Annotated in this window: 39 protein-coding genes, 1 pseudogene and 1 riboswitch; of the genes and pseudogenes, 23 read left to right on the top strand and 17 right to left on the bottom strand. The window is 36.6% G+C overall.

All coding sequences use genetic code 11. The features are described from left to right. The 3 genes and pseudogenes from HMPREF2937_RS08945 to HMPREF2937_RS08935 all read right to left on the bottom strand — a co-directional run. Positions 1–448, bottom strand: a pseudogene (locus HMPREF2937_RS08945) (ornithine carbamoyltransferase subunit F); the annotation flags it as partial. Positions 449–723: 275 nt separating this feature from the next. Continuing rightward, positions 724–1,062 carry a type II toxin-antitoxin system PemK/MazF family toxin gene (locus HMPREF2937_RS08940; RefSeq protein WP_070848131.1) on the bottom strand — a complete coding sequence of 113 codons (339 nt, stop codon included), beginning with the start codon at positions 1,060–1,062 and terminating at the stop codon, positions 724–726. Next, positions 1,056–1,313, bottom strand: a complete 258-nt coding sequence (locus tag HMPREF2937_RS08935; protein WP_070864417.1) for an AbrB/MazE/SpoVT family DNA-binding domain-containing protein — start codon at positions 1,311–1,313, stop codon at positions 1,056–1,058. The genes HMPREF2937_RS08940 and HMPREF2937_RS08935 overlap by 7 nt, the downstream gene beginning before the upstream one ends. 153 nt (positions 1,314–1,466) lie before the next feature. On the opposite strand from HMPREF2937_RS08935, the gene HMPREF2937_RS08930 reads away from it, so the two are divergent. From HMPREF2937_RS08930 to HMPREF2937_RS08905, 6 genes are all read left to right on the top strand, one after another. Next, positions 1,467–2,450 carry a thermonuclease family protein gene (locus tag HMPREF2937_RS08930; RefSeq protein WP_070684289.1) on the top strand — a complete coding sequence of 328 codons (984 nt, stop codon included), beginning with the start codon at positions 1,467–1,469 and terminating at the stop codon, positions 2,448–2,450. A 161-nt stretch (positions 2,451–2,611) separates the two neighbouring features. Next, positions 2,612–2,908, top strand: coding sequence for a 30S ribosomal protein S6 (gene rpsF, locus HMPREF2937_RS08925; RefSeq protein ID WP_002480322.1), 297 nt, complete (start codon positions 2,612–2,614; stop codon positions 2,906–2,908). Positions 2,909–2,929: 21 nt separating this feature from the next. After that, entirely contained in the window at positions 2,930–3,448 is a 519-nt protein-coding gene (gene ssb / locus HMPREF2937_RS08920; protein ID WP_002480323.1) for a single-stranded DNA-binding protein, read from the top strand. 53 nt (positions 3,449–3,501) lie between these two features. Further along, positions 3,502–3,744, top strand: coding sequence for a 30S ribosomal protein S18 (gene rpsR / locus HMPREF2937_RS08915; RefSeq protein ID WP_002480324.1), 243 nt, complete (start codon positions 3,502–3,504; stop codon positions 3,742–3,744). 543 nt (positions 3,745–4,287) lie between these two features. Continuing rightward, entirely contained in the window at positions 4,288–4,899 is a 612-nt protein-coding gene (locus HMPREF2937_RS08910) for a hypothetical protein (RefSeq protein ID WP_061054960.1), read from the top strand. 336 nt (positions 4,900–5,235) lie between these two features. Continuing rightward, positions 5,236–5,823 carry a histidine phosphatase family protein gene (locus tag HMPREF2937_RS08905; RefSeq protein ID WP_070864416.1) on the top strand — a complete coding sequence of 196 codons (588 nt, stop codon included), beginning with the start codon at positions 5,236–5,238 and terminating at the stop codon, positions 5,821–5,823. 56 nt (positions 5,824–5,879) lie between these two features. Here the strand turns inward: HMPREF2937_RS08905 and HMPREF2937_RS08900 are convergent, their stop codons facing one another. Then, positions 5,880–7,046, bottom strand: coding sequence for an ArgE/DapE family deacylase (locus HMPREF2937_RS08900; RefSeq protein ID WP_023014893.1), 1,167 nt, complete (start codon positions 7,044–7,046; stop codon positions 5,880–5,882). A 158-nt stretch (positions 7,047–7,204) separates the two neighbouring features. On the opposite strand from HMPREF2937_RS08900, the gene HMPREF2937_RS08895 reads away from it, so the two are divergent. Continuing rightward, entirely contained in the window at positions 7,205–7,645 is a 441-nt protein-coding gene (locus HMPREF2937_RS08895) for a carboxymuconolactone decarboxylase family protein (protein ID WP_070864415.1), read from the top strand. Positions 7,646–7,711: 66 nt separating this feature from the next. Here HMPREF2937_RS08895 and HMPREF2937_RS08890 read toward each other — a convergent pair whose 3' ends face one another. The 6 genes from HMPREF2937_RS08890 to HMPREF2937_RS08865 all read right to left on the bottom strand — a co-directional run bounded on the left by HMPREF2937_RS08890 (position 7,712) and on the right by HMPREF2937_RS08865 (position 12,883). After that, entirely contained in the window at positions 7,712–8,335 is a 624-nt protein-coding gene (locus HMPREF2937_RS08890; protein ID WP_083326925.1) for an NDxxF motif lipoprotein, read from the bottom strand. 63 nt (positions 8,336–8,398) lie between these two features. Further along, on the bottom strand, positions 8,399–8,935 hold the full coding sequence (locus HMPREF2937_RS08885) for a phosphatase PAP2 family protein (RefSeq protein ID WP_023014895.1): 537 nt from the start codon (positions 8,933–8,935) through the stop codon (positions 8,399–8,401). A 195-nt stretch (positions 8,936–9,130) separates the two neighbouring features. Then, positions 9,131–9,457: a hypothetical protein gene (locus HMPREF2937_RS08880; RefSeq protein ID WP_002480331.1), complete on the bottom strand. Its 327-nt coding sequence runs from the start codon at positions 9,455–9,457 to the stop codon at positions 9,131–9,133. Positions 9,458–9,615: 158 nt separating this feature from the next. Then, the gene (ahpF, locus tag HMPREF2937_RS08875) at positions 9,616–11,139 is read right to left on the bottom strand and encodes an alkyl hydroperoxide reductase subunit F (RefSeq protein ID WP_070864414.1); all 1,524 of its coding nucleotides are present in this window, start codon (positions 11,137–11,139) and stop codon (positions 9,616–9,618) included. Between the two features lie 16 nt (positions 11,140–11,155). Beyond that, positions 11,156–11,725, bottom strand: a complete 570-nt coding sequence (gene ahpC, locus HMPREF2937_RS08870) for an alkyl hydroperoxide reductase subunit C (RefSeq protein WP_002480333.1) — start codon at positions 11,723–11,725, stop codon at positions 11,156–11,158. 381 nt (positions 11,726–12,106) lie between these two features. Beyond that, entirely contained in the window at positions 12,107–12,883 is a 777-nt protein-coding gene (locus tag HMPREF2937_RS08865) for a 2-keto-4-pentenoate hydratase (RefSeq protein WP_002480334.1), read from the bottom strand. A 145-nt stretch (positions 12,884–13,028) separates the two neighbouring features. Here HMPREF2937_RS08865 and nfsA point away from each other — a divergent pair, with 145 nt between their 5' ends. Beyond that, positions 13,029–13,784 (top strand): oxygen-insensitive NADPH nitroreductase, encoded by a 756-nt coding sequence (nfsA, locus tag HMPREF2937_RS08860; protein ID WP_070864413.1) that lies wholly within the window; start codon positions 13,029–13,031, stop codon positions 13,782–13,784. Between the two features lie 158 nt (positions 13,785–13,942). On the opposite strand, the gene HMPREF2937_RS08855 is transcribed toward nfsA, so the two are convergent. The 4 genes from HMPREF2937_RS08855 to HMPREF2937_RS08840 all read right to left on the bottom strand — a co-directional run bounded on the left by HMPREF2937_RS08855 (position 13,943) and on the right by HMPREF2937_RS08840 (position 17,878). Further along, on the bottom strand, positions 13,943–15,268 hold the full coding sequence (locus HMPREF2937_RS08855) for an L-cystine transporter (protein ID WP_371099726.1): 1,326 nt from the start codon (positions 15,266–15,268) through the stop codon (positions 13,943–13,945). Positions 15,269–15,628: 360 nt separating this feature from the next. Then, on the bottom strand, positions 15,629–16,600 hold the full coding sequence (locus tag HMPREF2937_RS08850; RefSeq protein ID WP_070864412.1) for a hypothetical protein: 972 nt from the start codon (positions 16,598–16,600) through the stop codon (positions 15,629–15,631). A gap of 116 nt (positions 16,601–16,716) precedes the next feature. After that, positions 16,717–17,382 carry a hypothetical protein gene (locus tag HMPREF2937_RS08845; RefSeq protein WP_002480338.1) on the bottom strand — a complete coding sequence of 222 codons (666 nt, stop codon included), beginning with the start codon at positions 17,380–17,382 and terminating at the stop codon, positions 16,717–16,719. Positions 17,383–17,491: 109 nt separating this feature from the next. Beyond that, positions 17,492–17,878 (bottom strand): general stress protein, encoded by a 387-nt coding sequence (locus tag HMPREF2937_RS08840; RefSeq protein WP_002480339.1) that lies wholly within the window; start codon positions 17,876–17,878, stop codon positions 17,492–17,494. 232 nt (positions 17,879–18,110) lie between these two features. After that, positions 18,111–18,212: riboswitch (purine riboswitch) on the top strand. Between the two features lie 392 nt (positions 18,213–18,604). Here HMPREF2937_RS08840 and xpt point away from each other — a divergent pair. Genes xpt through guaA form a run of 4 tightly spaced genes read left to right on the top strand, consistent with a single transcriptional unit; the run spans position 18,605 to position 23,518 of the window. Further along, positions 18,605–19,195, top strand: coding sequence for a xanthine phosphoribosyltransferase (xpt, locus tag HMPREF2937_RS08835; protein WP_002480340.1), 591 nt, complete (start codon positions 18,605–18,607; stop codon positions 19,193–19,195). Then, positions 19,192–20,460, top strand: coding sequence for a xanthine permease PbuX (gene pbuX / locus HMPREF2937_RS08830; RefSeq protein ID WP_002480341.1), 1,269 nt, complete (start codon positions 19,192–19,194; stop codon positions 20,458–20,460). The genes xpt and pbuX overlap by 4 nt, the downstream gene beginning before the upstream one ends. A gap of 33 nt (positions 20,461–20,493) precedes the next feature. Then, a complete protein-coding gene (guaB, locus tag HMPREF2937_RS08825) occupies positions 20,494–21,960 on the top strand; it encodes an IMP dehydrogenase (RefSeq protein ID WP_002480342.1) in 1,467 nt (488 codons plus the stop codon). 16 nt (positions 21,961–21,976) lie between these two features. Then, complete coding sequence (gene guaA, locus HMPREF2937_RS08820; RefSeq protein ID WP_002480343.1) at positions 21,977–23,518, top strand: glutamine-hydrolyzing GMP synthase; 1,542 nt, start codon at positions 21,977–21,979, stop codon at positions 23,516–23,518. Between the two features lie 687 nt (positions 23,519–24,205). Here guaA and HMPREF2937_RS08815 read toward each other — a convergent pair. Continuing rightward, the gene (locus tag HMPREF2937_RS08815) at positions 24,206–24,799 is read right to left on the bottom strand and encodes a hypothetical protein (protein WP_070864411.1); all 594 of its coding nucleotides are present in this window, start codon (positions 24,797–24,799) and stop codon (positions 24,206–24,208) included. 1,070 nt (positions 24,800–25,869) lie between these two features. Here HMPREF2937_RS08815 and HMPREF2937_RS08810 point away from each other — a divergent pair. Next, entirely contained in the window at positions 25,870–26,931 is a 1,062-nt protein-coding gene (locus tag HMPREF2937_RS08810) for a PTS sugar transporter subunit IIC (RefSeq protein WP_031262374.1), read from the top strand. An 82-nt stretch (positions 26,932–27,013) separates the two neighbouring features. On the opposite strand, the gene chrA is transcribed toward HMPREF2937_RS08810, so the two are convergent. Both chrA and HMPREF2937_RS08800 read right to left on the bottom strand, forming a co-directional pair. Beyond that, positions 27,014–28,171: a chromate efflux transporter gene (gene chrA / locus HMPREF2937_RS08805; protein WP_070864410.1), complete on the bottom strand. Its 1,158-nt coding sequence runs from the start codon at positions 28,169–28,171 to the stop codon at positions 27,014–27,016. A 151-nt stretch (positions 28,172–28,322) separates the two neighbouring features. After that, the gene (locus HMPREF2937_RS08800) at positions 28,323–28,727 is read right to left on the bottom strand and encodes an NUDIX hydrolase (RefSeq protein WP_070864409.1); all 405 of its coding nucleotides are present in this window, start codon (positions 28,725–28,727) and stop codon (positions 28,323–28,325) included. A 164-nt stretch (positions 28,728–28,891) separates the two neighbouring features. Here HMPREF2937_RS08800 and HMPREF2937_RS08795 point away from each other — a divergent pair, with 164 nt between their 5' ends. The 10 genes from HMPREF2937_RS08795 (at position 28,892) to HMPREF2937_RS08750 (ending at position 40,920) form a co-directional block, all read left to right on the top strand. Then, the gene (locus tag HMPREF2937_RS08795) at positions 28,892–29,488 is read left to right on the top strand and encodes a complement inhibitor SCIN family protein (RefSeq protein ID WP_070864408.1); all 597 of its coding nucleotides are present in this window, start codon (positions 28,892–28,894) and stop codon (positions 29,486–29,488) included. Between the two features lie 133 nt (positions 29,489–29,621). Then, complete coding sequence (locus HMPREF2937_RS08790) at positions 29,622–31,520, top strand: glycosyltransferase family 2 protein (protein WP_070864407.1); 1,899 nt, start codon at positions 29,622–29,624, stop codon at positions 31,518–31,520. Positions 31,521–31,799: 279 nt separating this feature from the next. Then, positions 31,800–32,525 carry a phosphoadenylyl-sulfate reductase gene (locus tag HMPREF2937_RS08785; protein WP_070864406.1) on the top strand — a complete coding sequence of 242 codons (726 nt, stop codon included), beginning with the start codon at positions 31,800–31,802 and terminating at the stop codon, positions 32,523–32,525. Between the two features lie 158 nt (positions 32,526–32,683). Further along, positions 32,684–34,519 (top strand): assimilatory sulfite reductase (NADPH) flavoprotein subunit, encoded by a 1,836-nt coding sequence (locus tag HMPREF2937_RS08780; RefSeq protein ID WP_037556148.1) that lies wholly within the window; start codon positions 32,684–32,686, stop codon positions 34,517–34,519. 18 nt (positions 34,520–34,537) lie between these two features. Then, a complete protein-coding gene (locus tag HMPREF2937_RS08775) occupies positions 34,538–36,244 on the top strand; it encodes an NADPH-dependent assimilatory sulfite reductase hemoprotein subunit (RefSeq protein WP_070864405.1) in 1,707 nt (568 codons plus the stop codon). 102 nt (positions 36,245–36,346) lie between these two features. Further along, positions 36,347–37,108: a uroporphyrinogen-III C-methyltransferase gene (gene cobA / locus HMPREF2937_RS08770; RefSeq protein WP_002480353.1), complete on the top strand. Its 762-nt coding sequence runs from the start codon at positions 36,347–36,349 to the stop codon at positions 37,106–37,108. A gap of 157 nt (positions 37,109–37,265) precedes the next feature. Next, positions 37,266–38,180 carry a sulfite exporter TauE/SafE family protein gene (locus tag HMPREF2937_RS08765; protein ID WP_060804226.1) on the top strand — a complete coding sequence of 305 codons (915 nt, stop codon included), beginning with the start codon at positions 37,266–37,268 and terminating at the stop codon, positions 38,178–38,180. Positions 38,181–38,195: 15 nt separating this feature from the next. After that, positions 38,196–39,395 (top strand): sulfate adenylyltransferase, encoded by a 1,200-nt coding sequence (gene sat, locus HMPREF2937_RS08760; RefSeq protein WP_070848106.1) that lies wholly within the window; start codon positions 38,196–38,198, stop codon positions 39,393–39,395. Between the two features lie 2 nt (positions 39,396–39,397). Beyond that, on the top strand, positions 39,398–39,997 hold the full coding sequence (cysC, locus tag HMPREF2937_RS08755; protein ID WP_002480356.1) for an adenylyl-sulfate kinase: 600 nt from the start codon (positions 39,398–39,400) through the stop codon (positions 39,995–39,997). 140 nt (positions 39,998–40,137) lie between these two features. After that, complete coding sequence (locus HMPREF2937_RS08750) at positions 40,138–40,920, top strand: (S)-acetoin forming diacetyl reductase (protein WP_057510334.1); 783 nt, start codon at positions 40,138–40,140, stop codon at positions 40,918–40,920. The last annotated feature ends 86 nt before the right edge of the window (positions 40,921–41,006 follow it).

Below are 41,006 nucleotides of genomic sequence, written 5' to 3'. Positions count from 1 at the left end.
TCAATACTTCTTTAGCTGTTAAGAAGTCAGCTAAGACTTGTGTTGGGTGATCTTCGTCAGTTAAACCGTTCCATACCGGCACGCCTGATTCTTTTGCTAATGATTCAACAGTACGTTGAGAGAATCCGCGATATTCGATGCCGTCATACATGCCGCCTAAAACGCGAGCTGTATCTGCTGCTGTTTCTTTTTTGCCCATTTGAGAACCAGTTGGTCCAAGATAAGTAGTACTTGCACCTTGGTCAGCTGCCGCAACTTCAAATGCGCAACGAGTACGAGTTGAGTCTTTTTCGAAAATTAATGCAATGTTTTTTCCTTTAAGTGTTTGTTGCTCAATACCGGCGTATTTCGCACGTTTCAAATCCTCTGAAAGGTTTAATAAATATTCTACTTCTTTTTGGCTGAAATCTAATAATGTTAGGAAATGTCTGTTTCTTAAGTTTTGCATTCTACTACAACTCCTCTTTGTGATATATTACACCTTCATTATAAGTGACTTATTTTTCAAGACAATGAAATAAATATAGTTTTAAAAAACTTTACAGAACTCTAATTATTCCTAAACAATTGCGATTCTATAATTTTGAAAATTAGGCTTTAATTGTAATCTGCTTCTTATTGTTAGAAATAAAGGTATGAGACATTGGTTTTGATTTATTATACACTATTACGAATAAAGATACATAATTATTTATAAAAAAACACACTTTTTGAAAAAGCGTGTTAGAAATGCTCCATTTTCAGAATGTGCGTAATAATATCGTCGATTTTGTGCATGACTTCGTGCGTTGTACGATCAACGATTTTATAATGCCTCGAGCTTAAATCTAAAGTACGTATTTGACCGACATCGACAGTACCTTTAATTCGATGTTCCATAGAATGTAGTTCAACATCAGTAGGATACTTAACAGCTCTACTTGTAATAGGAGAAACCCATACTAAACCTGTCTTTTGATTGAATTCATTTCTGCTTAGAACCACACAAGGTCTATATTTACCTTTCTCGCGACCAAGTGTGGGATTCAGATTAACTTCTATAATTTGATATTGTTTTACCATTGCTCACGCTCCGATGCTTCGCCCCATTCATGCGTTTTGTAATCTGAGTAATCGCCGCCCTGTTGAAAGAAACGGTTCCACTCTTTAGTAAAATCTTCATGGTTTACTTTTTTAAAAACGATAGTATCGTTGATTATTTCGTGAACTAATTGATCTCCAGGTTTTAAATTTAAAGATTCTATCACAGTATCAGGCAATGTAACGGCATGACCTTGTTCAGTTTTGAAAATTCGTGCATGTTCTTCTGACATAAATAACACCTCTTCAGACTTATCATATCTTATTTAACTTAAAATCGGCAGAAATAATGTTGGATTTATTATAAAGTGTAGATTGAATCTTATTAATAATAAAGAAATAGTTTAGAATAGAAAGAAACAAGTGCTAAAGAGGAGGTGTACAAGATTTTGGGAATACTAGGTGTGTTGTGTTTTATTATATTTATAATTTACATAGCCATGTTTGTCTTTTTATGGATAAAAGGTAAGCAGAAGAAAGCAGCAGGTATCATTGCTTTAGTAGCATTTATTTTAAGTATGATGTTCTTTGGAATGTCTGAACCAGATACAAAGCCTGAAACAACGAATAATCAAACTGCAGATACAACACAAGATCAATCAAAAGATGAATCGAAAGATACACAAAAAGACAATCAGTCAGAACAACCTAAAGCAGCTCCGAAATCAGAACAAGAATCGGACAATGGCCAAAAGAAAGAAACGAGTGAACCTAAATCTGAACCGCAAACACAACCTAATGGTTTAGTTAGAGAAGAAGTTGAATTCACACGTCCTGTAGATGGAGATACAGTAAGATTGAGATATGAAGGAAAAGAATCTGCCTTCAGATTATTGTTGATTGATACACCGGAGACGAAACATCCTAGAAAAGGTGTAGAACCATATGGTAAAGAAGCGTCTGATTTTACCAAGAATATGTTGATGCATGCTTCTAAGGTTGAAGTTGAGTTTGATAAGGGCGGTAAGACAGATAAATATGGCAGATATCTAGCATATGTCTATGCCGATGGTGTGATGGTAAATGATGCATTAGTCAGACAAGGTTTAGCAAAAGTAGCTTATATTTATCCGCCAAGTGTTACGTATTTAGACCAATTACAAGAGAGTCAACGTTTAGCGCAACAGGAGCGTCTGAATATTTGGAGTGGTAATGTCCCAGAAAATAATTATCAAAGTAGCCTACCGTCAGGCTCCCAAGGATCTCAAAATCATTCACAAAACAGTGCGTCTCAAAATGGAGGAACGAAGTATTATGCTAACTGTACAGAATTGAGAAAAGACTATCCTGGAGGAGTGTCTAAAGATCATCCGGCTTATAGAGATAAAATGGATGGAGATAAAGATGGATGGGCATGTGAGATAAATTAATGGGTATGAAAAAAGTAGAATTCGTTTGAATTCACATAATAAAAATGATTGTAAAAAGTAAATGGCTATGCTATAATTCTTGATTGTGAGTAATGAAAATTATTCCTTGCTTACTCCAATTGAGAGTAAGCCGTATAGTCCACGAGGAGGTGCAGATAAAAATGAGAACATATGAAATTATGTACGTTGTTCGTCCAAACATTGAAGACGAAGCGAGAAAAGCATTAGTTGAACGTTTCAAAAATATTTTAACTAACGACGGTGCTGAAATCATTGAAGAAAAAGATTGGGGCAAACGTCGCCTTGCTTACGAAATCGACGATTTCAAAGAAGGTTTCTACAACATTGTACGTATCAACACTGAAAACAGTGAAGCTACAGATGAATTCCAACGTTTAGCAAAAATCAATGACGATATCATTCGTTATATGGTTATTCGCGAAGACGAAGATAAGTAAAAACAGAATGGGGGCGTTTAAATGATTAACAGAGTTGTATTAGTAGGCCGTTTAACTAAGGATCCTGAATACAGAACGACACCCTCAGGCGTAAGTGTAGCGACTTTTACTCTAGCGGTTAATCGTACGTTTACGAATGCGCAAGGGGAACGTGAAGCGGACTTTATTAACTGTGTTGTTTTTAGAAAACAAGCAGAAAACGTAAGCAATTACTTGTTTAAAGGAAGTCTTGCAGGCGTTGATGGTCGCTTACAATCACGCAGTTACGAAAACCAAGAAGGACGCCGTATCTTTGTTACTGAAGTTGTATGTGACAGTGTTCAATTCCTTGAACCAAAATCACAAAACCAACGTCATGGCCAACAATCTGGCGGTAATAACCAATTCCAGAGCTATGGTCAAAACTATGGTGGTCAACAACAAGGACAAAATACGTCATCTTATCAAAACAACAATTCATCCAACGCTGGTCAATCAGACAATCCATTCGCAAATACGAACGGACCTATTGACATCAGTGACGATGATTTACCATTCTAATACGTGTAATGAACGTAAAATTTGAAAATATCGATTAAAGGAGGCAGTTAACCATGGCAGGTGGACCAAGAAGAGGCGGACGTCGTCGTAAAAAAGTTTGTTACTTCACAGCAAACGGAATTACACACATCGACTATAAAGATACTGACTTATTAAAACGTTTTATCTCAGAACGCGGTAAAATTTTACCACGTCGTGTAACTGGCACTTCAGCTAAATATCAACGTATGTTGACTACAGCTATCAAACGTGCTCGTCATATGGCTTTATTACCATATGTTAAAGATGAAAACTAAGATAAAACTTATAGATAAACCCCGTAGGCATAGGCTTACGGGGTTTTTTCATGTTCAAAAATAATAATAAAGGGCGAAATAAGGATAGAAAATATTAATCTAAAAGAGGTAAGATTCTCTAAAGTTTGTTTTTTTAACAGAAAAAATACGCCCGACTTCGCGAGCGTATTATAAAAGTCATTAAGTATTTATGGATTATTTTTTAGGAGCAAAAGTGTCTACTAAGTTCACGATTAACTTGATAATACCACCAATAATATCTGCGATCATCATGATAAGCAACCTCCTTTTTTTATCTTAATTTTATTCTAGATGATTTTTCTATTTCATTGCGCAAAATTCCTTAAGTCATCATTTAACCTACTTAACTGTTAAATTTTGACTCTGGAAATAACAGTTACGTTCCCTAAGTGTTCTAAAAGTATAAGTATGATGAGTTGTACACTGTGTTTACTGCGTTTATGGACGGGTAAAATATTTTTGAAATGTATCCACTACATTGGACAAGTGAATAAATGTCAAGTTGAAAAGGAGCATCTTAATATGAGTAGACAAGGATTAAATAAAAACGATAAGAATGAAACATCTCATCCAACGCACTACGAAGGATTAGATCATAGCGGTAAAGGTGAAGAACACTTTGATCTGCATAAAGCGAATGATTTATTGACAGAGTACAAAGAACATGAAAATAAGTGGTCAAAAGAAGAACGTACTAAAGAATTAGAATTAATCGAAGATGAAATCAAAAAACAAAAAATGTTGGTTAAAGATAGAGTGAAACCAGATAGCCAACCAGAAAAAGATCGTTTAGCTAACTTATCAGATAAAGTGACTGAGCAAGTATTCGGTATTTTTGAACATACAGATGATTTAGAAGAGGCTAAAAGATTTTTAGAGTCTCATTATCAACGTGGTAAAGTTGATATTGCTTATGGTCGTTCTTTCATTTTAGTATGCGAAGATTCATTACTTGCACAAGCAAAAAGCGAATACTCAAGCAATAAAGATAATGAAGAGTTAGTTAATTTTATCTCTGAAAAGAATATTGAATTAAGTAAAGAAATTATGTCAGATGATTACGTTCATTTATTAGAAGTAGAGCGTGAATTCTTAAAAATCTTGATGAAAAATAATCAACTTGACGAAATTTAAAAGTTAAATAAAAATGTATGAGACCTTAACCCTGTAGCATTGATGCATATCAATATTACAGGGATTTTTTTATCTGATTTTATTTTCATTAGCTTTCTGTATAGGTTGAAAGGAATGTTTGGGTGTTGTTAATGTAAGAAGTACATAAAATATAATCACTTGTACACAAGAGACCGTACAAGAATGTTAAAATTAGATAACAAACAAACATTAAGTCGATAAAATTATATAAAAACATGTTATCATTACGTTAAATCTATTTGCTCAGTGTCATAATGAAGTAAAGTGAATTGAGTAAACGGCAGAGGATAACGAGATTATAGGAGTGAACACAACGTGAAGTTTTATTTGATACGGCATGGAGAATCAACCGCAAACTATGATAATCATCATGGAAATCAATACTTTACTGGACAATTAGATGTCTCTTTAACAAAAGAAGGCGTATGTTCTGCACAAGCATTAAAAACATATTTTGAAGGTATACATATAGACCATATCTACATTTCTGATTTAACCCGTACGATTCAAACATATGAAAATGGTTTTGACAGTGCGATTCCACATACTTTTTCGCCATTATTAAGAGAACGCTCTCTAGGGGAGTTTGAAGGCTATCCAAGAGAAACATTGCGTGACAATCCAGCTTATAGTCGTTATTTTGAAGATCCACGATACAGCGACTTTCGAAACAGTTTTACACAACGTGCACCTGGCGGTGAAAACTATTCAGATGTATTAGGAAGAATAGATGAATTTTTTAAAGATATATTGGATATTAAAGACGAAGTAGTAGTGATTGTGGCGCATCAAATTTGGATACGTTGCTGCCTGTATTATTTAGGTGTAATTACTGAAGAAGAATTATTCGACAAACACATTGAGAATTGTGATCCGATTCTTGTAGATACTGAAAACATATAAAAGCGGTTGAATCCTTTGTTTTGGATTCAACCGCTTAACATTTATCTTGATTGATTTTATTTTAATTTGTCGATTGCTTGAGGTAATAACTCTTCAAACAAATCAATGAAGTTTAAATAAACATCTTTATAAACGTATTCATCAATTCGGTGTGCTTGGCTTGTTTCGCCAGGACCGAACATAATAAGTGGGAAGTCTTTTCCTTTATCAAGCATTAAGTCAGCCGCATCTGTGACACCTGGTGAAGCTTGTTTAGGAATAGATTCACCTAAATATTTTTTACCGAGTGATTGTGCTAGGTCTACTACTGGATTATCACCAGTTGTGAAGACTGCAGAACGTGACATATACGTATCAATGTCTAAATCACAATCACTGTATTTTTCTTTAACATCTTTTGCGACTTGTTCGAATAAGTCTTGGTAGCCATCATTGTCTGCTTCTGGAATTGTTCTGATATTAAATTCTACTACTGCGCGGTCAGGAATAGAGTTGACTTGTGTACCACTATTAAAGATTGTCGCATTTGCGACAGGTTCGCCTAACTCTTCATTTGTCGCAGTAATTTTAGCTTGTGCTTCATTAATGCGATGCACAAAGTCTACTAATGGATTCAACGCATTATAACCGAGTTGAGGCATAGAACTATGCACAGATGAACCTTTTGATGTGACACGGATATCCATAGAACCTTTGTGTGCATAAATAATTTTATCTTGAGATGGTTCTGAAATAAGCAATGCATCTACATCATCCATATAACCATCTTTATAGAAGGCTCTAGCTCCGTCACCTTCAATCTCTTCGCCTACTGTCGCAAGTAAACGGATTGTGCCTTCTTTTGGTAAGCCTTGGTCGTGTAATTCAATTAAACTGATCACAAATGCAGCTAAACCAGATTTCATATCTGCTGCACCACGACCGTGTAGACGTCCTTCATCATCTTCAGTTAGTTTGAAAGGTGGTGTTTGCCAATCTTCTGGGTTACCTGGTGAAACAACATCCATATGACCAGATACCCCGATAACAGGGCTGCCGCTACCAATTTCAGCTACAAGGTTTGCGCGTGTATCTGTTAATTTAATAATTTTAGCGTCGATATTATGTTTTTTGAAAAGGTCTTGCAGATACTCTGCGACGTCTAATTCATTATCGTTCACAGATTCAATACCGACTAAATCTCTTAATATATGAATACGTTCATCTGACGTTAATTTACCCATATCATCAGCTCCCTCATAAATTTTCATACAATATAAGCGTAAAATATCGGATAATAGTATTCAAACAATTCGCACTTTTGAACGTTAAAATAAATAAGCGTAAACTCGGAGGTAGACGGAAAAATAATAAATGAGTCAAAGACATTGGAGGAATCGTATTGGATAATAGAATTCAATATCAAAACGTTGCGAAAGATAAGGTTAATATTCTATACGAAATGGAAAAACAATTGAAAAAAGCGAGCATCGATCATCACTTACAAGAATTAGTGAAAATTCGTGCTTCTCAAATTAATGGCTGTGCCTTTTGTTTGGCAATGCATACAAGCGATGCACGTAAAATCGGTGTAAGTGAGGAAGAAATTTTCTTATTGAACGCATGGCATGATACGAATATATATTCTGAGAGAACGAAACTGGCTTTAGAATTAACAGAAGCTATTACTTTAATTTCACAACATGGCGTATCTGATGAGCTATATCGCCGCGTACGTGAAGTATACTCAGAAGAAGAATACACAGATTTAGTCTTTGTGATTAATCAAATCAACTTCTGGAATAGACTCTCTATCTCAATGGGTAATGAACATAATGTTTAATATTGTATAAAGAAAGCGCGCGAGCACTGTTTAATGAGTGTTCGCGCGCTTTTGTATGTTCAATGATTATTTATCAATCGCTTGAGTAGATAGCTTGTGTTTCTTTAAGAAAGCTTTGATTTTCTTTTGTTGTTTTAAATTTACGTCACCTGCGTAGTTTGTAGGAACATCGACGACATTGATTGTTTTTTGTGGACTATAACTCAACTCTTCTAACTGTTGATCTGCACGTGCAACTTTATAGTTAACAGCGCTGAAGTATTTATTAATACGTTCGATATCTTCTTTTTGATTAGAAGGAACTTTATTATCTTTTAAGAATGCTTCGAAATTCATTTGATTCTTCGTTGTAATGTTAGCTAATTCTCGTAAATCTGTATCTAACTGATCTGAGACTTTTTGACGACCATCATATTGTTGGTCTAGCTTATGTTGTAAGACGTATTTGTTATCAATGATATCGTTATTCGCTTCTAAGTAACGTTTTAAATAATCACGCGTTTCTTGTTCAGTTAAATCTTTACCTTTTTCAGAGGTTTTAAAGATTTCTATTTTGTGAATCGGTGTCGCATTTTTCGGCGCATATTTTGCGTGATGTTCTTGTTTTTCGTCTTTTTGTGCACAAGCTGTAAGCGTCACAGCTAACATTAATGTGAAAGTGATGATTAATAGTTGTTTTAGTTTGCTCACTTTTGTTTCTCCTTCACTGTTCTATATGATTACTTTCATTATAGCTTAACATCCTAGCATGCGTTAAGTATCTCGTTGCCATGGAGATTCCAGTCTTGAAGTGAAAGGAACATCGAGTTGATATTTCGCGATGAAATGTTGCGCAACGTGCAGCATGAGATAGCCGAATAAGACAGCACCGACGGTATCAGAAAAGTAATGCGCATGAACGTAAATGCGTGAAACCATCATAATGAAAATCATCAAATACGCGATATAATGCCAATAACGTTTACGCATTAACGTTAAGAAGACCACTGCCGCAACGACAATTGTTAACGTATGCAAACTTGGGAAACTGAATCCTGAGATATATTCCACAGGACGTGCGCGATGAATAAAGTACTTCAATCCAATTCCTAATAAAAGTGTCACAATTGCCCAAGTCATTGTTATCAATGAGAGCTTTTTATTCTTGAAGAATAAAATAATTAAAATGACAGCCATAAAACCAACTAAGTGCCATGGTTGAAATAGGTTAGAGTAGACGATTAAGAAGCGGTCCATAAATGGTACTTGATGTAAGAGTCTGACGAAGTTATAAATCGGTTCGTCTATCATAAGGATGAAGTCCAATTTCACCAGCAGCATTAAAATAATAAAAATAACGAGGGTAATGCCGATATGTTTGGTATGTAGGACCTTCATAATAAAACCTAACTTTCTTTCTTGATTTAGATAAATTATAGCTTACTGTCTCATCTTTGCCATCCTACTTTGGAATGAACTAAACCTAACGGTAGGTGATAGGTTTGATTAATCATGGGATTGAATATATTTTTCAACTTTACGCAGTATAAAGAAGAGCAGTGCTAAATATACACCGAGTTCGACTAAAATGAGCCATGCGTGGCCAAGTTTGATAAGTATAAATAAGTCGAGGACGCTTAATGGAAGACTGACGTATAAAAGACGTTTGAAGTAACGTGTTTGCAGTGACTGATAAAAGCGTTGCAGCTGTTCCCAATTGAGGTTTCTAGGAAACGTGCGGGTTCGATTCAAACCGATGAAAAGATTGTTAAAATTGACAGTAGAACGAGAAGCTTGGCTGAGATGAACTATAGAAACAAGTAATAATAACATAGACAACCAAAGCTCCTTTTCTCAGCTATATTGTAGTGAATTATATTAATTGTAACATGAATATGTATAAAAAAAGACAGACAAAGATAGCTTTCTTAAAGAAATTTATCTTTGCCTGTCTTATTAGTTATCCGTCTTAATCAAATGATAGGGAGAGATTAGTTACGGATAATATAATCAAATGCGTTCAGTGCAGCGTCTGCACCTGTACCCATTGCGATGATAATTTGTTTGAAGCGATCGTCTGTTACGTCGCCTGCCGCGAATACACCCGGCATACTTGTTTCTTGTTTACGGTCTACGATAATTTCGCCATGGTCGTTTGTGTCAATTGCACCGTGCAACCATTCAGAGTTTGGTAATAGACCGATTTGGACGAAAATACCATCTACATCAATTTGATGTGTTTCGCCAGTTTTGTTGTCTTCATATTTAAGACCGGTAACATGATCGTCACCAAGAACTTCTGAAGACTGTGCATTTTTCAAGATTGTAACGTTTGATAATTCGCCTAAACGTTTTTGTAAAATCTCATCTGCACGTAAGAAGTCTTTGTATTCTACAAGTGTAACGTGTTTTACAATACCTGCTAAGTCAATAGCAGCTTCAGCACCAGAGTTGCCGCCGCCGACAACCGCAACATTTTTACCTTCGAATAAAGGTCCGTCACAGTGAGGGCAGTATGCAACACCTTTGTTGCGTAACTCGTCTTCACCTGGAATGTTCAAGTTTTTGAAGCGTGCACCTGTAGCAATAATAACTGTCTTACTTTTTAGTTTGGCATCATTTTCTAAAGTAACAACAATGCCGTCTTCAGTTTTCTCAACGTTAGAAGCACGGATACCATCCATCACATCAATATCGTATTCATTGATGTGTTGCTCTAAAGCAGATGAGAATTCTGGACCTGTTGTTTCTTTAACTGTGATAAAGTTTTCGATACCTGCAGTTTCAGTCACTTGACCACCGATACGATCTGCCACAATACCTGTACGTAAACCTTTACGTGCAGTATAGATAGCAGCTGTACCACTTGCAGGACCGCCACCGATGACTAATACATCGAATGGTTCTTTATCATTGAATTCAGCAGGGTCTGCTTGGCTGCCTAACATGTTTAAGATGTCAGAAATAGTCATGCGGCCGTTACCGAATTCTTCACCGTTTAAGAATACAGCAGGAACTGCCATAATATCTTCAGATTCTTCTCTGAAGACTGCGCCATCAATCATGGTATGCGTGATGTTAGGGTTTAACACACTCATCATGTTCAATGCTTGAACCACATCCGGACATTTTTGACAGCTTAGGCTGATAAATGTTTCGAAATGAAGTGGTCCTTCAAGCGCTTTGACTTGATCGATAACACTTTGTTCTTCTTTCGGAGGGCGTCCGCTGACTTGTAATAAAGCCAATACGAGTGAGTTGAATTCATGACCTAATGGCACACCGGCAAATACTATGCCTGTGTGCACATCAGGAGTATCTACACTGAAACTTGGTGTACGTTTCAGCGTATCCTCTTTAACAGTGATATGCGATGACATATCAGCAATTTCATCTAACAGGTCTTTCAACTCTTTAGATTTGTCGCTGTCATCATAGCTCGCTGTTAAAACCACGTCGCCTTCCATTAATTCAAGAAGTTGAGATAATTGTGATTTTAACTCTTTATCCAGCATTTATATGAATGCCTCCTTAAATTTTACCTACTAAGTCAAGACCTGGTTGTAAAGTTTCGCCGCCTTCTTCCCATTTAGCTGGGCAAACTTCGCCTGGATGTTGACGTACATATTGAGCAGCTTTAATTTTGTGAACTAAAGTGCTTGCGTCACGGCCAATACCGTCTGCGTTAATTTCTGCAGCTTGTACTACGCCATCAGGGTCAACGATGAAAGTACCACGTTGAGCTAATCCTAGTTCTTCATCTAATACATCAAAGTTACGAGTGATTGTTTGTGATGGGTCACCAATCATTGTGTATTGTAATTTGCTGATAGCATCTGAGTGGTCATGCCAAGCTTTGTGTACGAAATGAGTATCTGTTGAGATTGAGTACACATTAACACCTAATTTTTGTAATTCATCATATTGGTTTTGAACGTCTTCTAATTCAGTTGGGCAAACGAATGAGAAGTCTGCTGGGTAGAATACTAAAACGTTCCAAGAACCTTTTAATGTTTCTTCTGAAACTTCGATGAACTCATCTTTTTTAGGATCATAAGCATTTGCTGTGAATGGTAAAATTTCTTTGTTAATTAATGACATAAAATACATCCTCCTAGAAATTAAAAAGTTTTTTTGATTAGAAAGCTAATCAGGATAGCTAAATTATCCTAATTATTTATTTATAATAATTCTAATCTCCTTGATTCCTATTATCACATTATCGTCAGAAATAGTCAATACTCGTGATTGTGTAAGTGGAATAATGCATAAAACACTGTAAATACTAGTGTATTAGAAATATTAACGACTTTTAGAATGTGTGTAAAGCAAAGAAATTCATAGGAAATTAACAATTATTTCTCAATATCAATTAGAGATTAATTTTCTCAATAAAGATGACTGATTATTAATCGCAATCTCTACAATAACGTTATACCCCGTTTCTGTCTCTATAATAACAGAAAGGGGTATTGTAACTTATTATTCAAATGTGACCTCAATTGAGCCTGGGTAACTATATTCTGCACGATACGTACCTTTTTCAGCTGGAACAGGTGGAACAAATGTACCAGAAGAAACAATTTGGCCTTTAAGCAGTTGTTTATCTTGTGATGCAAGTTTTTTAACTAACCATTTTAATGCTTCAATTGGATTACCTAGTACATCTGAAGAAACACCTGTTGCAATTTCTTCATTATCTTTTGTTAATTTTAAAGTGATATTTTCAAAGTCTTCATATGAGACACGATCAGCAGCTTCACCTAATGCGACTAAACCTGAAGCTGTGTTATCAGAAATTAAGTCGCCTAAAGTGAAGTTAGGGAACCAATCTTTATAGCGTGCATCTGGTATTTCAATACCTGGCGCTACTTTAACGCTGTTTAAGATATCTTCGTCTGATGCATCGGGACTAATATCATTTAATATCACGAACACGAGCTCAGGTTCGATAAGCGGTGCGAATAATTTAGATAATTGAACTGTTTCACCTGATTTTACAACTTTATCAGATAAAATTGTTCCGTAAGCCGGCTCATCTGTATTCGCGTAAGCTTGCGTTTCTGCACTGGTCATACTTACTTTGTAGCCTGCGATTTCACTGTTGTTTGCTTGTGTCAATTCACTGATTAAAGCATCTTGGATTTGATAGGCTACCGATTCGCTGATGCCATATTTTTCTGAAACGAAGTCAATCGGTTCATGATTTTGTTGTGCTTTAAACAATGCATTTACAATTTCTTTTTTGTATTGGACCATAGGTATTCTCCCCTTATTCTGAATATTACTATTATTAGAATAACTTTTATTGTCTTAACTTTCAAAGCATTAAATTTTTATGACTTATGAAAAGAGGGTAAAATAAGATTGCTAAAATCATTTGAAAGGTAGGAATGAAAATTCTATGTCAGATGTAATCGATCAAATTATGATGAAACACCACTCTGTAAGAAAATTTAAAAATGAACCTTTAAGTAAAGAAACGGTTAAAAAGTTAGTGGAAGCAGGCCAAAGAGCTTCTACATCAAGCTACTTACAAACATATTCTATTATTGGTATTACAGACCCTGAAATTAAAAAAGCATTGAGAGAAATTTCAGGTCAACCTTATGTAGAAGAAAGCGGCTATTTATTTGTCTTTGTGATGGACTATCACCGTCAAGATTTAATCAACAATGAAGTTGAGCAAAACTTACAAAGTTCATTTGAATCTGCAGAAGGCTTACTTGTCGGTACAATTGATGTTGCGTTAGTTGCACAAAATATTTCAATTGCGGCAGAAAGCTTAGGACTTGGTATGGTTTATTTAGGTTCATTACGTAATGATGTTGCTCGCGTGAAAAAGCTATTGAACTTACCTGAATATACATTCCCATTATTCGGAATGGCGCTAGGTGTTCCTGCAGATGATGAAAATGGTTCACCAAAACCACGTTTACCATTTGAAGCTGTCTTCCATGAAAATGGATACAACCAAAACGATGACGAAGAATTAGGTTATATTAAAGATTATGACAAAGAAGTCAGCGCATATTACGACAAACGTACAAATGGAGAACGTAAAGAAACTTGGTCAGAACAAATTGCACAATTCTTAACAATGAAAGAACGTGCAGATATGTTAGACGAACTGCATAAGTCAGGTTTCATTAAAAAATAAGTGTTCATTCATCAGACACTTGATTAAAAGTAGAGAAATTAAAAAATCAGCCCTATCACGCTCACTTTAATTGTGAACGCGATAGGGCTGATTTATTTTACATAAAGCCTAAGCCTAATATTTAACTCGTACTTATAAGAAGTTAGCCTTCTTATCTCTTAATAGTCTGTACTTAAGTCATTATATTGATTTTCATTAAATTTCTTTTTATCCAAGTTGCCAGTTAATTTAGCACTGCCGACACCTGCAAGCATAGAGTCATTGACGTTTAATGCTGTACGACCCATATCAATTAATGGTTCTACTGAAATTAGCACACCAGCTAATGCGACAGGCAAGTTCAATGTTGAAAGTACTAAGATCGCAGCGAATGTTGCGCCGCCGCCAACACCTGCAACACCAAATGAAGAAATAATAACAACCGCAATGAGTGTCACAATAAACTGCAAGTTGACTTCAACATCTGCAACCGGTGCGACCATCACTGCTAACATTGCTGGATAGATACCTGCACAACCGTTTTGGCCGATAGATAAACCGAAAGATGCTGATAAGTTCGCAATACCTTCAGGTACACCTAAACGTGATTTTTGTGTTTGTACGTTTAATGGCAGGGCACCTGCACTTGAGCGTGATGTGAATGCGAATATTAATACTTCAGCGACTTTACGAACATAGCGCCAAGGATTCAAGCCGAGGATGCTGACAATAATTAAATGAATGATGAACATCGTAATTAAAGCCGCATATGAGGCCAATACGAACTTACCTAATGTCCATAACGCTCCGAAATCACTCGTCGCAATGGTATTTGCCATAATAGCTAAGATACCGTAAGGCGTTAAACGTAAAACGAAAGTTACAACTGACATAATTACTGAATAGATAGCTTCAATTGCACGTTTTACGATATGACCATTTTCAGGTTGTTTACGTGCGACACGTAAATATGCGAAACCGATAAATGTCGCAAAAATAACTACAGCGATTGTAGATGTTGTACGTTGACCTGTGAAATCTAAGAATGGATTTCTTGGTAATAATTCTAAGATTTGTTGTGGTAGCGTACTTGCGGTCATATCTTTTGCTTTCTGAGCAAGTTCTGTACCGCGTGATTGTTCTGCACTGCCTAAATCAATAGATGAAGCATCTAATCCGAAGACAAGTGCTGAAATAATACCAATTGTTGCTGCGATTGCAACTGTTCCAATTAGGAACACAAAGATGTAGAAACCGATTTTCGCGAATTTTTCACCTAATTGAATTTTAGTGAAAGCTGCGACAATCGAAATGAAGATTAGTGGCATAACGATCATTTGAAGTAATGCGACATAACCATTACCTACAATGCCGAACCAATCTGTTGTAGTGGTTGTGATTTTAGAACCAGCACCATAAGCCAGGTGCATAATAGCGCCAAGTACAATTCCAATACCTAGTGCGGTGAAAACACGTTTTGAGAAAGAAACGTGTTTTTTTGCCATAACAAAAAGTCCAGCGAGAAGCAGAACGAAGATGACAATATTAAGAATAGTGAAACCCAATTGAATCAAACTTCCTTTCATAAATATTTATCTTAATAACAAAAGATAAGACTTGATTTGAATTCAAATAACTGCTCAAAGAAGGAAGTTCATTTTATGATAACTGAACTTAGCAGATATGTATCAACTTTTTTATACAACAGTATAGGATAGTTGTAAAGTCCGTTTAAATACATAGTAAATATATCGTATATATAAGAAAGGGTCAATGGCGGTTTTTAACTGTTTCTTTAAAAATACTGTGAACAAAATAAAAAAATCCAACCCGAATTATCGGATTGGATTTGAATAGTGTTTGATTTACATACCGAATAAACGTGCGAAGAAACCTTTTTTCTCTTCTTTCTTATGATGTGGAACAGTAGGTTCATGTTGATTGTCAATCGGTATTTCTGGTTCAGGTGTTGTTGAATTTGGTGTACCTTGAACTTCTGTCTCAGGTGTTTCATTTTCTGATTTAGTTGTTTCAGATGCATCAACTTCTGGTTGTTCTGAAGTACTTTCAGATTTAACTGGTTCTGTTTGTGTCGGTTGTTCAGTTTCAGCTGATGCTGTGGCACCTTTATAATCAGAAAGCGGTGTTTCTGTAGTTTTTTGAGTTTGTTCTTCTGAAGCTGTTGTTTCAGATTTAACTTTTTCCGTTGAAGGTTTAGTTTCTTTGACTTCAGCAGTCTTAGCCACTTGTTCCTCTGCTTTAGGTTCAGTTTTAGTTTCAACAGTAGGTTGTGGTTGTGCTAAAACTTTTTCAGTATGAGATTTCATAGCTTCAGTGTTATCTTGAACTGCTTTTGCTTGATCTTTTTGTGCTGTTTCAATCGCTTTAAGTGTTTTTTCGTGTTGATCAAGCTTATCTGTCATTTGTTGTTGTAAAGTTTGTAAATCTTTTTGTTGTTGGTGCACTTGAGAAATCATTTGGCCTAGCATTTGACGTTCTTCACGCATCTTAGTGATGTCGTTATGTAAGTCACTTAATAATTTTGCGAAGTTTTGATCGCTAGGAAGTTGATTTTGATCATCCTCTTTAACAACAATTTGTAAGAAATCATTTTCTTTCTCTAATTCTTCGAAAGCTAAGTCGTAACTATTTGTTTGCTTAACTTTATCCGCAATCTCTCTGAATAACTCGATGTCTTCTTCTTGGAAGTCAGTTGCTTCACGACCACGGTATTCTGTTTTCTTTAAATGGTAACCGCGTTCTTCTAAATGTTGTACGATTTTACGTACTTGTTTCTCACTTAATTCGACGCGTTGGGCGAATTCTTTTGTTAGCATCTGATCTATATCCTTTCACTCTATGATTTTAAGTGGGACGTATGTCTTACGTCACACAAACGTTAGTCTAACCTCTATGTTAGTTTAACCCGATTTCCTTTTGATTTCAAGGGTTCTCACGATTTTCGAAGATCCATTTGTTCAAGTAGCGGATAAACGGTTTTGCGTGAAAGGTGATTTGCGAAAACATATTTTAAAATATAACAAGATTTAACACTAGTACCGTAAATGTCTTTAGTCAACGGAATGCGTGTGTGCAAGAATAATTTCAATGGAATTGGTTCGCCGCCTGGCTCTATAGCAGGACGAATATAATCGATTTCTCTCTGTTCTTCAAAACCATGTTCTTTTAAGAAAAGGTGACGTTGCATAAGCAGATCTGCATCAGGTTCATCTAAAGAATCCGGAATCGGTAATGCTTCCATCATAAAGAAATTCACATCGCGGTCATGCACACGGTTGGCTAGATTATCCAATCCTTCTTGGAGCTTCTCTAATGTTTCAGTTAAATAACGTTCTCTTTCTGGTGTGTCTACAGCAACTAGATACATAATAAATGCTGCATTTGTAGTAGCTTCGTAGTGGCCCGTGGCAAAACTGACAACTTCATCGTTATCTAAACCGACTAAGAAGACGTAATCATTTTGGGTGCGTTTATTTTCAAGTGATTGTTTGAATACATGGTGTTTTTGTGACACATTTCCGAATTGATAGTTATCAAAGAGATTTAAAGCTGCCTCATACAATGGATCGGATGTTTGTTTCACTAATTTAAAGTCCATAGCGCTGCCCTCCTATTTTTCTTTTGATTATAGCATATTGATACACTAGGCTTATATGTAAATAAAAAAATAATCAGCAGACTAAGCTGCTGATTATCATGAATGCAAATTAAATTTCATACTCTTTATCGTGTTTATCTTTTTTTGTTTCGTATTCGTCTTTGAACTCTTTTCGGCTGATATCATGTTTATCAGCAAGCACAACGATATTACCATTAAGTAATTCGCGTTTTAGAATTTGACGTTCTGTGTCTGATAAGTCGTATTGTAATAAGACTGCTTGTTCACCGTCTTCCCCAGTTAGAAGGCGAGCAATTCTGTCACTGAACGTTCCGCTTGTAGATTGCACTGTCATGTCCGTGCTTGCTATACTGCCAAGGTTTAATTTGTTTTTGCTGATAACTGAAATCTCGTCTTTGGTATACCCCTCATCTAATCTGCGTTTTAAAGTATCAAAAATTTCGTCTTGTGATGTAAGTACAGTAATGTTTGCCATGTTAAAGCTCCCCCTCTGTGAAATATGTTTAATGTTATAATGTATACCCTTTTTTTATATAATTGAACCATCTAAATTATACTATTATACGGCTAAGCTATCAAATAAATATAAGAAAATTCACACTATTATCAAGGGAAGGACATATTTTCTTCGATGCACAATTAGATTTTATGGAAATATGATGAATTAAGTTTCAGTTATTGAAATAAAGCCTGAAATTTGATATTATCATTAAATAATTTACCTTACTCATATAATCTAGAGAATTAGGCTTTAGAAGTTTCTACCATGTCGCCTTAACGACATGACTATGAGTCACTGATACAATACAACACAATGGTGCTTTCAAAACAAACGGGTAAACACGTGTTCATTCTATAATATAAGTTGAGGACTATTTGGGAGATGGGACTTATATTTTAGTGTCACAAACATCGAGCGATTAAGTTTTGAAACGCGGAGAACAATAACAGCTTCTCAAACCGTCATTTATAAGTTGCTTTGGCAACACGCTTGAAGGGGTTGAACTTGCGTTAACCACAGAAGGCGTCAACAAAAATGGTCTTATATCTAATAAATATAAGATGATTTAAATTGACCTCCTGACTCCAAAGTGAACTTCATATTGATAATGATGTGTATTGCCTGTGCCACTCATAGATCCTGAAACTCATAGAGTAGTTTGGGATTTTTTTTATACACAAATTTAGGAGGTTTGTTGGCGTGGAAGCGTTGAAAAAGAAGGTTAAAGAAGACGGCGTCGTCATTGGCGAAAAAATCTTGAAGGTAGATGGGTTTTTAAACCATCAAATTGATGCAGTGTTAATGTATGACATTGGCGAAACATTTTATGAACAGTTCAAAGATCAAGGCATCACTAAAATCTTAACTGTTGAAGCATCAGGCATTGCGCCAGCTATTATGGCAGCATATCGTTTTGAAGTACCATGTCTCTTTGCGAAGAAGGCTAAGCCAAGTACTTTGGCAGATGGATTTTATCAGACAGATATTCATTCGTTTACGAAAAACAAGACGAATCGTGTCATTATCTCTGAAGAATTTTTAGGAGAAAATGATCGTGTATTGATTATCGATGACTTTTTAGCGAATGGAGATGCGGCACTTGGTTTGAATCGTTTAGTTGAACAAGCAGGTGCAGAAACAGTCGGTATCGGTATTGTCGTGGAGAAAAGTTTCCAACAAGGCCGTAAACGATTAGAAGAAGCTGGCTTGAAAGTTTCTTCACTTTGCCAAGTCGCATCGCTTCAAGGCAACCAAGTAACTTTAGTAGGTGAAGGTGAAGAGAACGCATGAAGAATTTCATCTTGAGTCTACAACATTTACTTGCAATGTATGCAGGTGCTATACTTGTTCCAATTATCGTCGGGACGAGTTTGAAATTCACACCAGAACAAATTGCGTACCTTGTAACAGTCGATATCTTCATGTGTGGGGTAGCCACATTTTTAGAAGCGAATAGAGTAACAGGTACAGGTTTACCGATTGTTTTAGGGTGTACCTTTACTGCGGTTGCACCGATGATATTAATCGGCCAGACCAAAGGTTTGGACGTATTATACGGGTCACTCTTTGTATCAGGGATTTTAGTGGTCTTAATTGCACCTGTCTTTTCATACGTTGTTAAATTCTTCCCACCTGTCGTAACAGGTAGTGTGGTAACGATCATCGGGATTAATTTAATGCCGGTTGCTATGAACTATGTAGCAGGTGGACAAGGGGCAAAAGACTACGGTGATATGAAAAATATCATTTTAGGTTTTTCAACGTTGTTGATTATCTTGCTTTTACAACGTTTTACACATGGTTTCTTAAAGTCTATTGCAATCTTAATCGGGTTGATTGCAGGAACTTTGCTCGCTGGTGCTTTTGGTGTTGTCGACTTGAATCAAGTTGGAACAGCACATTGGTTCGAGTTCCCGAAACCATTCAGATTTTCAGGCTTTGCGTTTGATATCGGTGCGATTTTAGTATTCTTTATCGTCGCATTAGTCAGCTTGATTGAATCAACAGGTGTATACACAGCGTTAAGTAAAATCACAGGAAGAACTTTGACGCGTAACGACTACCGCAAAGGTTACACTGCGGAAGGGCTTGCGATTGTGATTGGTTCTATCTTCAACGCATTTCCATATACTGCATATTCTCAAAATGTCGGTTTGGTTTCACTTTCTGGCGTGAAAAAGAATAATGTCATCTATGGAATGGTCATCTTACTCTTAATTTGCGGTTGTATTCCAAAGTTAGGCGCGTTAGCAAATATTATTCCATTACCTGTACTCGGCGGGGCGATGATCGCGATGTTCGGTATGGTAATGGCTTATGGTGTCAGTATCTTAGGCAGTATCGATTTCAAGAAGCAGAATAACTTGTTAGTTATTGCTGTGGCTGTCGGTTTAGGAACAGGTATCAGTGCTGTTCCGGAAGCATTTAAAGCAATGGGCGAACAATTCGCTTGGTTAACACAAAATGGAATTGTACTAGGTGCTATCTCAGCAATCGTACTTAATTTCTTTTTTAACGGCTTAAAGTATCAACAAAACGAAGAAAATGTGAAATAATGTAATTAAAACAAATAATGGAGGCTGTATTCAATGTGGGAAAATAAATTTGCTAAAGAATCTTTGACGTTCGATGATGTACTGTTAATTCCAGCGGAGTCTGATGTATTACCTAAGGAAGTAGATTTAAGTGTTGAGTTATCAGACAGAATCAAATTGAAAATTCCAGTTATCTCAGCTGGTATGGACACTGTAACTGAGTCAAAAATGGCAATTGCTATGGCAAGACAAGGCGGTCTTGGTGTCGTTCATAAAAACATGAACATCGAAGATCAAGCTGATGAAGTACAAAAAGTTAAACGTTCTGAAAATGGTGTTATTTCTAATCCATTTTACTTAACACCAGAAGAAAAAGTTTATGAAGCTGAAGCCTTAATGGGTAAATACCGCATTTCAGGTGTACCGATCGTAGACAATAAAGAAGACCGCAACCTCGTTGGTATTCTCACAAACCGTGACTTACGTTTTATTGAAGATTTCTCAATCAGAATTTCAGATGTCATGACAAAAGAAGACTTAATCACAGCTCCAGTCGGCACAACTTTAGACGAAGCAGAAAAAATCTTACAAAAACACAAAATCGAAAAATTACCATTAACTGAAAATGGTAAATTAGAAGGGCTTATCACTATCAAAGATATTGAGAAAGTTCACGAATATCCAAACGCTGCAAAAGACGCACAAGGCCGTTTATTATGTGCAGCAGCTATCGGTATTTCTAAAGATACTGACATCCGCGCAGAAAAATTGGTTGAAGCAGGTGTTGATGCATTAGTTATCGATACTGCACACGGTCACTCACAAGGTGTTATCGACCAAGTTAAACACATTAAAGCTAAATATCCAGAAGTAACAGTTATCGCTGGTAACGTTGCGACAGGCGAAGCTACAAAAGCATTATTTGAAGCTGGCGCAGATGTTGTTAAAGTAGGTATCGGACCTGGTTCTATTTGTACAACTCGTATTGTTGCGGGTGTAGGTGTACCTCAAATTACTGCAGTGTATGACTGTGCAACTGAAGCACGTAAACACGGCAAAGCGATTATCGCTGACGGCGGTATCAAATACTCTGGTGATGTTGTAAAAGCATTAGCAGCTGGTGGACACGCAGTAATGTTAGGCAGCTTGCTTGCGGGTACTGAAGAAAGCCCAGGAGAAACTGAAATCTTCCAAGGTAGACAATATAAAACTTACCGTGGTATGGGTTCATTAGGTGCAATGGAAAGTGGTTCAAATGATCGTTACTTCCAAGAAGATAAAACACCTAAAAAATACGTTCCAGAAGGTATTGAAGGCCGTATCGCATATAAAGGTTTATTACAAGACAACATCTATCAATTGATGGGCGGCGTGAGAAGCGGTATGGGTTATACAGGCTCTCACAACTTGAAAGAATTACGTGAAGAAGCAATGTTTACACGTATGGGACCTGCTGGTTTAGCAGAAAGCCACCCACACAATATCCAAATCACAAAAGAATCACCAAACTACTCAAGATAAAAGGAGAAACTGATTTATGGAAATGGCGAAAGAACAAGAGTTAATTCTTGTATTAGACTTTGGTAGCCAATACAACCAATTAATTACACGTCGTATTCGTGAAATGGGTGTGTACAGTGAGTTGCACGACCATGAAATTTCAATTGAAGAAATTAAAAATATGAATCCAAAAGGTATTATATTATCAGGCGGACCAAACTCAGTTTATGAAGAAGGTTCTTACACAATTGATCCTGAAATCTTCAATTTAGGCGTACCTGTACTTGGTATTTGTTATGGTATGCAGTTAACAACAAAATTATTAGGTGGAAAAGTTGAGCGTGCGAATGAACGTGAATATGGTAAAGCAATTATCCACGCAAAATCTGATGAAATCTTCTTCGGTTTACCAGAAGAACAAACAGTATGGATGAGTCACTCGGATAAAGTGATTGAAATTCCAGAAGGCTTTGAATCTATCGCAGATAGTCCAAGCACGCCTTACGCAGCAATCGAAGATAAAGAACGTCGTATCTACGGTGTTCAATTCCACCCAGAAGTGCGTCATACTGAGTATGGTAATGACATTTTACGTAATTTTGTGCGTCGTGTATGTGATTGTACAGGCGAATGGACAATGGAAAACTTCATTGAAGTCGAAATTGAAAAAATCCGTGAAAAAGTTGGAGACCGTAAAGTGCTTTGCGCAATGAGCGGCGGTGTAGACTCTTCAGTTGTTGCAGTGCTCTTGCATAAAGCAATCGGCGATCAATTAACTTGTATCTTCGTAGACCACGGTTTACTTCGTAAAGGCGAAGGCGACATGGTTATGGAACAATTCGGTGAAGGTTTCAACATGAACATCATCCGTGTGAATGCGAAAGATCGCTTCATGGATAAATTAAAAGGTGTGTCTGACCCTGAACAAAAACGTAAAATCATCGGTAACGAATTCGTATATGTCTTCGACGATGAAGCATCAAAACTAAAAGGTGTAGACTTCCTTGCTCAAGGTACGCTTTACACTGACGTCATTGAATCAGGTACAAAAACAGCACAAACAATCAAATCTCACCATAACGTAGGTGGATTACCTGAAGACATGCAATTTGAATTGATTGAACCTATCAATACATTATTCAAAGACGAAGTACGTGCTTTAGGTATCGAACTTGGTATTCCTGAACACTTAGTTTGGAGACAACCATTCCCAGGTCCAGGACTTGGTATCCGTGTTCTAGGTGAAATTACTGAAGAAAAATTAGAAATCGTCCGCGAATCAGACGCCATCTTAAGAGAAGTGATTCGTGAAGAAGGTTTAGAGCGTGAAATCTGGCAATACTTCACAGTACTTCCAGGCATGCGTTCAGTAGGTGTAATGGGCGATTACCGTACGTATGACTATACAATCGGTATCCGTGCCGTAACTTCAATTGATGGTATGACAAGTGACTTTGCGCGAATCGACTGGGAAGTCTTACAAAAGATTTCAAGTCGTATCGTTAACGAAGTAGATCACGTCAACAGAGTAGTCTATGACATTACTTCTAAGCCACCAAGCACAATCGAATGGGAGTAACCAGTCTGAATATATAAAACGAAAACCCTTTAACCGCAATGGTTAGAGGGTTTTTTAAGAATACTTTACTTTTAAAATCAACACGAATTCTCAAAAGTGAATGTGTATATTATAATTTAGGTAACAAATATGATGCTAACATGATAAACACCGAGCCCGATAACTATTCGCAGTAGTTACCGGGCTCTATTTAGGTGTATTGGCTATGCCGTTGCTTTTTAATACGATTATTTAGCCAATAGGAAAATAACGTGATTGTTACCCCTGCTTAAATAGGGGCAATAAAGATACAAATATGATGCTGAATATAATGTCACCTCCTCCCATGCTAGATACAGCATGGAAGTAAAACGACGACCTCATATTAGATTATTTGATGGTAAGGTAAATAAGGACATATTAATTGGAAATTTCAGGCTTTTTTGTAGATGAAGAAGTCCATGTTAATAGAATAGTCTATGATAATGATATTAATTTTAAGTTTGCAAGTAGTTATATAAAACAATAAAACCTCTTAGATGTAAAACTTAAGTATCTGTTTTAGGTTAGATCAACATAATGCATGATTATTAACTTGATGGTGAAAGCTCACTATATACTTGGTATTAGGAAAAGTTAGTAAAAGATATTACTCGAATATGTTGTATATTAAAAATAGAACAGAAGTATGAATTATTCGTTGATATTTTAATCAATATTTTTGTTGGATGATTTTTTGTGGTGCTTATATTTTTGATAAAACTCAATGGGTTTATCGTAAAAGGAAATATTATCCATTGAAATTTTTTTCCAAAAGACACCTCTTGTAGTGGATATTTTTACAAAAAGCGTATTATGATTTAATTTAAAATTATTTATTCCTTCATCTGCGATATCATTTGAAAAATCAAATCGAATTATATCTTTTGTACTTGAGTATGGTTCAATATTAATTGGAAGAGAATTATTATATAATGTAGAACTAAAATTATTTTTGGAACCTGCTGTGAAAAGTATTTCAGTAACACTTATATCTTTGAAAATTTGCTTGTTTTTAACTTCGTTATTAAAAAATATTGATTTTTTAACTCTTGAGTCATATACAGTGATTTTATTTATTCCAATAGGTAATTTAGAGAGATTCATAAAAGAGATGAAAATATCAAATTTTTTAGGGTTTTTAAATATTAGTGCTTCGTGTATTTCTATGTTGAGGTGCTTTCTTTCTTGCCATAATACCTTAAATAGTGTAAATGCAGATATAATAATAGCAATTAAGGACAACAAATCAGAATTAGTCATGGGTTCAACTCCTAATTTATTTAGATATAGTAATCAGATTATTTTTAGAGTAAAGGACAAAAGGTCCTTATTTTAAAATTACTGTAAAAAATGTTTTTGTTGCACGAATCTTTCTATTTATTCATCATGTATTTATATTTTTTAGTTAAATGTAGTTTTGTATTTATAAGTTTTATGAACTCCATAATAAGAATCAAGTGATTAAAGCTCCATAGTATAGTAGGTCATATTGGATGGACGTTTTATATAGATTGAACACTTCATAGTGGATATGTGATTTAGATTTTATACATTAGTTTGAATCTCATACATTTTTAGGAAATTCCTTCTTAGAATTAACTTCTTAACGACTTATTAAGTTTTTAGGCGTTATGCATCAAGTAATATTTATTGAATTATATTATTGTTAAATATACTTCGTAATAAATTTAGCTTTTAAACTAAGTAAGAAAGATGGGTAAATTACTGGACCAGTTTTATGCAAAAGAGAGTAATTATTTCTACACTAAAATTATACTCTACTAGAAATTAAGGATATTGTACACTTTTGACTTATACTATATCAACTTTACTTGGAATTAAAGGTAAAAATACCTTTTTGAAGACAAGAATAATGAAAAAATATAAAGGAAGTGACTTTTGTTTTAATTCGGTAAATTAAGTTGTTTCCCTAACCGAAGAGAACTTGAAAAAGTAATTACTGTTTCTCAGTATTTTTTCACTTTGTTTTTTGATTTTTGTGATCCAAATGAACTTAAATTGAAAAAAAGAAACTGTCATTAGTAACAATCAGCGTCGAGTTTATTTCCAAAACATCTATTATTTATTGAATATATTATTATATGTCATGTTATAGTCAAAAATTACTATTATAAAATAGTCGTTGAGTTGTAAGTTGGAAATTTTAAATCGTAGTTAATAACTAGGATTAGCGAGTTGTTTTGAAATTTCGTGAATAAGTACTTTATAAAAATTATTAGAAAATTCATACTATAATGAAAATAACATTTGCTTTCGTGCGCTAAAAGGTATAAGCTTGAATGAACACATGTAAAAAGGGGCTGTGCAAAATAGATATATTAATCGGTACAGGTTTATTGTTACTTATTTTAGTATTTTTCACTGTGTTCACGTATTATGCGCCAGATGGGCGTGCAGTCATGGGGGCTTTAGCAACAGCAGCAATTGCAACATTCTTAGTTGAGGCGCTGCAAGGGTTTGTATTGGGAGATATTTTCGATATTAAGTTTTTAAAGGAAACGGGTAGTCTAGCTGGGACATTGAGTGGGGTCATTGTCGCATTCCTAGTCGCATTATCGAGAAAGATCAATCCACAAAACTCAGCGTTGCTTGCGGTCGCATTTGCGGAAATCGGGCTGATTCCTGCATTGTTTGCGGCTTATCTGATGTCGTTTGTGATTCGCTTTATTGAAAAGAAAATTACAAACGGTATGGACTTTATTATCGTAGTATTATTCTGTATTCCAGTTGGACGATTGTTAGGGGTTTGGTTCACGCCACTAGTCGATGGTTCATTATTGAAAATCGGCGGTATTATCGATGTGGCGATGAATACAAGTCCATTGCTGATGGGTCTGATTCTTGGTGGTATTGTGACAGTTGTTGGAACATCACCACTAAGTTCTATGGCATTAACAGCAATGTTAGGCTTAACAGGTGTACCAATGGCAGTTGCGGCGTTAACAGCGTTTGCGTCTAGCTTTATGAATACAACGTTACTACATCGTTTGAAAATCGGTAACTTGAAATCAGTTATTTCTATTGCGATTGAGCCACTGTCAAAAGCAGACTTAGTGTCTTCTAACCCAGTGCCAATCTATGTGACGAACTTTATCGGTGGAGGACTAGCTGGTATGGTCATTGCTTACTCGGGGTTAGTCAATGATGCGCCAGGTACAGCAGCACCGACACCAGGTATTCTCGTTATGTTTGGTTTCAACCCAGCACTCGACGTATTAAAATACGCAGCCATCGCAGCTGCAATTTGTTTCATTGTCGGTTGGGTAATGTCATATGTATTTAGAAACTATCCAATCCGTAACAGTGAAGTGACGGGTTATAAATCTAAAATCATAGAAAACAAAGCTAATCCAACAGTGAATGAAGCATAGAAATAAAGAAACAACACACTAAAGGGACATACCTGATGTGTGTTGTTTTTTTAGTGCCAAAAATGACACGAACTATTAAGCTTTAATAGAACAATACACCTATTCCAATTCCAATGAGTACGATTGCCCATGAAGGTAGTTTGAAATAAGCTAATAAGACAAATAATATCGTTGCGAATGTGAAATCTAAAGGTTGTTTAACCGTAGAAGTCCAAATAGGTTGGTAGAAAGCCGAGATTAAAATACCAACCACACCTGCGCTGATCCCTTTCAAAAAGCCTCTGGCATAAAGGTTGGACTTAAAACTATCCCAAAATGGCAAGACACCAAACAACAGTAAAAAGGCAGGTAAAAAGATTGCGAATGTCGCAAGCAACCCTCCTATTACGCCTCCGATATTTGTGCCGATATAAGACGCAAAAGTGAATAATGGACCAGGCACAGCTTGTGCTGCCGCATAACCTGTAATGAACTGATCAGAAGAAATCAATCCTTGCGGTACAAACTCCTTTTCTAACAGTGGCAACACGACGTGGCCGCCACCAAAAACAAGTGAACCAGAACGATAGAAACTGTCGAACATTTTAATCCATATATTTTGAGTGGTTGCGCTTAAGATAGGCAATACAACAAGCAAAGAAACAAATAACGATAAAGAGATAATCCCTAATCTTTTAGGTAAATAGAACGCTTTAGAATCAGCGTCTGGCGTTGATGTAGGTTTAAGGAATAAGACACCATATAAGCCAGTTATAGCCAGCGCAACCACTTGAATATAAATACTATTGATCAATAATGAGAGTGCTAACACAAACATAGCCAATGCGATGGTTGTTTTCGTATTGGTTAATTTTTTGCCCATACCAATAATTGCTTGTGCCACAATTGCGACAGCAACAAGTTTCAATCCTTGCATCCAAGTAAAGTGTGTATCCCCCTTCACAAATAAAGTTGAAAATAACATTAAAACAATCACTGAAGGCATAGTGAATCCTAGAAATGCGAGAATACCACCGAATACACCACCTCTGATGGTACCTATACCGATACCGACTTGACTGCTGGCAGGGCCTGGAAGAAATTGGCATAACGCGACTAAGTCAGAGTACTCTCTTTCATCCAACCATTTTCTTTTCTTCACATATTCATCATAAAAATAACCTAAATGCGCTGTAGGTCCACCAAAGGACATCAAACCAAGTTTTAAAGCTACAATAAAAATGGTGAAATAATGAGACATAGGCAACTCCTTATATAAATTAGCATCAACTTATAGATTTTGCGTTAGTCTTCATTATATTTCGAAATGCGTAAAGGTGATGTATGGATTTTGTAAAGTTTATGAATGACATGTATTTGAGTTTTATGATTAATTCTATAGTATCTCTATATCAAAAGGATACTAAGAAGGGTTGTTCGTCTTCTGTTAAACATAAACGAATGCGTTCTGTGAAGTTCCCCCAAGTGACCTTTTGCATGACTTCTTCATAAGTAAAGAATCCAACTTCCAAACTTTCATCGCTAGTCGTAAGTGTGCCGTCAATGTAGATTCCTTTAAATAAATGATTGATGATACTGTGTTCAGTATTTTGAAAGACACCACAGTATGTCGTGCATTTGATGGTGACGCCGGCTTCTTCTTTCACTTCACGAATGACACCCTCTCGAATGGTTTCGCCATTTTCAATTTGCCCGCCAGGAATTTCCCAGCCACGCAAAGGACTTTTGATTAAAAGTATTTTATTCTCATCATTTGTGACCACACATGAAGCGGAAACAATATGTTTTGGGGTCATCTTAATCCTCCTAGAGTTGTGTTATTGAATGATACTCGTTAAAAGTGAACAGCTAGTGTCTAAAAAATATGTAAAAAATAATTTATAGTTAATAATTAGTTAATTCAATTGTAGTGTATGTCTGTTTTATAATAAAAGCATGTAAATTAAAGGAGACAACAACGATGAATTTTAAACAATTTTTACTGACAGGCCTCGCAAGTGTATTACTTGGATCAGCAGGTACACATGTATTTTCATATCAAGCAGAAGCTGCCCAATTCGGCGCACACGAATTTCGTGATTACAGCGTACAACCTAAAGAAAACTTGAAAAACTTATTGAACGCGAGTCACTATTATAAAGACATGGCGAAAGAATCAGGTGCAACATTCTACCAGAATAAATTAAACCAAGCGATTTATTTTGCTAAGAAACAACAAAAATCTAATAATGATTCACAAGTTGTGACAGCAATTAATCAACTTTCAGCTATCTATAATGAGGTATTTCAATTGCATTTGCAAACTGAAAAAGGCAGTGCCGACATCTTAAGTAAAAAAGCAGAACTACAAAACCTAATTGTAAAGGCAAACCATTTATTAACTGAAAGTCATCTTTCAATGAATCAAGATGAAGCACAGCTAAAACAAACTGTTGCGCAAGCACAAGCTGTATTAAACCAAACAGCACCAGACTTTGAATTAGTGAATGCGATTAACGCAGTTCAACAAGACATTCAAAATGTAGAGTCATATCAGGCATTTGTAGCACATCATTAATAAAGATATAAGCGATAGAACACAGTAATCTCTATAGGGTTGCTGTGTTTTTTTATGTTCAGTTTTTTGACTGAGGGGTATATAGGTAAACATAACTACACATATGAGAGACAACATCCAAGGGGGGAATGTTATGTCTAAGGCATTATCGATTATTGTTCCTGTATATAATAAATCTCAGTTTTTACAACAATGTGTATCATCTATTGATGAGTTAAAGTTGAATCATGATGAGATAGAAGCCATCTTTGTTGATGATGTTTCAACAGATGACTCATTGGAACAATTAAAACAGTTTGAACAAACGCGTGATTACATGCGTGTTATAGAGTTAGAAGCAAACAGCGGCAGTCCAGCTAAGCCGAGAAATGTAGGGGTGGAAGCGGCTGAAGGCACTTATATTACGTTCTTAGATGCAGATGACTGGTTAGATACAGAAGGTTTTCCGAAGTTGCTTGACCAAGCTTTAACTACAGAGAGCGATATAGTGTTCGGTCAAAGTTTAAAACATAAGGACCAGTCTGTGAGCCAAATTGCGCGCTTTAGTGCTTATACAAAAGAAGAAGGACTTGTGCCTTACGAAATTGATAAAATCTTTCGTGCCGTCGGTCCACCTGGAAAAATAATAAAACAATCAGTGATTCAAGATCATCATCTTTATTTTGAACCGATGAAATACGGAGAAGATAAGTTATTCTTTACTGAAGTAATTGCGCACGCTAAAACAGCCGCTATGAATAATATCGTGGTCTATCATGTGAATCGATATGGTGCGAATCAATCATTGGTCAGTGAAACAGATATTTTTGAAAAAACAGCTTTTAATTTAGAAGTGTTAAAGCAGTTATTAGATTTAGACATCCCGGAGACTGCACGCAAACATGCGATCAGTCGAATAGTAGAAATGGATTATTTATCACGCTTATTCATGAATCGTCGCTTCTTAAAAAGCGCAGAGAAAAATAAATTCTATGAAGCTTTTGATCAGTTAGTTTCAACTTTAGACCAACATGACTTAGATATTAAAGATTACTTGACTGAACCGAAATATGAAAAAGTATGTGAATGCTTATTAAATAGCGATAAAGAAAAAGTAGAAGCGTTGATTACTTTATTAAGCGAAGGTATACGAGCGCCACATTATATTGCAGACGGATTAGTATATTATCATTTGCCGGAAGACTTGCACACCGTTGAACCCTTATACGAACCCTTCTATGCGGTCTATAGCGGTACACATCTTAAAGATAATCACTTCTATGAGGTTATTACGCTATATAAAGAGGATTCAACAGAAGTCGACGCAGTGCATTTGGTGAAGCTTTCTGATGAATCCGTTACGCAGAAAGTAATGTTTGAGCAGCAAGACAATCAACTCTGGATACCTTCAGATACATTAAACGTAGATTTCGATTTTAATCTGCAAGTTATTTATGATCACTACAAACCATTTTTAGTACACATGATGTTGCCAAGCATTATGGAAAATCATGCTTTAAAACGTCAAGGTCAGAAAGTAGAATACGTTTCAACACAACAAGAACAAGCATCATCAGCTGAACCTAATGAGGTGGATACTACAAAGTATTATGCTGAAAATCCAGGGGAAGTATGGGCGACTAAGAAGTTTAAAGTGTATGGTGATACTGAATTTACACAAGAACAAGCTCAATCTATGGAAGTCGGTGAGGTGTTTAATGTATCAGAGATACAGTATTCTAAAAAAGGGACACCGCGATTAGTATTAGAGGATGGGAACGTGATTACTGCGAATAAAAAGTTTGTCGAACAGTTAGACAGTGATCTGTCTGAACATTATATTGTAGACTGGCCAATCACGATTCAAGTCATTAAAAAGTGTAAAGGTTATGAAGAACGTAACTTTAAAACTGAAGCAGAATTCCAACCGAAGTTAAATGACACGATAGAAATAGATAAAATTGTGTGTTCTTCTAAAGGGACACCGCGCTTAAAAACAAAAGCGGGTTATTTTATCACCGCAAATCGAGATTTTGTGCAGGTTGTAAAGTAAGAAGAAGGGATGAAAATCTCTTCTTCTTTTTGTTTGGATAACGTGGTAATGCGTTAAAGTATCATTAAATATTTTAAAGAAATCGGTTGTGAATAGTATAAAATAACGTATATTGCTAGAAGGTTATTAAGTTTGTGAAATTATTATAAATATTGTTGACAGGGGATAGAGAAAACGGTAAGATTCAATACATAATTATTTTCTGACAATTCGAATATCATTGTATCAATTTGAATTGTAGGGTGCTATATCTATATACTATGAGGGGAGAGTATTTTATTGACTTCTAAAATTACTTATACAGACTTCACCTCAGACCCTTTTGAATCATTAGATGTTTCAGATGAAACAAAAGGTGCGTATCATGTTCTGAAATGGGCATATGATACTTACGGAGATGAAATTGTATATGCTTGCAGTTTCGGAGCAGAGGGCATCGTTCTGATTAACTTAATTTCGCAAGTGAAACCAGACGCACGTATCGTCTTTTTAGACACGGGTCTCCATTTCGATGAAACGTACGATTTAATCGACCGTGTTAAAGCAAAATATCCTAAATTGAACATTGTTATGAAGAAGCCAGATTTAACACTTGATCAACAAGCTCAAGAATACGGCGGTAATCTTTGGCGTAGAGATCCAAACCAATGTTGTTATATCCGTAAAGTTAAACCGCTTGAAGAAGTATTAACTGGCCAAACAGCTTGGGTATCAGGATTGAGACGTGAACAATCTCCAACAAGACGCAACACAAACTTTGTGAATAAAGACGACCGTTTTGAATCTATTAAAGTTTGTCCGTTAATCCATTGGACTTGGGATGGTGTATGGGATTATATTAAATCGAATGATTTACCTTATAATGCTTTACATGATCAGAACTATCCAAGCATCGGATGTGCACCATGTACTTCACCTGTTTTTGAAGGCGGCGACTCTAGAGAAGGCAGATGGCAAAACAACATGAAAACTGAATGTGGTTTGCACATCGGACGTAAATCTTAATTTGAAAGTTACAATTAATTTTTTTGTATATAATTCCTAGTGGATATGTTGGAATTTTGAAAGCACAATGACTATACTTGAATTAAGTGTAGATATTTTTTTAGTTTCAATTCCTACTAAAAAACTAAGGATAAAATCTATCATATGGGGGAAGACACTTGAATTTATCAGCAACAAATAGTCCGTTCAACGATGAACAGGCACAACTCATTAATCAAGCGTTATCAACATTATCAAATGACCAGAAGCTCTGGCTTAGCGGTTATTTAACGGCACATCTCCAAGATGGCACAGCAACACAAGCACCTGCTTCTAGTGCAGCAGCAACGCAGGCGCCAGCAGCACCAGCGCAACAACAAGCTGTAGAACCACGCAAAGTCACTGTATTATTTGGTTCTGAATCTGGTAACGCACAGTGGGTGGCAGAATTACTCGAAAGTAAATTAAAAGAAAACGATTTTGATGCCACATTAACTGAAATGGACCAATATAAAACGAAAGATTTAAAAAATGTTGAAGACCTACTTATCGTAACGTCAACACACGGTGAAGGCGATCCACCGGATAACGCATTATCTTTCTATGAATTCTTATACGGACGTAAAGCACCTAAATTAGAAGGCGCACGCTTCTCAGTACTTGCTTTAGGTGACCAATCTTATGAGTTCTTCTGTCAAACAGGTAAAGACTTTGATGCACGCTTAGAAGAGTTAGGCGCTGACCGTATTTTACCGCGTGTCGATTGTGATATTGACTTCGAAGAACTCGCTAATGAATGGATTGAAAACATTATTAATGAGTTAGGTGATCAAGAAGTAAAGCAAGTGGTTCAAGAGGCACAAGATGCACCTGTTGAAGATGCTTCTGGACCCATTTACTCAAGAACATTTCCTTACGAAGCAGAAGTCTTAGAAAATATTAATTTAACTGGTCGTGGTTCTGATAAAGAAGTTCGCCACCTTGAATTATCATTAGAAGGTTATGGCGATGACTACGCACCAGGCGATTCCATTAATATCTTACCTGAAAATGATCCAGAACTTGTGGATGAAATTATCGATATGCAAGATTGGGTGGCAGAAAAAGATATTACTGTGAATACACAAGGTGACAAAATGTCGCTAGAAGAAGCATTGACGTCATACTTTGAAATCACAAAATTAACGAAACCATTAATCGAAAGTGCAGCACAGCTCTTTGATAATGAAGACTTATTAGATAGAGCCTCTGATAGTGAATGGGTGAAAGATTATATCTATGGTCGTGACTTAATAGACTTATTGAATGATTTCCCTACAGAGTCACTACAACCGAACCAATTACATCAAGTCTTAAGAAAAATTCCTGCACGCAGTTACTCTATTTCAAGCAGTCATAAAGCAAATGAAGATGAAGTACACATTACAGTATGTGCAGTACGTTATGAAGCACATAATCGTAAACGCTCAGGTGTCTGCAGTGTACAACTCGCAGAACGTGTAGAGCCGGGCGATAAATTAAAAGTATACTTGAAGAAAAATCCTAACTTTAAATTCCCATTCGATGAGAACACACCAGTCATCATGATTGGACCAGGTACAGGTATCGCTCCATTCCGCAGTGTCTTACAAGAACGAGAAGAATTGGATTTAACAGGCAACACATGGTTGTTCTTTGGTAACCCACACTTTACAACAGACTTCTTATACCAAACCGAAATTCAAGATTGGTTGAAGAGCGGTGTGTTAGAAAAAGTAGATTTAGCCTTTTCACGTGATCAAGAAGAAAAACGTTATGTTCAGCATTTAATCGATGAAAACAGTGCAGAATTTTATGAATGGTTAAGAAATGGCGCAGCAATTTATGTCTGCGGCGATGAAAAACACATGGCGAAAGATGTACATCAAGCCATCATTCATGTATTGGAAAAAGAAGGCGGCTTATCTGAAGAAGAATCAGAAGAGTACCTATCAGAATTGAAAAAAGAAAAACGCTATCAACGTGACGTGTATTAATTTTTGAGGAGGCAAATTATGGCTGAGAATAACAATGATTTATATAAAGGCTTAGATGATTTAGAACGTAATAAAGGCGAAAGCAATTATTTGCGCGGTACCATTGCACAGGGTTTAAAAGACCCTGTGACTGGTGCAATCGCTGATGATGATACCAAGTTATTAAAATTCCACGGCAGCTATATGCAAGATGACCGTGACTTACGTCAAGAACGACGCAAACAAAAATTAGAACCTCTTTACGCATTTATGATTCGCGTACGTATCCCTGGAGGCCGTGTTTCCACGGATCAATGGTTGAAGTTAGATCAATTGGCAGATGATTATGCAGGTGAACAAATTCGTTTAACCACACGTCAAACCGTACAGTATCATGGGATTTTAAAACGCAACTTAAAAAAATCAATGCAAGCGATTAACGCAGCTGTACTTGATTCAATCGCAGCGTGCGGTGACGTCAATCGTAATGTCATGTGCAACCCTAATCCCTACCAATCTGATGTGTATAGTGAAATAAATGATTATGCGGATAAAATCAGCGGACACTTATTACCGAAGACAACAGCGTACCATGAAATTTGGTTAGACGGTGAAAAAATCATCGATTCTAAACAAGAAGATCATGAACCAATGTACGGTAAAACATACTTGCCGCGTAAATTTAAAATCGGTATTGCGTTACCACCTTCTAACGATATTGATGTCTATTCACAAGACATCGGCTTAATCGGTATCGTTGAAAATGATGAATTAACCGGCTTCACAGTAACTGTCGGAGGTGGTATGGGCAGTAAGCATGATGATTTAAGAACACATCCTCAAGTCGGTAAAGTATTAGGTTATATTCCTAAAGAAACAGCACCGGAAGTTTGTGAGAAAATCTTAACGATTCAACGTGATTTCGGTGACCGTGCAGACCGTCAACAAGCGCGTTTCAAATATACAGTGGAACGTAAAGGCGTGGATTGGATTCGTGAAGAATTAAATTGTCGTTTAGGTTGGGAAATCGAAGATGCGAAACCATTTGAATTTGACAGTAACGGTGACCGTTTAGGTTGGGTTGAAGGTTCAGGTAAGTATCACTATACATTATTCATTCAAAATGGTCGTATTAAAGATACAGAAGACTTTAAGTTGAAAACAGCGATTAAGAAATTAGCGCAAACACATAAAGGTGAAATTCGCATGACACCGAACCAAAACCTGATTTTTGCGAATGTTGAGAAAGAAGATAAAGCCGCTATTGATGCGATTATCGAAGAGTATGGTTTAACAGACGGCAAAAATTACAGTGGTTTACGTCGTAACTCTATGGCTTGTGTGGCCTTTCCGACTTGCGGGCTTGCGATGGCAGAGTCAGAACGTTATTTACCTTCTTTAGTGACTAAAATTGAAGACATTTTAGATGAATTTGGTTTACGAGAAGAAGAAATTACGATTCGTATGACAGGTTGTCCGAACGGCTGTGCACGTCCTGCATTAGCTGAAATTGCTTTTATTGGTAAAGCACCTGGTAAATATAATTTCTATTTAGGCGGTAGCTTTATCGGTGAACGTTTGAATAAATTATATAAAGAAAATATCGGAGAAGCGGAAATTTTAGAAAGCTTACGTCCAATTTTAGAACAATACAGTAAAGAGCGTGAAACAGGGGAACACTTCGGTGACTTTGTAGTACGTAAAGGTATTGTAGAAAAAGTTACAGATGGTCGTGACTTCAGATAAGCAGTAAGCATTACCTCAGAAAGTGACGTATCTACGCACTTGGATACGTCCTTTCTCCAGTAATGCTCAACATCTATTTAAATAAAACAAAGAGGTGATCGAATGGGAAAAGTATATATCGTAGGCGCAGGTCCCGGAGATCCGGATTTAATCACAGTAAAAGGTGTCAAAGCTATAGAACAAGCCAATGTGATTCTATATGATCGCCTCGTTAATAAGGCCTTATTGCAATACGCAAAGCCGAATACAAGATTGATTTATTGTGGGAAAGACCCGAGTGGTTTATCAATTCCTCAAGTAGAAATCAATGCATTAATGGTGAGTTTCGCACGTAAAGGTCTTACTGTAACAAGATTAAAAGGCGGAGATCCTTTCTTGTTCGGTAGAGGTGGAGAAGAAGCGGAAGTTCTGGCAGAACATCACATCGCTTTTGAAATTGTACCTGGTATTACCTCAGGTATCGCCGCACCTGCTTATGCAGGTATCCCAGTTACACATCGAGACTATAGTTCTTCTGTCGCATTTGTGACAGGTGTTAATAAAGAGAAAACGTTAAAAGAAGATTATTGGAAACATTTAGCATTAGGTCCTGAAACACTGTGTATTTACATGGGGGTCAGCAGGTTGCCTGAAATCTGTCGCTTGTTAGTGCAACATGGCAGACCGAAAGATACACCTGCCGCATTGGTTTATCAAGGAACAAGCGGAGTTCAACAAACTGCAGTCGGTACTTTAGAAACCATTGTTGATGTCGCAAAAGATTTTAAAAATCCATCGATGATTGTAATCGGTGAAGTCGTACAATTACGTGAGAAAATCAGCTGGTTTGAATCTGTTTCAGCCCAAGCAGCAGCGCATCAATAAATGTGTCATACCGGCAAGCAAGACAAATTTAGTTCATTTTTTTAACTTTAATTCCTTGTAAACTGATAAGAATAGTATCGTCTTGTACTACACAACATAAATAATATGAAAATTCTAACAATCAAAACTTGATTATTGAAAGAAAGGAGCAAAGACAATGAAAAAACTATTAATTATTGCCTTCGTAGGGTTTTTTGCACAATTGGTTGATGGTTCCCTCGGCATGGGCTTCGGCGTAACATCATCATCGATTTTGTTATCGCTTGGTTTAGCACCAGCCATTGTATCAGCGACAATCCATTTTTCTGAAATTGCGACAACAGCAGCATCAGGTGTTTCGCACATGTCATTCTCTAACGCAGATAAGCGTTTAATACTGAAATTAGCGGTGCCGGGATCGATGGCAGCTTTCATTGGTGCAGCGGCAGTCAGCCATCTGCATGCAGGTTTAGTTAAGCCTGTCGTTGCTTTGTTCCTGATTACCATCGGTATTTATATTTTAGTTCAATTTGCGTTTAAACGCGGACAAACTAAAAAGCTGACAAGAGGGTCAGAGTTGAGTAATAAATTTATGTTTCCGCTTGGTGCGACTGCTGGATTTTTAACAGCTATCGGTGGAGGCGGCTGGGGACCAGTCAATACTTCTGCGTTACTTGCACGTCGTGATATCAATGTTCGTCATGTTATCGGCAGTGTATCTATCAGTGAGTTTTTCGTAACGATTGCAGCGTCTATCAGTTTCTTGATTTTCTTACCCCTTCATTTAATTAATTGGGGATTGGTTCTGGCATTAAGTGTCGGCGGCGTTGCGGCTGCACCATTTGCGGCATGGCTCGTTAAGATTATCCCAGTAAATGTCTTAGGCATTTTTGTCGGCGGTTTGATTATCTTTACCAACAGCAATACTTTGTTGAACGCATTTGGTGCACCAGGTGAAGCGATTGCTTTCGTAAGAATCGCAGTGGTTATCGGTTGGTTTGCATTATTATTTGTCATTTTGCGCAAAGAAGGTAAATTATCGAACTTTTTTCACAAAAAAGAAGCAAATAAAGTAGGAAGAGTAAAACAATAAGAGGAGATGAGTTAAATGGCTACAACAACACAAATTTTAGAACATACAAACACACCGCATGGTGGGAAGTTAATTAATCGTCAACTTGAAGGAGCAGAACGTGAAGCATTAATTGAAGCAGCAGCTGCTTTTAAAACATTAACGTTAAACGCATGGAGTTTATCCGACTTAGAATTAATCGCAATTGGCGGTTTCAGTCCATTAACAGGATTTATGGGAGAAGCGGACTATCAAAACGTCGTTGAAAACTTACATCTTGCAGATGGAACGTTATGGAGTATTCCAATTACTTTACCAGTTAATGAAGCAGAAGCGGACCAATATGAAATTGGAGAACAGATTGCGCTTTATGGAGAAGATCAACAGTTATACGGTGTCTTAACTTTAGAAGAAAAATATACGTATGATAAAGAAAAAGAAGCACAAAATGTTTATGGAACGACAGAAGAAGCTCATCCAGGCGTCAAAAAAGTATATGACAAAGGTAATGTGTATCTAGCAGGCCCGATTCAATTAGTAAATCGTCCAGACCATAGTGAGTTTGAAGAATTTGAATTAGATCCGATTGAAGTACGTCAAATGTTTCATGATTTGGGCTGGAAAACAGTCGTAGGTTTCCAAACACGTAACCCAGTACATCGTGCGCATGAGTATATCCAAAAAAGTGCGTTAGAAACAGTTGATGGTCTCTTATTGAATCCATTAGTAGGCGAAACAAAGTCTGATGATATCCCAGCGGATGTTCGTATGGAAAGTTACCAAGTGATTTTAAAACACTATTATCCAGAAGATCGTGCACGCTTAGCGATTTATCCAGCTGCGATGCGTTATGCAGGACCGCGTGAAGCGATTTTACATGCGATTGTGCGCCAAAACTATGGTTGTACACATTTCATTGTAGGACGTGACCATGCAGGTGTAGGTGACTATTATGGTACATATGAAGCGCAAGAGTTGATTACGAAATATCAAGAAGAGTTGGGTATTCATATTTTAAAATTTGAACATGCTTTCTATTGCACGAAGTGCGGTAATATGGCGACAGCGAAAACGTGCCCGCATGGTGCAGAACATCATGTGCATTTAAGCGGGACAAAAGTCCGTGAAAAATTACGTAATGGAGAATCTTTACCGAAAGAATTCTCACGTCCTGAAGTCGCTGAAGTGTTAATTCGCGGTTTACGCAGACATAGAGAACAAAATGAGGAGGCGTAACGATGACAAAATCTCAAAACATTACATGGCATGATTCAGAAGTAACGAAAACAGAACGTCAAGCTCAAAATGGCCATAAGAGTGTAGTCCTGTGGTTTACTGGTTTATCCGGTTCAGGTAAGTCTACCATCAGTGTTGCTTTAGAAAAAGCATTATTCGAACGTCGTATTCATGCGTATCGTTTAGATGGAGATAATATCCGTCATGGTTTAAATAATAACCTCGGTTTCAGTCCAGAAGACCGTAAAGAAAATATCCGTCGTATCGGTGAAGTCAGTAAATTATTAGCAGATGCAGGACTGATTACATTAACGGCGTTCATCTCACCTTATCGTGAAGATCGTGATCGTGTCCGTGAAATTTTAGAAGATGGCGAATTTATCGAGGTATATGCGAAAGCCAGTGTTGAAACGTGTGAGCAGCGTGACCCGAAACAGTTGTATAAAAAAGCACGTGCAGGAGAAATTAAGAACTTTACTGGTATTGATGCGCCATATGAAGCGCCAGAACATGCGGAAATTGTCGTGGATACAGAGACAACTTCTGTGGAAGAAGCGGTTCAGCAGATTCTAAACTATTTAGAAGACAAACAAATTATTTAATATCCCGAGCACACACAAACCTTAAATTGTGTGTGCTTTTTTGGTGGCTATTATCACGGTTAAGTTTTGCGATTATTCTGAAATTGAATTAAAATAGAAGTGTACAATAATATATGAAACAACAAGGAGAGTCGAACAACATGGCAGAAGTAAAAGGCAAAGTAGCAATGGTGACAGGCGGCGGACAAGGTATCGGAGAAGCAATTTGTCGCAGACTCGCAAAAGACGGGTTTAAAGTAGGTGTGGCAGATTTTAATGAAACAACTGCAGAAGCGGTTGCACAAAGCTTACGTGATGAAGGTTATGAAGCGCTTGCGGTTAAAGTAGATGTATCAGATCGTGATCAAGTCTTCCAAGCAGTCAATACAGTGAAAGATCACTTCGGAGATTTCAATGTGATTGTTAATAACGCTGGATTAGGACCACAAACACCACTTGATACAATTACGTATGATCAATATCGCAAAGTTTTCGATGTAAACGTCGGCGCAATTTTCTGGGGCATTCAAGCAGCGGTTGAAGCTTTTGAATCATTTGGTCACGGTGGTAAAATTATTAACGCTTCTTCTCAAGCAGGACAAGTCGGAAACCCAGGACTTGCATTATATGGCGCAACTAAATTCGCAATCCGTGGTATTACACAAACTGCAGCACGTGACTTAGCTGATAAAGGTATTACTGTGAATGCGTATTGCCCAGGTATCGTTAAAACACCGATGATGGAAGATATCGCACAAAAAACAGCTGATGAAGCAGGTAAACCATATGAATGGGGTATGGAACAATTCTCTAAAAATATCGCATTAAAACGTTTATCAGAACCTTCAGATGTTGCAGCATGTGTATCTTATCTTGCAGGACCAGATAGTGATTATATGACTGGCCAAGCTTTAATTATTGATGGCGGTATGGTCTTCAATTAATACAAGACATAAGAAAAGGCAAGTGCACCTAAACAGGACACTTGCCTTCTTTTTATTTTGGCTCTTTGTCAAATTCGGTTGATATA

This window comes from Staphylococcus sp. HMSC061G12 (assembly GCF_001838465.1).
Lineage (GTDB): Bacteria > Bacillota > Bacilli > Staphylococcales > Staphylococcaceae > Staphylococcus > Staphylococcus simulans.
This window is presented reverse-complemented; position numbering and strand designations above follow the sequence as displayed.

Coding starts and splice junctions, on each gene's coding strand:
- HMPREF2937_RS08815 (WP_070864411.1), bottom strand. CDS start 24,799: ATGACTAATTCTGATTTGTTGTCCTTAATTGCTATTATTATATCTGCA.
- guaB (WP_002480342.1), top strand. CDS start 20,494: ATGTGGGAAAATAAATTTGCTAAAGAATCTTTGACGTTCGATGATGTA.
- HMPREF2937_RS08840 (WP_002480339.1), bottom strand. CDS start 17,878: ATGGCAAACATTACTGTACTTACATCACAAGACGAAATTTTTGATACT.
- HMPREF2937_RS08800 (WP_070864409.1), bottom strand. CDS start 28,727: ATGACCCCAAAACATATTGTTTCCGCTTCATGTGTGGTCACAAATGAT.
- ahpC (WP_002480333.1), bottom strand. CDS start 11,725: ATGTCATTAATTAACAAAGAAATTTTACCATTCACAGCAAATGCTTAT.
- HMPREF2937_RS08850 (WP_070864412.1), bottom strand. CDS start 16,600: ATGCTAACAAAAGAATTCGCCCAACGCGTCGAATTAAGTGAGAAACAA.
- HMPREF2937_RS08855 (WP_371099726.1), bottom strand. CDS start 15,268: ATGGCAAAAAAACACGTTTCTTTCTCAAAACGTGTTTTCACCGCACTA.
- HMPREF2937_RS08765 (WP_060804226.1), top strand. CDS start 37,266: ATGAAAAAACTATTAATTATTGCCTTCGTAGGGTTTTTTGCACAATTG.
- HMPREF2937_RS08750 (WP_057510334.1), top strand. CDS start 40,138: ATGGCAGAAGTAAAAGGCAAAGTAGCAATGGTGACAGGCGGCGGACAA.
- HMPREF2937_RS08795 (WP_070864408.1), top strand. CDS start 28,892: ATGAATTTTAAACAATTTTTACTGACAGGCCTCGCAAGTGTATTACTT.
- HMPREF2937_RS08885 (WP_023014895.1), bottom strand. CDS start 8,935: ATGATAGACGAACCGATTTATAACTTCGTCAGACTCTTACATCAAGTA.
- HMPREF2937_RS08940 (WP_070848131.1), bottom strand. CDS start 1,062: ATGGTAAAACAATATCAAATTATAGAAGTTAATCTGAATCCCACACTT.
- cysC (WP_002480356.1), top strand. CDS start 39,398: ATGACAAAATCTCAAAACATTACATGGCATGATTCAGAAGTAACGAAA.
- chrA (WP_070864410.1), bottom strand. CDS start 28,171: ATGTCTCATTATTTCACCATTTTTATTGTAGCTTTAAAACTTGGTTTG.
- nfsA (WP_070864413.1), top strand. CDS start 13,029: ATGTCAGATGTAATCGATCAAATTATGATGAAACACCACTCTGTAAGA.
- HMPREF2937_RS08935 (WP_070864417.1), bottom strand. CDS start 1,313: ATGTCAGAAGAACATGCACGAATTTTCAAAACTGAACAAGGTCATGCC.
- ahpF (WP_070864414.1), bottom strand. CDS start 11,139: ATGCTGGATAAAGAGTTAAAATCACAATTATCTCAACTTCTTGAATTA.
- rpsF (WP_002480322.1), top strand. CDS start 2,612: ATGAGAACATATGAAATTATGTACGTTGTTCGTCCAAACATTGAAGAC.
- guaA (WP_002480343.1), top strand. CDS start 21,977: ATGGAAATGGCGAAAGAACAAGAGTTAATTCTTGTATTAGACTTTGGT.
- sat (WP_070848106.1), top strand. CDS start 38,196: ATGGCTACAACAACACAAATTTTAGAACATACAAACACACCGCATGGT.
- HMPREF2937_RS08845 (WP_002480338.1), bottom strand. CDS start 17,382: ATGGACTTTAAATTAGTGAAACAAACATCCGATCCATTGTATGAGGCA.
- HMPREF2937_RS08775 (WP_070864405.1), top strand. CDS start 34,538: ATGGCTGAGAATAACAATGATTTATATAAAGGCTTAGATGATTTAGAA.
- HMPREF2937_RS08900 (WP_023014893.1), bottom strand. CDS start 7,046: ATGGGTAAATTAACGTCAGATGAACGTATTCATATATTAAGAGATTTA.
- HMPREF2937_RS08910 (WP_061054960.1), top strand. CDS start 4,288: ATGAGTAGACAAGGATTAAATAAAAACGATAAGAATGAAACATCTCAT.
- ssb (WP_002480323.1), top strand. CDS start 2,930: ATGATTAACAGAGTTGTATTAGTAGGCCGTTTAACTAAGGATCCTGAA.
- HMPREF2937_RS08865 (WP_002480334.1), bottom strand. CDS start 12,883: ATGGTCCAATACAAAAAAGAAATTGTAAATGCATTGTTTAAAGCACAA.
- HMPREF2937_RS08790 (WP_070864407.1), top strand. CDS start 29,622: ATGTCTAAGGCATTATCGATTATTGTTCCTGTATATAATAAATCTCAG.
- rpsR (WP_002480324.1), top strand. CDS start 3,502: ATGGCAGGTGGACCAAGAAGAGGCGGACGTCGTCGTAAAAAAGTTTGT.
- HMPREF2937_RS08880 (WP_002480331.1), bottom strand. CDS start 9,457: ATGTTATTATTACTTGTTTCTATAGTTCATCTCAGCCAAGCTTCTCGT.
- cobA (WP_002480353.1), top strand. CDS start 36,347: ATGGGAAAAGTATATATCGTAGGCGCAGGTCCCGGAGATCCGGATTTA.
- pbuX (WP_002480341.1), top strand. CDS start 19,192: ATGAAGAATTTCATCTTGAGTCTACAACATTTACTTGCAATGTATGCA.